Annotated in this window: 29 protein-coding genes (1 of these 29 only partly in view); 16 read left to right on the forward strand and 13 right to left on the reverse strand. The window is 72.5% G+C overall.

Annotation, left to right across the window (positions count from 1 at the left end; translation table 11 throughout):
* From AB0N03_RS32485 to AB0N03_RS32500, 4 genes are all read left to right on the forward strand, one after another.
* A protein-coding gene (locus AB0N03_RS32485; protein WP_364379553.1) for an amino acid adenylation domain-containing protein crosses the window boundary here: on the forward strand, positions 1 to 16,493 show its 3' portion. It extends 1,585 nt beyond the left edge of the window; only the last 16,493 of its 18,078 coding nucleotides appear in the window; the start codon falls outside the window, past its left edge; it ends in the stop codon at positions 16,491 to 16,493.
* Positions 16,494 to 16,495: 2 nt separating this feature from the next.
* The gene (gene panD / locus AB0N03_RS32490) at positions 16,496 to 16,906 is read left to right on the forward strand and encodes an aspartate 1-decarboxylase (RefSeq protein ID WP_364379556.1); all 411 of its coding nucleotides are present in this window, start codon (positions 16,496 to 16,498) and stop codon (positions 16,904 to 16,906) included.
* 97 nt (positions 16,907 to 17,003) lie between these two features.
* On the forward strand, positions 17,004 to 18,026 hold the full coding sequence (locus AB0N03_RS32495) for an ABC transporter substrate-binding protein (protein ID WP_364379558.1): 1,023 nt from the start codon (positions 17,004 to 17,006) through the stop codon (positions 18,024 to 18,026).
* An 11-nt stretch (positions 18,027 to 18,037) separates the two neighbouring features.
* Positions 18,038 to 18,247 carry an MbtH family protein gene (locus tag AB0N03_RS32500; RefSeq protein WP_364379561.1) on the forward strand — a complete coding sequence of 70 codons (210 nt, stop codon included), beginning with the start codon at positions 18,038 to 18,040 and terminating at the stop codon, positions 18,245 to 18,247.
* 453 nt (positions 18,248 to 18,700) lie between these two features.
* Here the strand turns inward: AB0N03_RS32500 and AB0N03_RS32505 are convergent, their stop codons facing one another.
* Genes AB0N03_RS32505 through AB0N03_RS32515 form a run of 3 tightly spaced genes read right to left on the reverse strand, consistent with a single transcriptional unit; the run spans position 18,701 to position 23,033 of the window.
* Entirely contained in the window at positions 18,701 to 20,452 is a 1,752-nt protein-coding gene (locus AB0N03_RS32505) for an ABC transporter ATP-binding protein (protein WP_364379564.1), read from the reverse strand.
* A complete protein-coding gene (locus AB0N03_RS32510) occupies positions 20,449 to 22,119 on the reverse strand; it encodes an ABC transporter ATP-binding protein (protein ID WP_364379567.1) in 1,671 nt (556 codons plus the stop codon). Before AB0N03_RS32510 ends, AB0N03_RS32505 begins: the two co-directional genes overlap by 4 nt.
* A gap of 53 nt (positions 22,120 to 22,172) precedes the next feature.
* Positions 22,173 to 23,033, reverse strand: coding sequence for a hypothetical protein (locus AB0N03_RS32515; RefSeq protein ID WP_364379570.1), 861 nt, complete (start codon positions 23,031 to 23,033; stop codon positions 22,173 to 22,175).
* A 44-nt stretch (positions 23,034 to 23,077) separates the two neighbouring features.
* Here AB0N03_RS32515 and AB0N03_RS32520 point away from each other — a divergent pair, with 44 nt between their 5' ends.
* Positions 23,078 to 23,590 carry a DinB family protein gene (locus AB0N03_RS32520; RefSeq protein WP_364379573.1) on the forward strand — a complete coding sequence of 171 codons (513 nt, stop codon included), beginning with the start codon at positions 23,078 to 23,080 and terminating at the stop codon, positions 23,588 to 23,590.
* Between the two features lie 240 nt (positions 23,591 to 23,830).
* The gene (locus tag AB0N03_RS32525) at positions 23,831 to 24,952 is read left to right on the forward strand and encodes a hypothetical protein (RefSeq protein WP_364379576.1); all 1,122 of its coding nucleotides are present in this window, start codon (positions 23,831 to 23,833) and stop codon (positions 24,950 to 24,952) included.
* Here the strand turns inward: AB0N03_RS32525 and AB0N03_RS32530 are convergent.
* Positions 24,908 to 25,477 (reverse strand): helix-turn-helix domain-containing protein, encoded by a 570-nt coding sequence (locus tag AB0N03_RS32530; RefSeq protein ID WP_364379578.1) that lies wholly within the window; start codon positions 25,475 to 25,477, stop codon positions 24,908 to 24,910. The genes AB0N03_RS32525 and AB0N03_RS32530 overlap by 45 nt on opposite strands.
* A gap of 48 nt (positions 25,478 to 25,525) precedes the next feature.
* On the opposite strand from AB0N03_RS32530, the gene AB0N03_RS32535 reads away from it, so the two are divergent.
* From AB0N03_RS32535 to AB0N03_RS32560, 6 genes are all read left to right on the forward strand, one after another.
* Positions 25,526 to 26,488 carry a zinc-binding dehydrogenase gene (locus AB0N03_RS32535; protein WP_364379581.1) on the forward strand — a complete coding sequence of 321 codons (963 nt, stop codon included), beginning with the start codon at positions 25,526 to 25,528 and terminating at the stop codon, positions 26,486 to 26,488.
* Between the two features lie 24 nt (positions 26,489 to 26,512).
* On the forward strand, positions 26,513 to 27,223 hold the full coding sequence (locus AB0N03_RS32540; protein WP_364379584.1) for an MBL fold metallo-hydrolase: 711 nt from the start codon (positions 26,513 to 26,515) through the stop codon (positions 27,221 to 27,223).
* 125 nt (positions 27,224 to 27,348) lie between these two features.
* The gene (locus tag AB0N03_RS32545; protein ID WP_364379587.1) at positions 27,349 to 28,167 is read left to right on the forward strand and encodes an ABC transporter permease; all 819 of its coding nucleotides are present in this window, start codon (positions 27,349 to 27,351) and stop codon (positions 28,165 to 28,167) included.
* The gene (locus AB0N03_RS32550; protein ID WP_364379590.1) at positions 28,152 to 28,853 is read left to right on the forward strand and encodes an ABC transporter ATP-binding protein; all 702 of its coding nucleotides are present in this window, start codon (positions 28,152 to 28,154) and stop codon (positions 28,851 to 28,853) included. Before AB0N03_RS32545 ends, AB0N03_RS32550 begins: the two co-directional genes overlap by 16 nt.
* Complete coding sequence (locus tag AB0N03_RS32555; RefSeq protein WP_364379592.1) at positions 28,840 to 29,850, forward strand: ABC transporter substrate-binding protein; 1,011 nt, start codon at positions 28,840 to 28,842, stop codon at positions 29,848 to 29,850. The genes AB0N03_RS32550 and AB0N03_RS32555 overlap by 14 nt, the downstream gene beginning before the upstream one ends.
* The gene (locus AB0N03_RS32560) at positions 29,847 to 30,950 is read left to right on the forward strand and encodes an LLM class flavin-dependent oxidoreductase (RefSeq protein WP_364379595.1); all 1,104 of its coding nucleotides are present in this window, start codon (positions 29,847 to 29,849) and stop codon (positions 30,948 to 30,950) included. The genes AB0N03_RS32555 and AB0N03_RS32560 overlap by 4 nt, the downstream gene beginning before the upstream one ends.
* Here AB0N03_RS32560 and AB0N03_RS32565 read toward each other — a convergent pair.
* From AB0N03_RS32565 to AB0N03_RS32585, 5 genes are all read right to left on the reverse strand, one after another.
* Positions 30,947 to 31,549: a class F sortase gene (locus tag AB0N03_RS32565; RefSeq protein WP_364379598.1), complete on the reverse strand. Its 603-nt coding sequence runs from the start codon at positions 31,547 to 31,549 to the stop codon at positions 30,947 to 30,949. The genes AB0N03_RS32560 and AB0N03_RS32565 overlap by 4 nt on opposite strands.
* Positions 31,539 to 32,387: a DUF4397 domain-containing protein gene (locus tag AB0N03_RS32570; protein ID WP_364379601.1), complete on the reverse strand. Its 849-nt coding sequence runs from the start codon at positions 32,385 to 32,387 to the stop codon at positions 31,539 to 31,541. The genes AB0N03_RS32565 and AB0N03_RS32570 overlap by 11 nt, the downstream gene beginning before the upstream one ends.
* A 17-nt stretch (positions 32,388 to 32,404) precedes the next feature.
* On the reverse strand, positions 32,405 to 34,216 hold the full coding sequence (locus AB0N03_RS32575; RefSeq protein ID WP_364379603.1) for a glycosyl transferase: 1,812 nt from the start codon (positions 34,214 to 34,216) through the stop codon (positions 32,405 to 32,407).
* 95 nt (positions 34,217 to 34,311) lie between these two features.
* A complete protein-coding gene (locus AB0N03_RS32580) occupies positions 34,312 to 35,097 on the reverse strand; it encodes an IclR family transcriptional regulator (RefSeq protein WP_364379606.1) in 786 nt (261 codons plus the stop codon).
* A 55-nt stretch (positions 35,098 to 35,152) separates the two neighbouring features.
* Positions 35,153 to 35,743, reverse strand: a complete 591-nt coding sequence (locus tag AB0N03_RS32585) for a TetR/AcrR family transcriptional regulator (protein ID WP_364379609.1) — start codon at positions 35,741 to 35,743, stop codon at positions 35,153 to 35,155.
* An 87-nt stretch (positions 35,744 to 35,830) separates the two neighbouring features.
* Here AB0N03_RS32585 and AB0N03_RS32590 point away from each other — a divergent pair, with 87 nt between their 5' ends.
* From AB0N03_RS32590 to AB0N03_RS32605, 4 genes are all read left to right on the forward strand, one after another.
* The gene (locus AB0N03_RS32590; protein WP_364379611.1) at positions 35,831 to 36,775 is read left to right on the forward strand and encodes an oxygenase MpaB family protein; all 945 of its coding nucleotides are present in this window, start codon (positions 35,831 to 35,833) and stop codon (positions 36,773 to 36,775) included.
* Positions 36,772 to 37,797 (forward strand): LLM class F420-dependent oxidoreductase, encoded by a 1,026-nt coding sequence (locus AB0N03_RS32595; RefSeq protein WP_364379614.1) that lies wholly within the window; start codon positions 36,772 to 36,774, stop codon positions 37,795 to 37,797. The genes AB0N03_RS32590 and AB0N03_RS32595 overlap by 4 nt, the downstream gene beginning before the upstream one ends.
* Positions 37,798 to 37,922: 125 nt before the next feature.
* Positions 37,923 to 39,245, forward strand: coding sequence for an MFS transporter (locus tag AB0N03_RS32600; RefSeq protein ID WP_364379617.1), 1,323 nt, complete (start codon positions 37,923 to 37,925; stop codon positions 39,243 to 39,245).
* Entirely contained in the window at positions 39,232 to 40,647 is a 1,416-nt protein-coding gene (locus tag AB0N03_RS32605; protein WP_364379620.1) for an aminotransferase class V-fold PLP-dependent enzyme, read from the forward strand. The genes AB0N03_RS32600 and AB0N03_RS32605 overlap by 14 nt, the downstream gene beginning before the upstream one ends.
* 1 nt (position 40,648) lies before the next feature.
* Here the strand turns inward: AB0N03_RS32605 and AB0N03_RS32610 are convergent, their stop codons facing one another.
* From AB0N03_RS32610 to AB0N03_RS32625, 4 genes are read right to left on the reverse strand one after another with little or no spacing between them, the layout of a single operon-like run.
* Positions 40,649 to 40,921, reverse strand: a complete 273-nt coding sequence (locus tag AB0N03_RS32610) for a DUF6295 family protein (RefSeq protein WP_364379623.1) — start codon at positions 40,919 to 40,921, stop codon at positions 40,649 to 40,651.
* 14 nt (positions 40,922 to 40,935) lie between these two features.
* Positions 40,936 to 41,676 carry a dienelactone hydrolase family protein gene (locus AB0N03_RS32615; RefSeq protein WP_364379626.1) on the reverse strand — a complete coding sequence of 247 codons (741 nt, stop codon included), beginning with the start codon at positions 41,674 to 41,676 and terminating at the stop codon, positions 40,936 to 40,938.
* Positions 41,673 to 43,367: an MFS transporter gene (locus tag AB0N03_RS32620; RefSeq protein WP_364379629.1), complete on the reverse strand. Its 1,695-nt coding sequence runs from the start codon at positions 43,365 to 43,367 to the stop codon at positions 41,673 to 41,675. Before AB0N03_RS32620 ends, AB0N03_RS32615 begins: the two co-directional genes overlap by 4 nt.
* On the reverse strand, positions 43,364 to 43,798 hold the full coding sequence (locus AB0N03_RS32625; protein ID WP_364379632.1) for a MarR family transcriptional regulator: 435 nt from the start codon (positions 43,796 to 43,798) through the stop codon (positions 43,364 to 43,366). Before AB0N03_RS32625 ends, AB0N03_RS32620 begins: the two co-directional genes overlap by 4 nt.
* Positions 43,799 to 43,929: the final 131 nt, after the last annotated feature.

Below are 43,929 nucleotides of genomic sequence, written 5' to 3' on the forward strand. Positions count from 1 at the left end.
CGGACCCCGGCACGCGTGCGTACGTCCTCGACGCGTCCCTCGCGCCGGTGCCGGTCGGCCTCGTGGGCGAGCTGTACCTCGCCGGATCCGGTTTGGCGCGCGGGTACCTCGGGCGGCCGGGGCTGACGGCGGAGCGGTTCGTGGCCGACCCCTTCGGTTCGGGCGGCCGCCTCTATCGCACCGGTGACCTGGTGAAGTGGCTGCCGGACGGCCGGCTAGTGTTCCTGGGCCGGGCCGACGACCAGGTCAAGATCCGCGGCTACCGCATCGAACTCGGCGAGATCGAATCGGTGCTCGCCGAGCACCCGCGCGTCGGCCAGTCGGTCGTCGTCGCGCAGGACGGGCAGCTCGTCGCCTACGCCGTGCCGGTGCCCGACCGCGACCAGGCGGCCGAGCAGGGGCACGTCGAGGAGTGGCACGCCGTCCACGAGGAGATGCTCGCCGGGTCCACCGGTATCGAGGAGAACTTCGCCGGCTGGAACTCCAGCTACGACGGCTCCGACATCCCCCTCGCCCAGATGCGCGAGTGGCACGCGGCGACGATCGAGCGGATCCGTTCGCTGCGGCCGAAGCGGGTGCTGGAGATCGGTGTCGGGTCGGGGCTGATCCTCTCGCGGATCGCGCCGGACGCCGAGACGTACTGGGGCGTCGACCTTTCCGAGAGCGCGATCGAGAACGTCCGGCGCGAGGTCGGCGCGACGCCCTTCGCCGGGCGGCTGCACCTCGCCGCCCGCCCGGCACACGACCTGGGCGACCTGCCGGACGAGCCGTTCGACACCGTGATCATCAACTCCGTCGCGCAGTACTTCCCGAGCGCGGACTACCTCGCCGAGGTCGTCCGCACGGCCGCCGGTCTGGTGAAACCCGGCGGCACGATCTTCCTCGGCGACATCCGCAACCTCCGGTCGTTGCGGGCCTTTCGCACCGCTGTCGAGCTGCGGCACGACCGCGGTGACGTCGCGGCCGTCGACCAGGCCATCGCCCGCGAAGGCGAGCTCGTCCTCGACCCGGACTTCTTCCCGGCCCTGGCCCGCGGCCTGGACGGCTTCGACGACGTCGACCTCTGGGTCAAGCGCGGCGAAGCGCACAACGAGCTGACCCGGCACCGCTACGACGTCGTCCTGCGGAAGGCGCCGAAGCCGGCCGCGGCCGGCGAGCAGGTGGTCGCCTTCGGTGATCTCGGCTCGGTGGAACGGTTCCTGGCCGCCGAGAAGCCGGAACGGCTGCGGGTGACCGGGATCCCGGACGCCCGGCTGTCCGGTGAGCTGGCGGCGGTGCGCGCCCTGGACGCGGGTGACCCGCAGGCGTCGACCCTGCTCGACCGCCGCGACGGTGTCGACCCGGAGGCCCTGCACGGGCTCGGTGACCGGGCCGGTTACCGCGTGGCGGTGACCTGGGCCGCCGAGAGCGGCGGGCTCGAGGCCGTCTTCTCGAGGGGGGAGGACGGCCCCGCGGCCTACCGCCCGGTCCGGCAGGCGGGCGTGCCCGCGTCCTACGCCAACAATCCGGCGGCCCGGCGGGAGACCGGCGCGCTGGTGGCGTCGCTGCGCGCGCACGTCCGGGACCGGCTGCCGCGGTACATGGTGCCGTCGGCGTTCGTCGTGCTGGACAAGCTGCCGGTGCTCGCCTCCGGCAAGCTCGACCGCAAGGCCCTGCCGAGCCCGGAACGGTTCACCGCCGGGCCGGGCCGCGCGCCGCGCAACCCCGTCGAACAGCTGCTCTGCGAGATGTTCGCCGACGTCCTCGGCCTCCCGCAGGCCGGACCCGACGACGACTTCTTCGCCCTGGGCGGCCATTCCCTGCTGGCGACGCGGCTGATCCAGCGGATCCGCGCGGCAGTCGGCGCCGAAGTGCCGGTGCGCGCGGTGTTCGACGCGCCGACCCCCGCCGCGTTGGCGGAACTCCTGGCCGGGGCGGTGAGCGGCACCGAGCGGCGGCGGCTCACCGGTGTCACCGAACGTCCCGAGCGGCTGCCGCTGTCGTTCGCACAGCAGCGGCTCTGGTTCCTGCACGGCCTGGAAGGCGGGTCGGCGACCTACAACGTCCCGCTCGTCATGCGGCTCACCGGCGAGCTGGACGTCGAGGCGTTGCGGACCGCGTTGCACGACATCCTCGACCGGCATGAGGCACTGCGCACGGTGTTCCCGACCGCCGACGGCGTGCCGTACCAGCAAGTCTTGGACACGGCCACCGTCGACCTGGCCGTCCGGGAGATCCTGGAGTCCGATGTGGACTCCGAAGTGGACGGTCTTGTCCGCGGGGTGTTCGACCTCCGCGCCGGTGTTCCGGTGCGGGCCGAGCTGCTGACCGTCGACGCGCGGCGGCACGTGCTGGTCCTCGTCGTGCACCACATCGCCGCCGACGGCTGGTCGCTGGCCCCGCTCTGGCGGGACATCGCCGCGGCCTACCGCGCCCGGCTGCGCGGGGAAGCTCCCGAGTGGCCGCCGCTTCCGGTGCAGTACGCGGACTACACGCTCTGGCAGCGTGCTCTCCTGGAGACGGAGGAGACCGTCCAGCTCGACTACTGGCGCACGGCGCTCGACGGCCTGCCCGAGCGGCTCCCGCTCCCGCTCGACCGGCCGCACCCGGCGGTGTCGGCCTACCGCGGCGAGTTCTTCACCTTCGCCTGGGACGCCGGCCTGCAGGCCGGGCTGACCGACCTGGCCCGGGCGTGCGGCGCGAGCCCGTTCATGGTCGTGCACGCGGGCCTGACCGCCCTGCTGTCGCGGCTCGGCGGCGGCACCGACATCCCGATCGGCACCCCGATCGCCGGCCGGACCGACCCGGCCCTCGACGACCTCGTCGGGTTTTTCGTCAACACCCTGGTCCTGCGGGTCGACACCGACGGCGACCCGTCGTTCCGCGACCTCGTGGCGCGCGTACGCGAGCGGAGCCTGGACGCTTACGCCCATCAGGACGTCCCGTTCGAGCGCCTCGTCGAAGCGCTGAACCCGGCGCGGTCCCTGGCCCACCACCCGTTGTTCCAGACCATGCTCGCCTGGCAGAACACCCCCGGCGCCGGCGTCGAGCTGCCCGGGCTGACCGTCACCGAACGGCCCGTCGGCACCGGCACGGCCAAGTTCGACCTCTGGTTCTCCCTCACCGAACGCGCCGACGGCATCCACGGCCAGGCCGAGTTCAACGCCGAGGTCTTCGACCACGCCACGGTGACCGGCCTGCTCGACCGGCTCGAAGTCCTGCTGCGCCAGGTCGTCTCCGCGCCGGACCGCCGGCTCGGCACTCTCGACGTCCTCACCCCGGCGGAACGCGACGCCCTGCCCGCGGTCTGGTCGGGGCCCGTCCAAGACGTCCCTGCGGTCACGGTGCCCGAGCTGTTCGCCGCACAGGTCGCGCGGACGCCGGACGCGACGGCGCTCGTCTTCGAAGACGAGGAGCTGACCTACGCCGAGCTGGACGCCGTCTCGAACCGCCTCGCCCGCGTGCTGGCCGAGCGGGGCGCCGGGCCCGAGCGCGTCGTCGCCCTGGCGCTGCCACGTTCGACGCACCTGGTCATGGCCATCCTCGCCGTGCTCAAGACCGGCGCGGTCTACCTGCCGCTCGACCCGGGCTACCCGGCCGAGCGCATCGCCTTCATGCTCGAGGACGCCGCTCCGGCGCTGGTCCTGGCGACCGGCGATGACCTGCCGCACGCAGTCCGCCTGGACGACCCGGAACTCCTCGACGGCGTTTCGGAGGCGCCGCTCGATGTCGTGTCGCGGCCGGAAAACCCCGCGTACGTCATCTACACCTCCGGCTCGACCGGCCGGCCCAAGGGCGTCGTCGTGCCGCACGCGGGCATCGTCAACCGGCTGCTCTGGATGCAGGACGAGTACGGCCTGACCGGCGCCGACCGCGTCCTGCAGAAGACGCCGTCCAGCTTCGACGTCTCCGTGTGGGAGTTCCTCTGGCCGCTGATCACCGGCGCCACCGAGGTCGTCGCCCGGCCGGACGGCCACCAGGACCCCACCTACCTCGCCCGGCTGATCCGCGAGCGCGGGGTCACGACCGTCCACTTCGTCCCGTCGATGCTTCAGGTGTTCCTGCAGGAGCCGGCCGCGGGGGAGTGCACGAGCCTGCGCCGGGTCCTGTGCAGCGGCGAAGCCCTGCCGGCCGACGCGGTCGTCCAGTTCGGCCAGGTCCTCGACGCCGAGCTGCACAACCTCTACGGCCCCACCGAAGCCTCGATCGACGTCACGTCCTGGCGGGCGTCCGCAGAGGACACTACTGTCCCGATCGGACGTCCGGTGTGGAACACCCGGACCTACGTCCTCGACGCCGCCTTGCGCCCGGTGCCGCCCGGCACCGCCGGCGAGCTGTACCTCGCCGGCGTCCAGCTGGCCCGCGGCTACCTCGGCCGCGCGGGGCTCAGCGCGGAGCGGTTCGTCGCCGACCCGTTCGGCGCGCCCGGCGCCCGGATGTACCGCACCGGCGACCTCGCCCGCTTCCGCCCGGACGGCGTCCTCGAATTCCTCGGCCGCGGCGACGAGCAGATCAAGATCCGCGGCTTCCGCGTCGAGCCCGGCGAGATCGCCGCGACCCTCGCCACGCACGACGACGTCGCCCACGCCGTGGTCGTGGCCCGGGAGGATCGGCCGGGTGACGTCCGCCTGGTCGGGTACGTCGTGCCCGCCGACACCGCCGGCTCGTCCGCCGACGAGACCGACCAGGTCGGCGAGTGGCGCGAGCTGTACGACTCGATGTACTCGGGTGCCGAGGACGAGTTCGCCGGCTGGAACTCCAGCTACACCGGCGACCCGATTCCCCGGGCCGAGATGCGGGAGTGGCGAGACGCCATCGTCACGCGGATCCGGTCGCTGAAGCCGAAGCGGGTGCTGGAGATCGGCGTCGGCACCGGCCTGCTGCTGACCGAGTTGGCCCCGCAGTGCGAGACGTACTGGGGCACCGACTTCTCCGCCGAGGTCATCGCGTCGCTGAGCCGCCGGGTCGAGGCCGACCCCGCGCTCGCCGATCACGTCGAACTGCGTACCGGCGACGCCGCGGACCTGTCCGGGCTGCCGTCCGGGTTCTTCGACACCATCGTGCTCAACTCCGTCGTCCAGTACTTCCCGAGCGGGACGTACTTGCTGGAGGTGCTGCGCAACGCCCTCGAGCTACTCGCGCCGGGTGGGTCACTGTTCGTCGGCGACGTCCGCGACCTGCGCCAGGTCCGCGCCTTCCACACGGCGGTGACCGAAACGCGCGGGGGCGACGCCGAGCAGAACCTTTTGCGGGAGAAGGAACTCCTCGTCGCGCCCGAATTCTTCGCCGGGCTCCCCGGGGTCGCCGCGGACATCCGGGTCAAGCGCGGCCGGGCGGTCAACGAGCTGACCCGATACCGCTACGACGTGGTCCTGCGCCCCGGCTCAGCCGTGGCACCCGAGGTCCCCGCACTCGTGTGGGGCACCGATCTTTCCACTGTGGACGATGTCGCCGGTCCAAGCCGGATTTCCGGCGTTCCGAACGGCCGCACCGCGCCGGGCGGGGTGAACCCTGAAGACTGGTACGAATTCGGTGACGCGCACGGCTACCACACGGTCGTCACCTGGTCCGCCGAGGGCGACGGCTCGGTCGACGTCCTCTTCACGACCGGGGACCCCGCCGGCGCCTTCCGGCCGGGGACCGGCCCGCTGCTGTCCTACACCGGCAACCCGGGCCGCTTCCGCCGGATCAGCACCCTCCCCGCCGACCTGCGGACCCTCGCCGCCGACCGGCTGCCGGAGCACATGGTCCCGTCGGCGATCGTCGTCCTCGACGCGCTCCCGGTGACGGCCAACGGCAAGCTCGACCGCCGCGCGCTGCCGTCGCCGGACCCGGTCGCGCCGACGTCCGGCCGCGAGCCGCGCACGCCCGTCGAGCGGCAGCTGTGCGAGCTGTTCGCCGACGTCCTCGGTCTCCCGCGGGTCGGCCCGGACGACAGCTTCTTCGCCCTCGGCGGCCATTCGCTGCTGGCCACCCGGCTGATCGCCCGCATCCGCACGACGCTCAACGCGGAGCTGGAAGTCCGGTCGGTGTTCGAGACTCCCACGGCGGCCGGACTCGCCGCGCTGGTCGGCGCCGGAACCGGGGCCGCCCGGCCCGAGCTGGCCCCGATGGACCGGCCCGCGCTGGTGCCGCTGTCCGGCGCGCAGCAGCGGCTGTGGTTCCTGCACCACCTCGAAGGCCCGTCGGCCACCTACAACGTCCCGCTGATCATGCGCCTGGACGGCGAGGTCGACGTCGAGGCGCTGCGCACCGCACTGTCCGACGTGGTCGCCCGCCACGAGGCGTTGCGGACCCGGTTCCCACAGCACGACGGCGTCCCGTACCAGGACATCCTCCCCGCCGGTGAGGTCGACCTGCCGGTCCGGGACGTCATTGATCTCGACACCGCCCTGACCGGTCTCGTCCGCGGCTCGTTCGACCTGGAACGCCACGCGCCGATGCGCGTGGAGCTGCTTCGGCTGGCCGAGCGTGAGCACGTCTTGGCGCTGGTGTTCCACCACATCGCCTCCGACGGCTGGTCGATGGCCCCGCTGTGGCGCGACATCGCCACGGCCTACGCGGCCCGGCGCGCCGGAGAGACTCCACAGTGGACGCCGCTGCCGGTGCAGTACGCGGACTACACGCTGTGGCACCAGGATCTCCTCGGCGCCGAGGACGACCCGGACAGCGTGCTCGGCACCCAGCTGGCCTACTGGCGCGACACCCTGGACGGCCTGCCCGACCGCATCGAGCTGCCCCTGGACCGGCCGCACCCGGCGTCCGCGACCTTCCGCGGCGAGCTGCACACCTTCACCTGGGACGCGCAGCTCCACGCCCGGCTCACGGAGCTGGCGCGGGAGTCCGGCGCGAGCGTGTTCATGGTCGTCCACTCGGCGCTGGCCGCCCTGCTCACCCGGCTGGGCGCGGGCCCCGACGTCCCGATCGGCTCGCCCATCGCGGGCCGGACCGACCAGGCCCTCGACGACCTCGTCGGGTTCTTCGTCAACACCCTCGTGCTGCGCGTCGACACCGGTGGCGAGCCGTCGTTCCGCGACCTCGTCGCGCGGGTCCGTGAGCGCAACCTCGACGCGTACGCCAACCAGGACGTCCCGTTCGAGCGCCTGGTCGAAGTGCTCAACCCGGCGCGGTCGCTGTCCTACCACCCGCTCTTCCAAGTGATGATCGCCGGGCAGAACAACACCCGCGCCGACGTCACCCTGCCCGGCCTGACCGTCACCGAAATCCCAGTGACCACCGGGACGTCCAAGTTCGACCTGGCGATCTCCCTGACCGAGCGCGACGCCGGGATCGCGGGCGTCCTGGAGTTCAACGCCGACGTCTTCGACCACCCGGGCGCCGACGCGATCCTGCGTCGCCTCGAAGTGCTGCTGCGCGCGGCACTGGCCGAGCCGGACCGCCCGGTCGGCGCACTGGACCTCCTCGACGGCGACGAGCGCGACCGGGTTCTGACGGAGTGGGCCGGGTCGCTGGAACCGGCGGGCACCGAGACGTTCCCCGGCCTGTTCGCCCGCCGCGTGGCCGAAGCGCCGGACGCCGTCGCGCTCGTCTTCGAAGACGTCGAGCTGACGTATGCCGAGGTCAACGCCCGGGCCAACCGGCTGGCGCACCTGCTCCTCGAGCGCGGTGCCGGGCCGGAACGCGTGGTTGCGCTGGCCGTTCCGCGGTCGGTCGACATGATCGTCGCGGAGCTGGCCGTGCTCAAGGCCGGCGCCGCCTACCTGCCGATCGACGTCGACTACCCCGGCGACCGGATCACCTTCATGGTCGAGGACGCCCGCCCGGTCTGCGTCGTGACGACCCGCGAGATCAACGCGAAACTCCCCGCGGACGTTCTTCGCGTGCTCCTTGACGACCCGGCCCTCGGTGGAATGTCCACAGAGGACCCCGCCGTTGTGGTGAAGCCGGAGAACGCGGCTTACGTGATCTACACGTCCGGTTCTTCCGGACGGCCGAAGGGTGTCGTCCTCCAGCATTCGGGCGTCGCGAAGCTGGTCGCCACTCAGGTCGAACGGTTCGGGATCGGGCCGCACAGCCGGGTGCTGCAGTTCGCGTCGCCGAGCTTCGACGTCGCGTTCTGGGACCTCTGCCTCGGCCTGCTCTCCGGCGGCCGCCTCGTCGTGGTCCCGGCCGAGCGCCGGGTCGCCGGTCCCGCGCTGACCGAGTACGCGCACCAGCACGCCGTGGACTTCATGATCCTCCCGCCCGCGCTGCTCGACGCCATGCCGGCGGACTGCGACCTCCCGCGCGACAGCGTCCTGCTGGCCGGTACCGAGCGCGTGTCGCCGGACCTGATCCGGCGGTGGGCGCCCGGCCGCCGGATGTTCAACGCCTACGGCCCGACCGAGGCGACGACCAACTCGACGCTCGGCGAGAGCGACCCCGTCGAGCTGGCGGACGCGACGGTCGTCCCGATCGGCATTCCCGACCCCGGCACCCGGGCGTACGTGCTCGACGCCGGGCTGCGGCCGGTCCCGCCCGGCGTGGTGGGGGAGCTGTACCTCGCCGGCTCGGGCCTGGCCCGCGGGTACCTCGGGCGCGCCGCGCTGACGTCGGAACGCTTCGTCGCGGACCCGTTCGGCTCGGGCGGCCGGCTCTACCGCACCGGCGACCTGGTGAAGTGGCTGCCGGACGGACGGCTGGTGTTCCTCGGCCGCGCGGACGACCAGGTCAAGATCCGCGGCTACCGCATCGAACCGGGCGAGATCGAGGCCGTGCTCACCGAGCACCCGGCCGTCGGGCAGGCCGTCGTCCTCGCGCAGGACGGCCGGCTCATCGCCTACGCCGTCCCGGCCGCCGGCCGCGACGAAGAGGCGGAGCTGGACCACGTCGGCGAGTGGCGCGAGCTGCACGAGAACGTCTTCACCGAAGCGGCGTCCGGTGGGCTGGAGGAGAACTTCACCGGCTGGAACTCCAGCTACGACGGCACCGAGATCCCCCTCGACGAGATGCGCGAGTGGCACGCGGCGACGATCGAGCGGATCCGTTCCCTCCAGCCGAAGCGGGTCCTCGAAATCGGCGTCGGCAGCGGCCTGATCCTGTCCCGGATCGCGCCGGACGCCGAGACGTACTGGGGCGTCGACCTGTCCGAGAAGGCCATCGCGAACCTGCGGCGCGAACTCGCGGGGACACCGTTCGCGGACAAGGTCCACGTGGCGGCCCGCCCCGCGCACGACCTCGGCGACCTGCCCGACGAGCCGTTCGACACCGTCATCATCAACTCGGTCGCGCAGTACTTCCCGAGCGTCGACTACCTCGCCGAGATCGTCCGCACCGCCGCCGCGCGGGTCCGGCCGGGCGGGGTGATCTTCCTGGGCGACATCCGGAACCTGCGCTCGCTTCGCGCGTTCCGGACGGCGACCGAACTGCGTCACGGCCGTCGGGACGCGGCGGCGGTCGACCATGCCATCGCGCGCGAGGGCGAACTCGTGCTGGACCCGGACTTCTTCGGCGCGCTGGCCCGCGAGCTGGACGGCTTCGACGACGTCGACCTCTGGGTGAAGCGCGGTCAGGCGCACAACGAGCTGACCCGGCACCGCTACGACGTCGTCCTGCGGAAGGTGCCCAAGCCGGCGCCGGTCGAGGAAACCGTCGTTTCGTTCACCAGTCTCGACGAGCTGAAGTGGCTGCTGGCCGAGCGTCCGGGGCGGCTTCGGGTTACCGGTGTGCCGGACGCGCGGCTGTCCGGTGAGCTGGCCGCGGTCGCGGCGCTCGCCGAGGGCGACGCTGATGCGGCACTGTCCGCTCTGGACGCGGAGCCGTCCGGAGTGGACATCGAGAAGCTGCGAGACCTCGGTTATCGCGTGTACGCGGCACCGGCGCAGCAAGGCATGCTCGAAGTCGTGTTCACCACCGGCGAGCCGACGCGGATCCATCGCGGGAAGCCGGTCCGGGCCGCGCTCGGCACCCTGGGCAACCACCCGGCCGGGCAGCGCGACACCGGCGCCCTGGTCTCGGCCCTGCGCACGCACGTCCGCGATCGGCTGCCGCAGTACATGGTGCCCTCGGCGTTCGTCGTCCTCGACCGGCTGCCGCTGCTCGCCTCGGGCAAGCTCGACCGGCGGGCGCTGCCGAGCCCGGACAAGCAGGCCGTCACCGCCGGCCGGGCGCCGCGGACGCCGGTCGAGGAAGTCCTCTGCGGACTGTTCGCCGAGGTCCTCGACACCGCGTCCACCGGGGTCGACGACGACTTCTTCGCCCTGGGCGGGCACTCGCTCATGGCGACACGGCTCGTCGCACGGCTGCGCTCGGTGTTCGGCGTCGAGCTGCAGGTGCGGTCGGTGTTCGAGACGCCGACCGTCGCCGGCCTCGCCGCGTTGCTGTCCACTTCGGACGCCTCGGCCGCCCGGCCCGCGCTGGAACGGGTCGAGCCGCGGCCGGACGTGCTGCCGCTGTCGTTCGCCCAGCAGCGGCTGTGGTTCCTCCACCGCCTGGAGGGCGCGTCGGCGACGTACAACATGCCGACGGCGGTCCGGCTGACCGGCGACCTCGACGTCTCCGCGCTGCGCACCGCACTGGACGATGTGGTCGAACGCCACGAAGCCCTGCGCACGGTCTTCCCCGAGATCGACGGCGAAGCCCGCCAGCGGATCCTCGACGACGTCACGATCGCGCTGCCGACCCGCACGGTCACCGAGACCACGCTCGCCGACGCGGTGTCCGAGGCGGCCCGGACGGTGTTCGAGCTGGAGTCGGAGATCCCACTGCGGGCCGAGTTGCTCCGGCTGGGTGCGCGTGAGCACGTCCTCGTGCTGGTGTTCCACCACATCGCCTCCGACGGCTGGTCGACCGCGCCGCTGTGGCGTGACCTCGCGACGGCTTACACCGCCCGGCAGGCCGGAGACGCTCCTCAGTGGACTCCGCTGCCGGTGCAGTACGCGGACTACACGCTGTGGCACTGGGACGTCCTCGGCGAGCCGGTCATCGAACCGCAGCTGGCCTACTGGCGGGACGCACTGGCGGACCTGCCCGAACGCATCGAGCTGCCGACCGACCGGCCGCACCCAGTGGAATCGTCCTACCGGGGCGAGCAGTTCGCGTTCGGCTGGGACGCCGAGCTCCATAGTGGACTCGTCGAATTGGCCCGTGCCTGCGGCGCCAGCGTGTTCATGGTCGTGCACGCTGGGCTCACCGCCGTGCTCACCCGGCTGGGCGCGGGCACCGACATCCCGCTCGGCACGTCCATCGCCGGCCGGACCGACCAGGCTCTCGACGACCTCGTCGGCTTTTTCGTGAACACGTTGGTGCTGCGCGTCGACACTGGCGGCGACCCGTCGTTCCGCGACCTCGTCGCCCGCGTGCGGGACCGCAGCCTGGATGCCTACGCCCACCAAGACGTGCCGTTCGAGCGGCTGGTCGAGGCGCTGAACCCGGTGCGGTCACTGGCGTACCACCCGCTGTTCCAGACGATGCTGGCCTGGCAGAACAACGCCGTCGCCGAGCTCGCGCTGCCCGGCCTGACCGTCGCGGAGGAACCGGTCCGCACCGGCACCGCCCGCGCCGACCTGACGTTCTTCGTCGGCGAGCGACCCGGCCACCGAGCCGGGATCCGCGGCACGGCCGAGTACAACAGCGACGTCTTCGATCGCGCGAGTGTCGAAGCGATCCTCGACCGGCTCCGGGTGTTGCTGCGAGCCGCCGTGAGCGACCCGGACACGCGGATCGGCGCGATCGACCTGCTCACCGACGCCGAGCACGACCAGCTCGCGGCCGACCCCGCCACGCGCCTTCCCGCGGAGACGACGTCCGAGCTGTTCGCGGCCCAAGTGGCCCGGACCCCGGACGCCACGGCGCTGGTGTTCGGCTCCGAGCGCCTCACGTACGCCGAGCTGGACGGCCGCGCGACGACGCTCGCCCGGGCATTGCTCGCGCGGGGTGCGGGGCCGGAGCGGGTGGTGGCCGTCGCGCTGCCGCGGTCGGCCGACCTGGTCGTCGCGCTCCTCGCGGTGCTCAAGACCGGCGCCGCCTACCTGCCCCTCGACCTGAACCACCCGGCCGAGCGCGTCGAGCTGATGCTCACCGACGGCGACCCGCACCTGGTCGTCGCCGACGAAGGCTTCGGCGATCGGTTGGTCCGGCCCGGCGACACCGGGCCCGAACCGGCGTGGCCGTCGATCAGCCCGGAGAACCCGGCGTACGTGATCTTCACGTCCGGTTCCACGGGGCGTCCGAAGGCGGTCGCCGGGACCCAGCGCGCGCTGGCCAACCGGCTGCACTGGGGCCGGGACGTCGCCGAAGGCGTGCGCGTGGCGAAGAGCGCGCTGACGTTCATCGACGGCTCGACCGAGCTGCTCGGCGGGCTCGTCGCGGGCGACCCGGTGGTCCTCGCCGACGACGCGACGGCCACCGACCCGCATGCGCTCGCCGAACTCGTGCGGACGTCCGGCGCCCAGGTGCTGACCGTCGTTCCGAGCCTTCTCGACAGCTTCGCCGAGGACGTCCTGTCCGACGCGTTCGCCTCGGTGACCACCTGGATCACCAGCGGTGAGCCGCTTTCTGCTGCTCTGGCCGACAAGGTGGCACGGCGGTGGCCGTCGGCGAAGCTGGTCAACCTGTACGGCTGTTCCGAAGTCGCGGGCGACAGCCTGGCCCAGGTCTGCGGGCCGGTGGCCATCGGACGCCCGGTCGCGAACACCCGCGCGCACGTCCTCGACGCGGCCCTTCGGCCGGTGCCGCCGGGCGTCCGCGGTGAGCTGTACCTGGCGGGCGCCGGGCTCGCGCGGGGCTACCTCGGCCGGCCGGCGCTGACCGCGGAACGGTTCGTCGCGTCGCCGTTCGAGGCGGGGGAGCGGATGTACCGCACCGGCGACCTCGTCCGGCGACGTCCGGACGGCGCTCTCGTGTTCCTCGGCCGGGCGGACCAGCAGATCAAGATCCGCGGGTTCCGCGTCGAGCCGGGCGAAGTCGAAGCCGTGCTGACGGCCGACGCCTCGGTGGCGCGCGCGGCCGTGATCGCCCGTTCGACCAGCTTGATCGCCTATGTCGTGCCGTCCGGCGACAGCGCCGACCCCGCCGCGCTGCGCGCGTCACTCACCGAGCGGCTGCCCGGGTACCTGGTGCCCTCGGCCGTCGTGGTGCTGCCGGAGCTGCCGGTGAACGCCAACGGCAAGCTCGACCGCGCCGCCCTGCCCGACCCGGAGATCCGGACCTCCGGGCGGGTGGCGCGGACCCCGGCCGAGCAGGCGCTGTGCGACCTCTTCGCCGACGTCCTCGGCGTTCCGCGCGTCGGCCCGGACGACGGGTTCTTCACCCTCGGCGGGCATTCGCTGCTGGCGACGCGGCTGGTCAGCCGGATTCGCGCGCTGCTCGGCGTCGAGGTCCCGATCCGGGCGGTGTTCGACGCGCCGACCCCGGCCCGCCTGGCGGAACTGCTCGACCCGGGTCGGCAAAGCCGTCCCGCGCTGGTGCCGGTCGAGCGACCCGAGGTGCTGCCGCTGTCGTTCGCCCAGCAGCGGCTGTGGTTCCTCGACCGCCTCGACGGGTTGAGCGCGACCTACAACATCCCGTGGGCGTGGGAACTGACCGGACCGGTCGACGCCGACGCACTGCGGGCCGCGCTCGGCGACGTCGTCGCCCGGCACGAGGTCCTGCGGACGATCCTGGTCGAGGAGCAGGGCACGCCGTCGCAGGTGGTCCTGGCGGCGGGTGACGACCGCGCGCGACCGGTACTGGTCACCGAGGCGGCGGCGGACCTCGACGAGAGCGTCACCGCGGCGGCGTCGTACTGCTTCACCCTCGACGCCGAGATCCCGGTCCGCGCGACGCTCGTCTCGGCCGGACCCGACCGGCACGTGTTCGTGCTGCTCGTGCACCACATCGCCGGCGACGGCTGGTCACTGCCGCCCCTGAAGCGGGACCTCGACACCGCATATGCCGCGCGGCTTCGCGGTGAGCGTCCGCAGTGGACGGCGCTGCCGGTGCAGTACGCGGACTACACGCTGTGGCAGCGCGAGATGTTCGGTCGCGCCGACGACCCGGACAGCCTCCTCGGCCGCCAGGCGGCGTTCTGGCGGGACACCCTCGCCGGCGTCCCCGACGAGCTGGCGCTCCCGGCCGACCGGCCACGCCCGGCGCGCTCGACGAACCGCGGCGCCGCCGTGCCGTTCACCGTGCCCGCCGACGTCCACCGTGGACTACGGGACCTGGCCCACCGCAGCGACACCAGCACGTTCATGGTGCTCCAGGCGGTCCTCGCGGCGCTGCTCACCCGGCTCGGCGCGGGCACCGACATCCCGCTCGGCACGCCGGTCGCCGGCCGCACCGACCACGCGCTGGAGGACCTCGCCGGGTTCTTCGTCAACACCTTGGTCCTGCGCACCGACACCGCCGGCGACCCGACGTTCCGGGAGCTCCTGGACCGCGTCCGCGAGGCCGACCTCGCCGCGTACGCCCACCAGGACCTGCCGTTCGAGCACCTCGTCGAGCTGCTCAACCCGGCCCGGTCCCTGGCCCGGCACCCGTTGTTCCAGGTCATGCTCGCGGTCTACCACTCGGATTCGGAGCCGGAACGGCTGCTCGGCCTCGACGCGTCCTACCGCGACACCGGGCTGCGGCAGGCGAAGTTCGACCTGTCGTTCGACCTGGTGGAAACCCCCGGCGGACTCGAAGGCGACCTCGAGTTCAGTCTCGACCTCTTCGACGAGCCGGCCGCCCGGACGCTCACCGAGCGCCTGGTGCGGCTGATGACGGCGGTCGTCGCGGACCCGGACCGGCCGCTGAGCCGGATCGACGTCCTGGACGCGGCCGAGCGGCACCGGATCGTCGCCGAGTGGGGTCGTGGTGCACCGCTGACGACGTCCGCGCCGACGGTCGTCGATCGGCTGGCCGCGCAGGTGGCGGCGACGCCGGCTGCGGCGGCGCTGAGCGACGCTTCCGGCAGCGTGACTTTCGCCGAATTCGCGGCGAGGACCGACCGGCTGGCCCGATGGCTGGCAGCGCACGGCGCCGGTCCCGAGCGGATCGTCGCTTTGGTGCTGCCGCGGTCGGCGGCGGTCGTCGAGGCGATCTTCGGCGTGTTGAAGACGGGCGCCGCCTATCTGCCGGTGGACCCGGACCAGCCGGCGGACCGGATCTCGGCGATCCTCGCCGACGCCGCTGCGACTTTGGTGCTGACCAGCCGTGCCTTGGCCTCGCCGGCTCCCGGCGCGCTGTTCGTCGAGGACATTGTGGACAGTGCCACTGCGCTGACTCCGCCCTCGCCCGCGAACCCGGCGTACGTGCTCTACACGTCCGGTTCCACGGGCAAGCCGAAGGGCGTCGTCATCCCGCATTCCGGGCTGGTGAACCTGTTCCACAGCCACCGCGAGACGCTCTACCGCCCGGCGGTGGCCGCCGCGGGCGGGCGACGGCTGCGGGTCGGGCACGCGTGGGCGTTCTTCTTCGACGCCTCCTGGCAGCCGCAGCTGTGGATGCTCGACGGGCACGAGGTGCACGTCGTCGACGACGACACGCGCCGTGACCCCGACCGCCTCGCCGCGGTGGTGCGCGAGCGCGGGCTCGACTTCCTGGAGCTCACGCCGTCGCACTTCGCGCAGCTGGCCGCGGCCGGGGTCGTGGAAGACGGCGAGTGCGCCCTTGGCGTCGTCGGCGTCGGTGGCGAAGCGGTGTCCCAGACGCTGTGGGAGTCGCTGCGGTCGATGCCGGGAACCGAGGCGTACAACCTCTACGGTCCCACCGAAGCCACAGTGGACGCTCTGGTCGGGCGGTTCGCGGACGCCGACCGGCCGGTGGTCGGGCGTCCGGTGCACAACGCACGGGCGTACGTCCTCGACGGCGGCCTGAGCCCCGTCCCGGCCGGCGTGCCCGGCGAGCTGTACCTGGCCGGCGCCGGGCTGGCCCGCGGCTACCACGAGCGTGCCGCGCTGACCGCGGACCGGTTCGTCGCCGACCCGTTCGGGCCGCCGGGGGAGCGGATGTACCGCACCGGCGACCTGGTGCGGTGGCGGCCCGACGGGCAGCTCGAGTACCTCGGCCGCACCGACGACCAGGTCAAGATCCGCGGCTTTCGGATCGAACCTGGCGAGATCGAGACGGCACTGGCGCGCCACGACGACGTGGAGCAGGCGCTCGTCGTCGTCCGCGAAGATCGGGACAAGCGGCTGGTCGCCTACACGACCCCGGCGACGGCGGATCCCGCGCGGCTGCGGGAGTTCGTGGCCCGGTCGCTGCCGGAGTACATGGTGCCCGCGGCGATCGTCCCGCTCGACGCGTTCCCCGTGACGCCCAACGGGAAGCTCGACAAGGCGGCCCTGCCGGTGCCCGAGTTCGAGACCCGCGGCCGGGCACCCGAAACACCCCTGGAGAAGACCCTCTGCGAAGTCTTCGCGGAGGTGCTGGACGTCGCCGCCATCGGCGCCGACGACGACCTGTTCGCCCTCGGCGGGCATTCCATGCTGCTGGTGGTCCTGCGCAACCGGATCACCGAGCGGCTCGGGACCGAGCTCCCGATCGCCGAGTTCTTCCGTACCCCCACGGCGGCCGGCCTCGCCGCGCTGTTGACCCGAGACACGAGGTAGACGTGCACCGCACCTTGATGAACGCCAAGATCCACCGGGCCACCGTCACCCAGGCCGACCTGCACTACGTCGGCTCGCTGACCATCGACGCGGACCTGATGGCCGCCGCGGACATCGTCGAAGGCGAACGGGTCCAGGTCGTCGACATCACCAACGGCGCCCGGCTGGAGACCTACGCCATCACCGGCGAGCCGGGCACCGGCGTCATCGGCGTCAACGGCGCGGCCGCGCACCTCGTGCACCACGGCGACCTCGTCATCATCATCACCTACGCCCAGGTCGACGAGGTCGAGCGCGCCGGGCACCGGCCGCGCGTGGTGCACGTGGACGCGGACAACCGCCAGGTCCACCTGGGACACGACCCCGCCGAGCCGGTTCCAGGCGCGGAAGCCCAGCTCTCGGGCCGGAGCTGACGTGCGTGGGGGTGGACACAGGACGGTTGCGGTGGTTGCTTTTGGCAGGCTGCCCTAAATAAGGTGTGCCTATCCTAAAGTCTGGCGAGAGGTTCTCATGTCCGTGTTTCAAGGTGCCGGGCTCAGCCGGCGTGGTTTCCTGATCGGGACGGGTGGCCTCGCGGCGACCGTGGTCCTCACCGCGTGTGGCAGCAGCGACGACCAGGCCGCCCCGGCGTCCTCGGGCCCCTGGGAGTTCACCGACGACCGCGGGCAGAAGGCGTCGCGCGACCAGCGTCCGGCCCGGGTCGTGGCCTACGTCAGCTCCGCCGCCGCGCTGTGGGACTACGGCGTCCGCCCGGCCGGCGTGTTCGGCCCGCAGAAGACGGCCGACGGCGGCAAGGAGATCCAGGCCGGCAACATCGACCTGAACGCCGTGACGTCGATCGGCAACGCGTGGGACGACTTCAGCATGGAGAAGTTCGCCGCGACCAAGCCGGACCTGGTGATCACCGGCCTCACCGGCGCCAAGCCGACCGACCTGTGGGTGCTCAAGGACGACCTCGGCCCCAAGGTGCAGGCGATCGCGCCGATCATCGCGCTCTCGGAGTACAAGGTCACGCTGCCGAAGGTGATCGAGCGCTACGAGCAGCTCGCGGTGGCGCTGGGCGGCGACGCGAACTCCGACGCCATCAAGAAGGGCAAGGACGACTTCCGGAAGGCGTCCGACGACCTGAAAGCCGCGATCAAGGCCAAGCCCGGCCTCAAGGTGCTCGTGGTGTCGAGCGACAAGGACAACCTGTACGTCTGCAAGCCGGAGTTCTTCGCCGACCTGGCGTACTACCGCGACCTGGGCCTGGACATCATCAACGGCGCCGGCACGGACGACTACTTCGAGACCCTCAGCTGGGAGCAGGCCGGCAAGTACCCGGCCGACCTGATCCTGACCGACAGCCGCACGTACGCGCTGTCACGCCCGCAGCTGGCGGCGATCCCGACGTGGGCGCAGCTGCCGGCGGTCAAGGCGAACCAGCTCGCCGACTGGTCGACCGAACCCCGGTTCAACCCGGTGCTCGCGGCCCCGGTCATCCAGAAGCTGACCGAGGTCGTCAAGGGCGCCCGCACGGACATCACCGCCTGAGGAGGCCTGGCATGACCAACCCGTTCGAAGACCCGTCCGGTACGTACCTGGTGCTGGTGAACGCCGAGAACCAGCACAGCCTGTGGCCGGAGTTCGTGGACGTCCCGGCCGGCTGGACGGTCGCGTTCGGCCCGTCGGGGCGTCAGGAGTGCCTGGACCACGTGGAAGCGAACTGGACGGACATGCGGCCCAAGTCCCTGGCCGACGCCATGGACAACTGACCTTCTCCGAGAAAAGCGCCGGGAGCTCACTCGCTCCCGGCGCTTTTCGCATGTCCGGCTCGGGGAGCGGGTCATGAGGGGCACCCTCATGGACTTAAAAGCCAGGGCTCCGGCAAAGTCGCCGCCGCGCGCGGAGTCGGGTGTCGCGAATGAGTCATTGGGGGCGCCGGAGGTCCCGAATGAGTCATTGGGGACGTTTGGCGGGGGTTGGCGACGTCATGAACGACTCTTTCCTGTCGTCCAGCGACATGAACGACCCTTTCCTGACGTCTTGTGGCAGGGCTCCGGCAAAGTCGTCACGGTTCGGGGCGCCTGTAGTGCGCCAAAGGTCTTGAATGACTCATTCAGGACGCCACCGCGTCCGCCGATGCCGCCGGAAGACCGCCGAGCAGGACCCGGCCACCGACTTGCTGGAGCCCTGGACTTAAAAGCGATGAGGGTGCCCCTCATGGATCAGGCGCGCTGGCCGGACCAGGCCGCCCACAGCTTCGCGTACTGACCGCCGGCCGCCACCAGCTCGTCGTGCGTGCCGGACTCGACCACCGCGCCCGCGTCGAGGACCACGATCCGGTCGGACGCCGCCGCCTGGGTCAGGCGGTGGGCCACCACCAACGCCGTCCGTCCTTCCAACGCTGCCGCGGCCGCTGCCTCGAGGACCCGCGAACCCGCGCTGCCCGCCTCCGCCGTCGCCTCGTCGAGGATCGCGATCGGCGGGTCGGCCAGCACCAGCCGGACCAGCGCCAGCTGCTGCGCCTGGGTCACCGTCAGCTGGTGGCCACCTTCGCCGACCACCGTGGCGAGCCCGGACGGCAGACTGTCCACCCAGGACAGTGCGCCCACCTTCGCCAGCGCCGCCCGCAGGTCCGCGTCCGACGCCGACGGGCACGCGAGGCGGAGGTCTTCGGCCAGCGGTCCGGCGAAGACGTGGACCTCCTGGCTGATCAGCGCGACGGTCCGGCGCGTCGCCTCCGGGCCGAGTTCTTCCAGCGCCACTCCGCCGAGCGTCACCGAACCCGAAGAGGGCCGGTGGATTCCGGCGATCAGCTTGGCCAGCGTCGTCTTCCCGGCCCCGCTCGCGCCGACCAGTGCCACCCGTTCCCCGGCCGCGACGCCGAGGTCGACGTCGCGCAGCACCGGGTGACCGTCCACATAGGAGTAACCGGCCGCCGCCGTCTTCACCGACGCGTCCACCGGCCGCGCCGGCTGCGAAGGCGACTCCTCGGCGGGCAGGTCCGCGACGCCGATCAGCCGCGCCAGACCGGCCGCGGCCGCTTGCGCGTCGTCGACCAGGGCCAGTGCCGTCGTGATCGGCCCGAACAGGCTGTGGAAGTACAGCGCCGCGGCGGTCGCCACGCCGACCGTCACCGCGTCCGCCCCGACCAGCAGGAACCCCACCGCCAGCACGGCCGACAGCCCGACGAACTCCGCCAGGTTGAGCCGCGCGTAGAACCGCGTCACCAGCCGGATCCCGCGCAGCGCCAGGTCGACGGCCGTGTCGGACCGCGTCCGCACCCGGTCCAAGTGCGTGTCCGCGAGCCGGAACGCCCGAACGGTCTTCGCGCCGCCGATGGTGTCCAGCAGCTGCTGTTGCTGCGCGCCGACGGCCTCGCGCTGGCTCGCGTACAGCGGCTTCGCGCGCGGCACGTACCACCGCACGGTCCACAGCTGGATCGGCACGGCGACCAGTGCGGCCAGCAAGAACCGCCAGTCCAGCACGGCCAGCGCGCCGAGGGTCAGCACGACCGTCAGCACCGAGCGGCCCAGCTCGGGCAGCGCCTGCCGGACGCCTTCCGCGACGACCGAGACGTCGTTCGTCACGCGGGTGGTGAGGTCGCCGGACCCGGCGCGCTCGAGCTGGTCGAGCGGCAGCCCGAGTGCCCGCTCGACGAAGCGTTCGCGCAGCTCGGCCAGGATCGTCTCGCCCAGCCGCGCGACCAGCGACACGCCGATCGCGGTCGCGATCGCCTGGCCCACCGCGACGAGGACCAGCGCGACGACCGGCGTGAGCAGCTCGGCCGCCGGCCGCCGCGTCGCGACGAGGTCGACGACCCGGCCGAGCAGCGGCGCGGTGAACAGCCCGATCGCGGTGGCCGCGACCAGCATCGTGAACGCGGCCGCGGCGCGGCCCTTCGACCGGCCGACGAGCTCGCCGACGGCGGCGCGGATCCGGCGGCCGTCGGCCACGGGGAGGAGTTCACGGGTCATGACAGCACCGCCGCCCGGTAGTCGGCGCGACCGGCCAGCTCGGCGTGGCTGCCTTCGCCCGCGATCCGCCCGTCGTCGAGGAGGACGACGCGGTCGGTCGCGGCGAGCAGCGCCGGGCTGGTGGTCACGAGGATGGTCGTGCGGCCGCGCCGCAGTTCGGCCAGGCCCGCGGCGATGCGGGCCTCGGTGACGGTGTCGACGGCGGTCGTCGGGTCGTGCAGGACGAGCACCGGCGCGTCGACGGCGAGCGCGCGGGCGAGCGCGACCCGCTGGCGCTGCCCACCCGAGAGCGACCGCCCGCGTTCGGTGACTTCGGTCGCGACGCCGTCGGGCAGCGCGCCGGCCACCTCGTCGACGGCGGCCGCGGTCATCGCTTCTTCGGTGAGCGGCCCGGTGGCGAAGTTCTCGGCGACGGTCCCGGCGAACAGGTCCGCGTCGTGCGCGGCCACCAGGACCACCTCGCGGACCCGGCTCGGGTCCACAGTGGACAGGTCGACCGCGTCGACCGACACCGAGCCGGTCGCGGGGTCGGCGGCGCGGCCGAGGCAGTCCAGGAGGTCGGTCGCGGCGGCCGGGTCGGTGGCGACGACGCCGAGCAGTTCGCCCGGGCGGACTTCGAAGTCGACGTCGCGCAGCGCGCCCCGGCTGAGCGCGGACAGCCGGACGTGACCCGCGGCCGGCATCGGGAGCGTCGCTTCGCCGGTGTCGACGGCGGGCGGCGCGTTCAGCACGTCGGCGATGCGTGCGGCCGACGCGCGGCCCTGGGCGAGTTCGCCGTTGACCCACGAGAAGATCGAGAACGGCGTGATCAGGTACTGCGCCAGGCCGACCGCGGCGACGAGGTCGCCGACGCTGATGTCGCCCGCCGCCGCGAGGTTCCCGCCGACGAGCGCGACGACGGCGATGAAGATGCCGGTCAGCGCGAGCAGCGCGCCGTTGTGCCAGGCCTGGGCGCGCGCGGCGCGCAGGGTGGCCTTGAGCGAGTCCTGGCTGGTGCGGCGGTAGCGGTCGACGGCGGCGCGTTCGGCGCCGACGCCCTTGAGCACGCGCAGCCCGGCGACGAGGTCGGTGGCGATGCCGGAGGCGAACGCGGATCGCTCCTGTTCGGCCTCGCTGCGGCGCTCGAGCGGCTTGCCGATCAGGTGCGCCAGGTACAGCATCGGCGGCGTGCCGAGCAGCACCAGCAGGCCGAGCGGGATGCTCATGGTCAGCAGCACGACGGCGCTGACCAGCAGGCCGGCCAGCCCGGCGACACCGAACGGCAGCACGCCGTTGACCTGGCCGACCCGCTTCGCGTCCGACGTCCCGATGCTGACGAGTTCGCCCGCGAGGTTGCCGGCTTCGGCGCCGCCGCCGGGGTGCAGCACCCGGCGTCCGACGTCGAGGCGCAGGTCGTGGGCGGCGCGTTCGGCGGCGCGCTCACCGAAGCGGGCGCCGAGGCGGTAGCTGGTCGACAGCGCGGCGAACAGCACGCCCAGCACCACCAGCCAGAAGATCAGCGTGCCCGCCGAGCCACCCGCGACGGCCTGGTCGATCACCACCCCGATCACCACCGGCACCAGCGCTTCGCCGCCCTGGTGGCACGCCGTCAGCAGCGCCGCGAGGCTCACTGATCGTCGTTGCCCGGTGATCGAACGGCGGAGGACTTCCCGTCCGGTCGTGCTCACCCGCGCCTCCCTGTCCCCGTCGTGGATAGGTAAGGCTAGTCTAAGTAAAGAAGTTACGGGAATACGGTCGGCTTCGTCTCATTTCCGTCGGTCGCCGGTTCTCCGAAGCGGGCCAGCGCGAGCGCGGCGGCCACCGCGAGGGCGAACCCGGCGATCGCGACGACGGCGAACCCGGGCCGGGTCCGGTCGCCGAGGACGACCACCCCGACCAGCGACGGGAAGACGGTCTCGCCGAGCACCATCATCGCGGTGCTCGTGGTGACGCTGCCGCGTTGCAACGCCGTCGCGTAGAACAGCATCGCCATCCCGCCCGCCACGGCGACGGTGTAGGTGGCCGGGTCGGTGAGCAGGTCCAGCGGGGCGAGGCTGGGGATGATGCGGCCGGCGATGGCGACGACGCCGAAGCTGAGGCCGGCGACGAGCCCGAGCGCCGGCGTCCTGATGTGCCGGCTCGCCTTGCCGGCTGCGATTCCGGCGCCGGCCAGCACGACGACCGCGCCGATCAACCCGAGCCGGAAGCCGAGCCCGACCGGATCCGAGCCCTCGCTCTCGGCGGCCGCGCCGAGCAGCCCGAGCCCGGCGCACACGACGGCCACGGCCGTCCACTCCCGGGTGCCGAGCCGGACCCCGAGGAACCGGGCGGCGACGGCGGTCACGGCGAGGCTGGCGGCGAGCGCGGCCTGCACGACGAACAGCGGCAGGACGTGCAGGGCGGCGATCTGCGCGACGAACCCGAGGACGTCCAGCGAGAGGCCGACCACGAACTTCCACTGGCCGAGCACGCGGACGAGCAGCTTCGGGTCGACCCCGCCGGCGCCGGTGTCTTCGGTCGCCTGGGCGGCGACCGACTGCATCACCGAAGCCACGCCGTACGCGATCGCCGCGCCGAGGGCGCACAGAAGTCCCCACCACATGCCGATCACTCTATTTTGTCGGACCCGTGGGGTACGTTCCGGTCATGTCGAACACGAGTTCGAAGACGCGGCGCACCTGGCCGGCCCGGCTGGCGTGGGACGAGCTGCGCCTGCAGCTGGACTTCCTGCAGTTCCTCCGCGCGACGGCGGTGAACAAGCTGGCGGGCCTGCCGGTGGAGTCGGCCGCGGCCACGCCGTTCTCGACGTCGCCGCGGTTGAGCGCGCTGGGGGTGGTGAAGCACCTGACGGCGGTCGAGCGGTGGTGGCTGTCGATCGAGGCCGGGGGAGCGGACCTGCCGTCGCTGTGGGCGGGGTCGCCGGATCCGAGTTGGGACTTGTCGCCCGGCGACACCCCGGCCTCGGTGGTGGCGGTGTACAAGGCCGAGTGGGCGCGGTCGGAGAAGTCGTTGCGCCGGCTGGGCCCCGACGACCGGACGCGGCGGCGGTCGGAGTTCACGGTCCGGTGGGTGGTGGCGCACGTCGTGCAGGAGACGGCGCGGCACGTGGGGCACCTGGACCTGCTGCGGGAGCTGGCCGACGGGGAGGTGGGCGAGTGAGAAATTCGCGTGACACGCCCGGCTAACCTGGGTTCGTGGCCGTCGTTGCGGAGTACCGCCGATTTACCGGCCCCCTGGCCCTTCGCGGGTGCCAGCGGGGTTCCGGTGCCACGTCCGCGGCCGGCGCTGCCTGAACGGCATCGTCGTGCGGTGACCTGACTGCGCGCCGCCAAGAATCTCGCCCGGTGTCCGGGCCAGGGGGAGCAAGCACCCCACCCCGTTCACCCAGGAGGCCTTGTCATGCCCGAAACACTCACCCCCACCCAGCTCGCCCAGGACCTCGCGGTACGCGATCTCACCGATCCCGCGGCCGGTCCGCACGCCCTCCAGCTCGTCGTCGAGCGGGCCGTTGCCGCCACCACCGGACCGCGCACCGAAGTCCGGCGGTGGCCGGGCGATCGGATCGTCACCGTCGCCGACAACTACGACAACCTCGGCTACGCCGCCGCCGACGTCACCCGCGACGCGCGCTACACCCGCTACGTCGACGCCGGCCACGTGCTGCGCAGCCATTCCAGCGCCCTGGTCCCCGCCGCGCTGCGGGCGCTCGAAGCGTGCCCGGCCGACGACGTCCTGCTCGTCTGCCCCGGCATCGTCTACCGCCGCGACAGCATCGACCGGCTGCACACCGGCACCCCGCACCAGCTCGACCTCTGGCGGATCACGCGCACGACGAAGCCGGACCTCGACCGGCTCGTGGAAGGCCTCGTCACCACGCTCCTGCCGGGACGCCGGTGGCGGCTCGAACCCCGCCGTCACCCGTACACAGTGGACGGTGCGCAGCTCGACGTCCGCCACCACGGCGAGTGGATCGAGATCGCCGAGTGCGGCCTCGCCCACCCCGCCGTCCTTGCCCGCGCCGGCCTGACGAAAGACTGGTCCGGGCTCGCCCTCGGCATGGGGCTCGACCGGATGCTGATGCTGCTGAAGGACATCCCGGACATCCGCCTCCTGCGCTCACCGCACCCGGCCGTCGCCGCGCAGCTCACCGACCTCGCGCCGTACCGCCCGGTCTCGCCCCTGCCGCCGGTGCGCCGCGACCTCTCCATCGCCGTGGCGCACGATGACGGCGCCGAGGACCTCGGCGACCGTGTCCGCACCGCCCTCGGCGACGACGCCGACGTCGTCGAGTCGGTGGAGATCGTCCAGGAGACGCCGTGTGCGCAGCTGCCACCCCAGGCGCTGGCCCGGCTCGGCGCCACCGCGGACCAGAAGAACCTCCTGGTCCGGCTGGTGCTGCGCCCGCTGGCCACGACGCTGTCGGACCGCGAGGCGAACGTCCTGCGTGATCGCGCGTACGCCGCCTTGCACCAGGGGTCAGGCTCGCAACCCCCGAAGCGCGAGTGCGGCGAAGCGTCGTGAAGCAACAAGGCGGGCCGCCGGCGTCGGTGCCTGGATGCCGCTGTTGGCCATGATCACGAGGAACACGTCGTCCAGGACGACGTCGGGGCGCAGTGCACCCGCCTCCTGCGCGCGGCGGATCAGCGCCGCGATCGCCCGCGTCGCCCGGGCGCGGTCCGCGGTGAAGTCGATCGCGTGCGGGAACGTCGAGGTGAAGGCCGCGGTGAAGCCCCGGTCGCGAGCGTGCAGCTCGCAGAGCTTCTCGACCACCGAGGCGAATCCGCGCCACGGATCGGGGTCGGCGAGCCCCTCGTCGACGATGGCGTAGCACGCCCGCATCTGGTCCGTGAACGCCGCGGTGACCAGCAGTTCCTTGGTCGGGAACCGGCGGTACAGGGTGGCCGGCCCGACGCCGGCGCGCCGGGCGATCTCGCGCATCGGCACGTCCAGGCCGTCGGCGGCGAACACCGCGCGAGCCGCGTCGAGGATGCGGTCGCGGTTGTCGCGGGCGTCGGAGCGCAACGGGTGAGGCAAATGATCGGCCACGCTCTCACTTTAGCCAAGTGGACGCCGGTGTCCACTACCGTCGGGCCCATGAAAGCAGTTGCGGTGCAAGCGTTCGGCGGTCCCGACGGACTGGCGGTCATCGACGTCCCGGTCCCGGAGCCCGCCGAGGGGCAGGTGCTGATCGCCACCGAGGCGATCGGCGTGGGCGGTGTCGACGCCGTGATCCGCAGCGGCGCCCTCGCCGCTTACGGGTTCCGGGACGGGCACGTCCTCGGCGGCGAGATCGCGGGGACGGTGATCGCGACCGGGCCGGGCGTCGATCCGAAGTGGGCCGGACAGCGCGTGTGGGCCTTCACCGGCGTGGGTGGCGGTTACGCCGAGCAGGCGGTCGCCCCGGCCGAGACGCTCGTCCCGCTCCCGGCGGCGACGTCCGCGGTGGACGCGGTGACGCTCGGCAGCTCCGGCGCCGTGGCCCACTTCGGCCTCCGCCACGCCCACTTCGCGGCGGGAGAGTCGGTGCTGGTCCGCGGCGCTGCGGGCGGCCTCGGGATCATGACGGTCCAGCTGGCGGCCCGCGCCGGAGCCGCCGCGATCGCGGTCACGACGTCGTCGCCCGAGCGCGGCGACCGCCTGCGCGAGCTCGGCGCGACCCGCGTCCTCGACCGCGCCGGCGAGGGCACGGCGGACACCTACGACGTCGTCATCGACGTGATCGCCGGCCCGGAGCTGCCGTCGTTCTTCACCAAGCTGAACCCGAACGGGCGCCTGGTGGCGATCGGCGCCGTCGCCGGCGACCCACCGGCGGACTTCGGCAAGCAGCTGTTCACGGCCTTCCAGAAGTCGATGTCCTTCGCGACGTTCAGCGCGAACACCGTCCCGCAGGCCGACCGGAGCGCGGTGACCGCGGACCTGTTCGCCGCGGCGAACAGGGGAGAGCTGTCGCCGGTCGTGCACGACGTGCTGCCGCTGGAGCAAGCGGTACTGGCCCACCGGAAGATGCAGGCCGGTGAAGTGTTCGGCCGGCTGGTCCTCACACCGTCGAGGTCGTAGGACGAGGGCCCGTAGGGTGTGGCCATGGCAGATCGGCTCTACTTCCGGCAGCTGCTCGCCGGGCGGGACTTCGCCGTCGGCGACCCGGTCGCGACGCAGATGGTGAACTTCGCCTACCTCATCGGCGACCGGGACACCCGGGACGCGGTGATCGTCGACCCGGCCTACGCCGTGCAGGACCTGCTCGGGGTCCTCGAGGCCGACGGCATGCGGCTCACCGGGGTGCTCGCCACGCACCACCACCCCGACCACGTCGGCGGCGAAATGATGGGCTTCGACCTTCCGGGCATCGCCGAGCTGCTCGCCATCCAGCCGGTGCCGATCCACGTCAACGGCGCCGAAAGCGAGTGGGTCCGCCGCGTCACCGGGGTCTCCGACACCGACCTGCGCGCGCACGACCACGACGACGTCCTCGAGGTCGGGTCCGTCCCCATCCGGATGCTGCACACCCCCGGCCACACGCCCGGCAGCCAGTGCTTCCTCGTCGAGGACAAGCTCGTCTCCGGCGACACGCTCTTCCTCGAAGGCTGCGGCCGCACCGACTTCCCCGGCGGCGACGCCGAGGAGATCTACCGCAGCCTGCAGGCCCTCGCCGGCCTGCCCGGTGACCACGTCGTGTACCCCGGCCACCAGTACTCGGCCGAGCCGTCGGCCGCGCTGTCCGACGTCAAGCGCACCAACTTCGTCTACCGGCCGCGGTCGCTCGACGAATGGAAGGTCATGTTCGGCGGCTGATCAAGGCCGTTCCACGGGGTGATACACCGCGATTTCACGGACTGGGCACCGATTGACTTTGCCCGCCCGGGGCTCGACTGTCGGGATCACGCAAACCCGAACATCCCCGTCCCCGGGAGAAATCCGTGTCGATTTCCACCACGGGCGTGCTTCCGCGTGCCCGGAACCGTGCCGAAGGGCCGCCGCGCCGCGCCGTGCGACGCCCCGACCTCCGGCGCTGGATCAGCCCGGTGGTGCTCGTCGCCGCCTGGCAGATCGCCAGCTCGACCGGCGTCCTGCCGCCCGACAAGCTCAGTTCACCGTGGACGGTCGTGCAGGCCGGCGTCGAAGTCGCGCGCAGCGGCGAACTCGGGACCGCGTTCGCGGTGTCGCTCGGGCGCGTCGGCGCCGGGTTCGCGATCGGCCTGATCGTCGGCGTGGTGCTGGGCATCGTCTCCGGGCTGTCCCGGTGGGGCGAGGCGCTGGTCGACCCGCCCGTGCAGATGCTGCGCACCCTGCCGTTCCTCGGCCTGATCCCGCTGTTCATCCTGTGGTTCGGCATCGGCGAGGAAACGAAGATCGTGCTGGTCGCGCTCGGCGTGGCCTTCCCGCTTTACCTGAACGTCCACTCGGGAATCCGCAGCGCCGACCCGAACCTCGTCGAAGCGTCGCGGGCCCTCGGGTTCAGCCGCGCGGAACGGCTCTGGCACGTCATCCTTCCCGGTGCGCTGCCGCAGGCGCTCGTCGGGCTGCGGCAGTCGCTCGGTCTCGCGTGGCTCGCGCTGATCGTCGGCGAGACGGTCAACGCCGACGCCGGCGTCGGCTACCTCATCAACAACGCGCGGGAGTTCTTGCGCACCGACGTCGTGGTCGTCGGCCTCGTCCTGTACGCCCTGCTCGGCCTGGTCACCGACGCGCTGGTCCGGCTGCTCGAACGGAAGGCCCTGCGGTGGCGAACCCGGTAGCCGAGGTCCGGGACCTCACGAAGAAGTTCGGAGACCGGACCGTCCTCAGTGGACTCGATCTGACCGTCGAGCGCGGCGAATTCGTCGCCTTGCTGGGGCGCAGCGGCTCCGGCAAGTCGACCCTCCTGCGCGTGCTGGCCGGCCTCGACGACGACGTGGCAGGACGCGCGGAGGTGACCGGCACGGTCTCGGTCGCCTTCCAGCAACCGCGGCTGCTGCCGTGGCGGAAGGTCTGGCGCAACGTCGTCCTCGGCCTGCGCCAGGACGGCGTCGCGAAGTCCCGCAACCGCGCGCTGGCCGAGAAGGCGCTCGGCGAGGTCCACCTGGCCGACCACGCCGACGACTGGCCACTGACGCTCTCCGGCGGTGAGGCACAGCGCGTGTCACTGGCCCGCGCCCTGGTCCGCGAACCCGATCTGCTGCTGCTCGACGAGCCGTTCGGCGCGCTCGACGCCCTCACGCGGATCGCGATGCACGGACTCGTGCAAGACCTCTGGCGACGCCACCAGCCGGGCGTGCTGCTGGTGACCCACGACGTCGACGAGGCCCTCCGGCTCGCCGGCCGGGTCCTGGTGCTCGACGGCGGCCGCATCGTGGCCGAGCACCGGCCGCGCGAAGCCGACCACGACGAACTTCGCCGGCGCGTGCTGGCGGACCTGGGAGTGACCGAAGATGCAGTGGCGTAAGGGAATCGCCGTCGTCGCGACGGCGCTGGTACTGGCCGGGTGCGGCTCGGCCGCCGGCGACGGCCAAGCGGCCGTGCCGGGCCCGGTGAGCGCGGCGGACCTGGCGAAGGTGACGCTCAAGGTCGGCGACCAGAAGGGCGGCGTCAAGTCGCTGCTCACCGCCGCGGGCCTGCTGGACGGCACGCCGTACAAGATCGAATGGGCGACGTTCACCTCGGGGCCGCCGCTGCTCGAAGCCGCGTCGGCCGGGGCGATCGACACCGGCCGCGTCGGCAACACGCCGCCGATCTTCGCGGCCGCCGCGAAGGCGAAGATCAAGGTGATCAGCGTTTCGCGCAGCAACGTCGAGCGGGAGGCCGTCCTCGTCCCGCCCGGCTCGCCGCTGCAGAACGTCGCCGCGCTGAAGGGCAAGACGATCGGCGTCGCCAAGGGCACGTCGGCCCACGGCCAGCTGTTGAACACGCTGCACAACAACGGATTGTCCACAAAGGACGTGAAGCTGAACTTCCTGCAGCCGTCCGAGGCCTACGCCGCGTTCACCCAGCACACGATCGACGCCTGGGCGATCTGGGACCCGTACACCGCGCAGGCCCAGCTCGAAGCGCACGCCCGCGTGCTGGCCGACGGCCGCGGCGCCTCGAACGGCCTCGGCTTCCTGACCGCGAGCACCGCGGCGCTGGCCGACCCCGGCCGGAACTCGGCGCTGCGCGACTTCGCCGTCCGGGTCGTCAAGGCGCAGAAGTGGGCCGACACCCACCGGACGCAGTGGGGGCAGGCGTGGGCGAAGGAGACCGGGCTGAAGCCGGAGGTGGCGCAGAAGGCCGTCGACGCCGGGCGTGACCTGCCGATCCCGCTGGACGACTCCGTGGTGGCCTCGGAACAGCAGCTCGCGGACGCCTTCACCGAGGAGAAGACTCTGCCGGGCAAGGTGGACTTCGCCGCGTTCGCCGACCGGCGGTTCGCCCCCGACCTGGATCAGGCGAGGAGCAACGGATGAGCATCAGCCTGCACTGGTTCCTGCCCACCAGCGGCGACGGCCGCACGATCGTCGAACGCTTCCACGCCAACCGGTCCCAGGGTCCGTCGGCGCAGCGGGAACCCGACCTGGACTACCTGGCCCAGGTGGCCCGCGCCGCCGAGCGCCAGGGCTTCGAAGGCGTCCTGACCCCGACCGGCACGTGGTGCGAGGACGCGTGGCTGACCACGGCCGCGCTGATCCGCGAGACGACCCGGCTGAAGTTCCTGGTCGCGTTCCGCCCGGGCGTCATCTCGCCGACGCTCGCCGCGCAGATGGCCGGCACCTTCCAGCGGCTGTCGGAGGGCCGCGTGCTGCTCAACATCGTCACCGGCGGCGACGCGGTGGAGCAGCGGCGCTTCGGCGACTGGCACGACCACGACGCCCGGTACGCGCGCACCGACGAGTTCCTCACCATCGTCCGCGGCGTCTGGTCCGGGCAGCCGTTCACCTTCGAAGGCGAGCACTTGCGCGTCGAAGGCGCGACGACGCTGGCCGCCCCGGATCCGGTGCCGCCGATCTACTTCGGCGGGTCGTCGCCGGCCGCGCTGCCGGTCGCGGCCCGGCACGCCGACGTCTACCTGACCTGGGGCGAGCCGCCCGCGCAGGTGGCCGAGAAGATCGGCAAGGTCCGCGAGCTGGCCGGCGACCGGCCGGTCCGGTTCGGGGTCCGGCTGCACACGATCTCTCGCGATACGTCGGCCGAAGCGTGGGCGGAGGCGCAGAAACTCCTGGACGCGCTGAGCCCGGAGCAGGTCGCCAAGGCACAGGCCCAGCTCGCCGCGAGCGAGTCGATCGGGCAGCAGCGGATGGTCGCCCTGCACGGCGGCCGCACCGACGGCGGCGTCCGCGGGCTGGAGATCCACCCGAACCTGTGGGCCGGGGTCGGCCTGGTCCGCGGCGGCGCGGGGACCGCGCTGGTGGGCAGTCATCACGAGGTCGCCGACCTGATCGAGGAGTACCACAGCGTCGGGGTGAGCGAGTTCGTGTTGTCGGGCTATCCGCACCTCGAAGAGGCGTACTGGTTCGGCGACGGCGTCCGGCCCGAACTGGCGCGGCGCGGGCTGCTCAAGGAGTACTAACCCCAGCGGGTCGAGGCGTAGACGACGATGTTGTCCCGATAGGACCGTTTCGCCGCGTCGAAGCTGCCGCCGCAAGTGATCAGCCGCAACGCGCTGCCCGGTGCGGGACCGTACACCGCGTCGGTCGGGAAGGCGTTCTTCGGGTAGCGCTGGACGGTGTCCACGACGAACCGGGTCTCCTGGCCGTCGGAGCGCGCGACGAACACTTGGTCGCCGTCGCGCAGGTCGCGCAGCCGGAAGAACGGCGCCGGCCCGGACCGGGAGTCGACGTGCGCGGCGATCACCGCCGGCCCGGCGTCTCCCGGTACCGGGCCGGCGGCGTACCAGCCGACGTCTCCGAACTTCGCGGGGGCTTCGAGCTCGTGGTCGGCGCCCAGCCCGAGCGGGACCAGTGCGGGCGCGTCCACGCCGATGGCGGGGATCCGCAGCCGCACCGGGCGGACGTCGGCCGCCGCGGGCAGCGGCTGCGGCCCCCTCGCCATCGGTGTCGCCGGAACCGAGGACGGCGGGGAAGCCGCGGGCCGGGCCGGAGCCGGCGCCGCCGAGCAGCCCGCGGTCACGAGGACCGCGACGAGCAGGGCGCCGAAGTCAGCGCGCACGAGCCAGCCGGCGCCCGACCACGAACGCCGCCAGCAGCCCGGCCGCCGCGAACGCCGGCCAGAGCGGGATGCCCGGCGACGGCGCCGTGCCGCCGCCCCCGGTCTCGACCCCGAGCTTCGGCGGCTCGGGCAGCGACCCGCCGTCGGAGATCGGGTTCGCCTTGAGCGCCCCGGAGTTCTCGGTGATCAGCAGCGTCGTCGACGTCCCGGCCTTGACGTCGACGTCGGCGGTCGACTGCACCGTGCCGCCGGTGAGCTGCAGCGGCCAGCGTCCTTCCGGGACGTCCACATAGGACGACGTCTGGCCGTAGGCCGCGTCTTTGGCGATCGAGACGCCGGTCGGGCCCGCGACGCTCACCGGCGCGATGGCCGCCGAGCCTTCGACCACCCGGACCCGGCCCTTGCCGGCGGCCGGCGCGGCGAGGTCGTCGGTGACGAGGTCGCCCTTGAGCGTGCCGTCCGGGCCGTTCGCGAAGACCAGCAGCGAGTAGGCGCTGCGCTCGGCGACGTCGATGGTCGCCGACAGCGCGGGCGGGGTCTCGGCCGCGGCGTCGGCGGGCCGCATCGACAGCGTGTACTTGCCGGGGTCGAGCGACGAGTACGGCGTCACCGCGCCGTAGCCGGCCTTGCGGATGACGACCTTCTCGGCCTGGCCGAACGGCGCGAAGTAGATGTCCACCGGCGGCACCTTGGGGGAGAGGTGACCGACCCGGATCCAGCCGACGCCCGGGCCAGGGGCGGTCGCCGCCTCGGCCGTCACCGGCGTCAGCGCGACGAGCAGGAGGGCCGCGGCGGTCAGCCCGCCGGGTCTGAGCAGGAGCTGGGGGAGAGTGCGCATCGGAGGGCCTTTCGCGGTCAGGGGGAGGAGAACGGGATGAGCAGTCCCGGGGGCGCGAACAGCGGGTAGGTGACCAGCACGCCGCCGCCGGTCCGGACGACCGACGAGGGGCGGAACAGGTCGCGCTGGCCGGTGTAGAACGCGGCCGCGCCGTCTTCGCCGCCGGTCAGCAGGACCCGGCGGCGGGGTTGCCCGGCGGGATCTTCGCCGGGGACTTCGGGGAACGCCGCGACCCGGACCGGCTGCAGGGCCGCGAGCGCGGCGATCGTCGCGATCAGCCGGGGGTCGACGCGGCCCGCGCGGAGCACGGTGGCGGCGTCCGGGGTGAAGGTGATGCGGGTCGACGCCTGGAGGGCCTCGCCGGCGTGGGCGCGGGCCGACGACTCCGACGGCGCGGCCGGGTCGGCGGGCGGCAGGCCGAGGCGCGAGACGGTGACTTCGCCGGCGGGACCGGTGCCGAACCTCGCGGTCGCGCCCGCGTCGTCGAGGGCCGCTTCGAGGGCCGGATAACGGCGGCGGAGGTCGGTCGCGTCGTCGCCGAAGACGGCCCACTCGGCGGGCGGGCAGGTGGCCGCGCACGCGGCGGGCGCGACGAGCATGCCGGTCGGCCAGCCGGCCTTGGCGAGTTCGGCCCAGGCGGCGTCGTCGACGAGCACGCGAGAGCCGGAAGCGTTGGCCCGCAACCATTCCTGCGCGTCGGACAGCGGCCCGCCGCGGTCGGTGGAGGGCCGCAGGGCCGGGTAGCCGTACACCCAGCCGGCGGCGACCACCGCGACGAGGACGACCGCGGCGAGCGCGACACCGGTGCCCCGCTTCGCCTCCCACCGATGGGCGGGGGTCCGCTGCCGGATCACGGCCTGCACGACCCCGGCCAGCAGCACCGGGGTCACCGGCAGCAGCAGGGCGAGCACGGCGGTGTCCGGTACGCCCGGCACGGCCAGCGTGGCCGCGAGCAGCAGGCCGGACACCGCGAACGGCCGCAGGGACGTGACGGCCAGCGCGGCCACCAGTGCGACGGTCGAGAGCACCGCCCACGCCGGGTCGAGCGCGACCCAGTCGGCGACCGACGGGCGGCCCGCGGCGGCGAGGTGCGGCCGGAGGATCCCGGCCGCCGGGCCGAACGCGATCCCGAGCCCGAGGTTGAGCAGCACCGCCACCAGCGCGGCGCGCACGGGCGCGCGCCGCACCAGCAGCCAACCGGCCGCGGGGAGGAAGAACAGCGCCAGTGGTGAGGTGAGCACCGCGGCCAGCAGGCAGACCGCGGCGAAGACGTCGTGCCGGATCCGGGCATCGGGCCTGGTCACGAGCACCAGCGCGCCCAAGGCCCACACGACCGCCAGGTGCTCGACGACGACCAGCCGCTGCAGGCCCAGCGCCAGCGGGGACGCCGCGACCAGCAGCACCGCGGCCGCCGACGCCCACCGCGTCAAGCCGAGCCGGCGCGCCAGCACCCAGAGCAGCACGGCGCCGACGACCGCGGCGACGAGCATCGTCTCGCGGACCGCCGCCAGCGCCGTGGCCGAGCGGCCGAACGCGTCCGAAATCATCGTGTAGGCCGAGAGCTGCCACCAGCCGAACGGGCTGACGCCGGCGCCGCCCGCGTCGGTGAACGGGGTGAGGTGGCCGAGCGCGTAGGCGTGGGCGACGTTCGCGGCTTCGGCGGGCAGCACCGGGGCCGGGGCGGCGAGGTAGAGCACCCGCAGGCCGCCGGTGAGGGCCAGCAGCGCGAGCACGATGTCGAGCGACAGCAACCGGTGTCCGGCGGCCGGCTCGGGGTGCGTCGCGGGGGAGCGGCCCGAGAACGTCGTCCCCCGGCTGTGCTGGGCCATTCGACGGATCGTAGCCGCTCCCGATCACCGGTCCAGCTCGGGACGGTTACGTCAGCCGGACGGCCTAGAGATCGTGAAAGCCTTGTCCCGCAAGATTATTTCCGACTGTCCCGAGTGGATCCGGAGAGTGTCCGGGTCAACGCGAGTGCGACCGTGCGGACGGCGGGCGCGACCCGTTCGGTCCGCATCCGGTTGGCCCAGCCGGAGATCGAGACCGCGGCGACCGCGACGCCGTGGGAGTCCAGCAGCGGGCTCGCCGCGCACACGACGCCGACGCCGGACTCTTCGCGTTCCAGCGCGATCCCGTCTTCCCGGACCCGGGTGAGCTGCCGGCGCAGGAGCCCGGGCGCGGTGATCGTTTTCGGGCTCATGCGGGGTAATCCGGCGTCGATCACCTGATTCACGACGGATTCCGGAGAGAACGCCAGGATCGCCTTCCCGACCCCGGTGGCGTGCGCGGGGAACCGGCCGCCGATGCGCGACGGCAGCGTCGGCGCGTCCGGGCCGCGCAGCACGTCGAGGTAGACGACTTCGGTGCCTTCGAGGATGGCGAGGTGGACGGTGTTGCGCGTCGCTTCGCGCAGGTCGGCGAGGTACGGCCGGGCCGCTTCGACCAGTCCACGGCGGGGTGAGGCCAGTTGGCCGATTTCGAACAGCCGCAGCCCGAGCCGTACCGCGCCGTCCTCGCGGGTGAGCAGGCCGGTGCCGGCCAGGTGACCCACCAGCCGGTGGACCGTCGTCTTGGCCAGCCCGGTCCGGCGGGCCAGCTCGGAGACGCCGAGGGCCTCGTCGCCCGGCCGGAAGGCTTCCAGGAGCGCGGCGAGCCGGGCCGCGACGAGACCGTCGCCGCTCGCGCCGTCGTTCCGCCCAGCGGTACGCATGGGTTGAGTGTGCCCGATCTTCCCCGCCACTGTCACCAGGTCAGCGGAGGTGAGGTCAGTGGTCGTCGGCGCCGAGCACGAGCTTCACGCAGTGGGCGACGAGCCGTTCGCGCGAAACCTGCAGCGAGCCGTCGAGGTAGGCGATGAAGACGTTGCTCAGCGCGCCCACCAGCCCGATGGCGACCAGCCGGCGTTCGGTCTCGTCGCCGTGGGACAGCTGCTCGCCGACGAGCGCGGCGAACACCGGCAGCAGGTGCAGGCCCCGGCGGGTGAGCGCGGGGTCGGTGAGCGGCGCGAGCAGCAGGACGCGGCCCCGGCGGGGGTCGTCGACGATCAGCTCGACGAACGCGCGCACGGCGTGCCCGGCCCGCAGCGTGGGGTTCGGCGCGTCCCGGACCGCGTCCACCAGGGCTTGCCGGGCTTGCTCGGCGACGTGCTCGTAGACGGCCGCGACGAGCTCCTCGCGGTCGGCGAAGCTCTCGTAGAAGTACCGCTCGGTGAGCTTCGCGTGCCGGCAGACCGCGCGCACGCTCGTCCCGGCCGAGCCCTCGGTGCCCAGCAGCTCGAGGCCCGCGGACACGAGCTGCTCGCGCCGCAGCGCCTTCCGGTCGTCCAGGGTCGTGCCCGCCCACGTGCGGCCCGGCATGGTGGCTCCTCGGTTGACTACAGGTGTTGTCAGATCTTAGCCTGACAACAGCCGTAGTCAGTTCCGACTCGACGAGGAGAGCCGCCGATGACCCCCCAACCGCTCGGTCCCGACTCGCTGACGTGGAAGTACTTCGGCGACTGGCGGGGCCTGCTCATCGCGTTGTGGGCGGGCTCGATGCAGAACATGCACCCGGGCCTCGGCGCCGGCGTCGAGCAGCACTCGCGGTTCTTCGAGGAGCGCTGGCAGCGGCTGTTCCGCTCGCTCTACCCGATCGGCGGGGTCGTCTACGACGGCCCGCGCGCGCATCGGACCGCTCTGGAGGTGCGCGGCTACCACGACCGGATCAAGGGGGTCGACGCGCAGGGGCGGCGGTACCACGCGCTCGATCCGGACACGTACTACTGGGCGCACTCGACGTTCTTCGTCAGCACCATCCTCATCGCCGACCACTTCATGGGCGGCATCGGCGAGGCCGGGAAGCGGCGGCTCTTCGACGAGCACGTCACGTGGTGGCGGATGTACGACATGACGATGCGGCCGGTGCCGGAGAGCTGGGAGGACTTCCGGCGGTACTGGAAGCACATGTGCGCCGAGGTCCTCGAGGACAACAAGGCCACGCGCGACGTCCTCGACCTCGGCGGGATCGCGAAACCGCCGTTCCTGCCCTGGCTGCCGGACCCGCTCTGGCGGCCGGTGAGCGCGCTGATCGCCCGCACTTTCGGCTGGCTGACGACCGGGTTGTACGACCGCGAGATCCGGGACCTCCTCGGCCTGCGGTGGTCCGAGCGCGACGCCCGCCGGCACCGGCGGGTGGGAAAGCTGATCAACGCCGTGTTCCGGCTCGTCCCGCACGACCGCCGCTACCACCCGCGGGCGCGCGCCGGCTGGCGCCGCGTGCGCGGCGAGGTGGCTCCGGACGCCGCCGTGGTCGAGACTCCACCCAGGAACCTGCCGCCGCTGTCCGAGCGCGGCAAGCCCGAGCACTACGCGCCGAACGTCGCTGTGAAAACGTCTAGGAGGCATTCGTGAAGCTGGGATTCCACGTCGGGTACTGGGGCAGCGGCCCGACCCCGGGCGCACTGGAGGCGGTGCTCAAGGCCGAGGAGCTCGGCTTCGACTCGGTGTGGACGGCGGAGGCGTACGGCTCGGACGCGTTCACGCCGCTGGCCTGGTACGGCGCGGCGACCAGCCGGATCCGGCTCGGCACGAACATCGTGCAGATGGCGGCGCGCACCCCGACCGCGACCGCGATGAGCGCGATGACCCTCGACCACCTCTCCGGCGGCCGGGTGGTGCTCGGCCTCGGCGCGTCCGGGCCGCAGGTCGTCGAGGGCTGGTACGGCCAGCCGTACCCGAAGCCCCTCGCGCGGACGCGGGAGTACGTGGACATCGTCCGCCAGGTGATCGCCCGCGAAGCCCCGGTGACCCTCGACGGCCAGCACTTCCAGCTGCCGCTGAAGGGCGGGACCGGGCTCGGCAAGGCGCTGAAGCCGACGGTCCACCCGCTGCGCAAGGAGATCCCGATCCACCTCGCCGCGGAGGGCCCGAAGAACGTCGCCCTCTCGGCCGAGATCGGCGACGGCTGGCTGCCGCTGTTCTTCTCGCCCAAGAGCAACGCCTTCTACAAGGCGGCGCTCGAGGAAGGGTTCGCCCGTGAAGGCGCCCGGCACACCCTCGAGACGTTCGAGGTGCCGTGCTCGATCCCGGTGATCGTGCACGACGACGTCGAGGAGGCGGCTTCGTGGATCAAGCCGTCGCTCGCGCTGTACATCGGCGGGATGGGCGCGAAGAGCGTCAACTTCCACCACGACGTCTTCGCCCGGCTCGGCTACGAGGACGTCGCGGACAAGGTGCAGGAGCTGTACCTGGCGGGCCGCAAGGACGAGGCGACCGCGGCGATCCCGACGTCGCTCGTGGAGGACACGTCGCTGATCGGGCCGGCGGCGAAGATCCGCGACGAGCTGCAGGCGTGGGAGGAGACGGTGGTGACCCAGCTGCTGCTGCGCGGCGACGCGGCGACGCTGACGAAGATCGCCGACGCGCTTTCGTGACCGCGTAGCGCGGGTCGCTCCGTGCTCCAGGTCACGACGATGGCACGATTCCCCCCGACCACTACCGGGTGCCCGCCGAGATCGAATACTCATGCGGGCACCCCGGTACGCCTTCGAGGAGGACCATGGCGACGCTGTCCGGCCGGACGAGGTTCCGCTATTCGCTCGGCTCGTTCGTCACCGGGTCCTTCGGCACGGTCCCCGGCCTGGTGCTGGTGAAGTACCTGACCGACACGATGGCCGTGCCCGCGGGCTGGGCCGCCGCGATCGTGTTCGTGCCCAAGGCCTGGGACGTGCTGTTCAACCCGATCGCGGGCCGGCTGTCCGACGCCGACCTGATCAAGACCGGCAGCCGGCGGCGCTTCCTGCTCGTCGGCGGCATCGGCGTCGCGATCCTGTTCGCGGCGATGTTCGCCCACCCCGGGTTCGGCGCCCCGCTGCCGGACGCGCTGTACGTGGCGATCACGTTCGCCCTCTGCGCCACGGCGTACGCGCTGTTCCAGGTGCCGTTCAACGCGCTGCCCGCCGAGCTGACCGAGTCGGCGACCGAGCGCACGAAGCTCACCAGCGTCCGCATCGGCGTGCTGGCCGTGACGATCCTGATCTGCGGCGGCGGCGCCCCCGCGATCACCTCCGCCATCGACGGCGTCGCCGGTTACCGCGTGATGGCCGTGGTGATCGGGCTGATCGTGCTGGCCGCGACGCTGCTGGTGTACTTCGGGCTCAAGGGCGCGCCGGTCGGGTCGCTGCGGCCGAACACCGTGAACCTGAAGGAGCTCGTCCGCACGCTCGCCGGCTGGCGGCCGTTCCGCTGGCTGCTGGGCACGTACTTCATCCAGGCGCTGGGCATCGGCACGGTGCTCGCCGCGATCCCGTTCTTCGCCGAGCGCATCCTCGGCGACGACGGCTACGGCACGATCCTGTTCGTCATCTTCGTCGGCCCGGCGCTGGTCACCATGCCGCTGTGGCCGCGGCTGGGCGACCGGGTCGGCAAGCTCAACGGCTTCCGCCTGGCGACGGCGACGTTCGCGATCGGCCTGCTCGGCCTGGTCTTCGCCCAGGAGATCCCGCTGGTCGTGACGTTCGTCTTCGTGGCGCTGTGCGGCGTCGGGTACGCGGGGATCTCGGTGTTCCCGCTGGCCATCCTGCCGGACCTGATCACGGCCGAGGAGGAGCGCACCGGCGAGACCAGGGCGGGGATCGCCGCGGGGGTGTGGACCGCGGGGGAGACGCTCGGCCTGGCCTTCGGCGGCGGCCTGTGGGCGCTCATCCTCGCCTTCGGCGGATACGTGTCCAGCACGGACGCGACGACCGCCCAGCCGCACAGCGCGATCGTGGCGATCCTCATCGGGGCGTCGATCGTCCCCGGCGTGCTCATCGCGCTGGCCCTGCCGCTGCTGCGGCGCAAGGTGCTGGAGCCCCGGGAGCCACGCCATGAACCCGCCTGAGGACGTCCTCGCGGCGCTGCGGGAGCTGCGCGCGGGTGACCTGCCGACGCACGGCGGCCGCACGCTCGCCTACGTCTACGACAGCGGTCTGTCCGAAGTGGACTCCCTCGGCGCCGCCGCGCACGCGCTGGCCTCGTCGGCCAACGGCCTCGACCCGACGGCGTTCCCGAGCCTGCTGCGGATGGAGAACGACCTCGTCTCCGCGGCTTCGGCTTTGCTCGGCGATGTCCCGGGCGTGGTCGGTTCGGTGACTTCGGGCGGCACGGAGTCGTGCCTGCTGGCGGTGCTCGCCGCGCGGGACGCGCACCCGGAGATCGCGGCGCCGTCTTTGGTGCTGCCGACCACCGCGCACGCCGCGTTCCACAAGGCGGCGCACCTGTTCGGGCTGCGCCGGATCGACGTCCCGGTCGACCCCGTGACGTTCCGCGCCGACCCGGCGGCCATGGCGGCGGCGATCGACGGCTCGACGGTGCTGGTGGTGGCGAGCGCGCCGTCGTACGCGCACGGCGTCCTCGATCCGATTTCCGAGATCGCCGGTCTTGCTCTCGAACGCGGCGTCCGGATGCACGTCGACGCCTGCATCGGCGGCTGGGTGCTGCCGTACTTCGCGAAGCTCGGCGCCGACGTCCCGCCGTTCGACTTCCGCGTCCCCGGGGTCACGAGCATTTCGGTGGACCTGCACAAGTACGCGTATTGCCCGAAGGGCACGTCGGTGCTGTTGCATGCCTCGGCGGAGCTGCGGCGCTCGCACTACTTCGCGAGCGCGGCCTGGCCGGGCTACACGATGCTGAACACGACGATCCAGAGCACGCGCTCCGGCGGGCCGCTGGCCGCGGCGTGGGCGGTGGTGCGTCACCTCGGCCCGGAGGGTTACCTCTCGCTGGCCGGCTCGACGCGGGAAGCGGTTTCCCGCATCCGGTCCGGCATCTCCGAGATCGACGGCCTGCGGATCCTCGGCGACCCGGTGTCGACGCTGATCGCGTTCACGGGTTCCGATGACTTCGACCTGTTCACCGTGGCCGACGAGATGAAGGTGCGCGGCTGGTACGTCCAGCCGCAGTTCGCGCACCTGGCGTCCCCGGCGAACCTGCACCTGACGGTGACGGCGGCGAACCACGGCAGCGAGAAGGAGTTCCTGACGGACCTGGCGGCGTCGGTCGACGCGGCCCGGGCGGCGGGCCCGGTGGTGATCGATCCGGCGGTGGCGGAGTTCGTCGCGGCGCTGGACCCGGCGACCTTGACGTCGGAGCAGTTCGCGGGTCTCTTGGCCGCGGCGGGTCTCGGCGGCGCTTCGGGTCTGCCGGACCGGATGGCGCCCATCAACGCGCTCCTCGCAACGGCGCCAGGGCCGTTGCGGGAGCGGCTGTTGCTGGAGTTCCTGGGCGCGCTCTACACGCCCTGAATCACTGGTTCCGCGAAGCGAGGCCTTCCGGCGCCGACTTGACGGCCGCGTGGATCGCGTCCGCCAGCGCCAGCGCGTCCTCTTCCGTCAGTTCCAACGCGACGCGGGCCGAGGCGCCCAGTCCCGGATTGCGGAAGTCGATGTTCACCGTGTGCCCGTACGGTGCGTGGACCGGGTGGTCCACGTACACGGTTCCCTCGTTCAGGCGGAACCAGCCGCGGGCGCCCTTGCCGCTGCCTTCCAGCGCGAACTTCTCGGTCAGATAAGTGCACATGAGCGGGTCCTCTCTCAGGCCGTGAGCGTGCGGGAGTAGAAGTCGAGGATGCGTTCCCAGCCGTCCTTCGCGGCTTCCGGCCGGTAGCTCGGGCGGTCGACGGCGAAGAACGAGTGGCCCGCGCCCGCGTAGGTGTGGAACTCGTGCTCCTTGCCCAGCTTCTCCAGCTCGGCCGCCAGGACCGCGACCTCGTCCGGGCTGGGGAACTGGTCGTCCGCGCCGAAGATGCCCAGCAGCGGGCACGACAGCTGCGGCGCCAGACCGAGCAGCGGCTTCATCTGCTTCATGGCCTCCGGCGGGTCGGCGACGACGAACGCGCCGTAACAGTCGACCGCCGCGTCGAGGTCGAGCGAACAGCCGGAGAGGAACGCCTGTCGGCCACCCGAGCAGTGCCCGATGACACCGATCTTGCCGTTCGCGTTCTCGAGGCCGCGAAGGTAGTCGGCCGCGCCGGAGACGTCGCCGACCAGGCGGTCGTCCGGGACGCCGCCGGCCGCGCGGACCGTCGCGGCCGCGTCGTCCGGGTCCGCGCCCGGCGCTTCACGCGTGTACAGGTTGGGGCAGAGCGCGTTGTAGCCCTCGACGGCGAAGCGGCGCACCATCTCCTTCGTCGACGCGTCGTAGCCGGGCATGTGGTGGATCACCACGACGCCGCCGCGCGGGGTCTCGTCGGTCGGCTTGGCCAGGTAGGCCTCGAGCTCGTCCCCGCCGTGGCCGGTGATGGTGACGGTCCCGGCGACGATCTCGTCGGTCATTGAGACTCCTTCGATCCTTCGGGGGTGTGAAAGTAACGCGCGCCGCGCGAGGCGGATGCCACCGCGGCGACGACGGCCATCACCGCGGCCGCCGTGAACACGACCACCAGGCCGTGGTGGAACGGACCGGACACCAGCTGCGGGAAGAACTCCCCGCCGGTCAGGGCCGAGCGGTCGGCCGGGGAGAGCCCGGCCAGGACGTCCGGGCCGAGCAGGTGCCCGACCGGGTTGCTGCCGAGGAACGCCGCGAACAGCGTGCTGACGGGCGGCAGCTGGGCGACGCCGTCGGCGACCGGCGCCGGGACGCCGTGGGCCTGCAGCCCGCTGGTCAACGTCTGCGGCAGCGACGAAGCCAGCCCGGCGATCATCAGCGAGAAGAACACGCCGATCGACAACGACGTCCCCGAGTTCTGGAACGTCGCCCGCATGCCGGAGGCGACCCCGCGCTGTTCGGTCGGCACGCTGCTCATGATCGCCGACGTGTTGGGCGCGGAGAACATGCCCTGGCCGATCCCGCTGACCACGAGCAACGCGGCGAACAGCGGGTACGGGAAGTCCACCGGCAGCGCGAGCAGGCCGAGGAACGCCGCCGCGACCAGCAGCAGCCCGCCGGTGGAGAACGCCCGCGCGCCGAACCGGTCGGACAGGTAGCCCGACACCGGCCCCGCGACGAGGAACCCGACGGTCAGCGGCAGCAGGTAGATGCCCGCCCACAGGGGCGTCCGCTCGTAGTCGTAGCCGTGCAGGGGCAGCCAGATCCCCTGCAGCCAGATGATGAGCATGAACTGCATCCCACCCCGGGCGACCGCGGTCAGCAACGCGGCGATGTTGCCCGCGGCGAACGCGCGGATCTTGAACAGCCCGAGGTGGAACATGGGCGCCGCGACCCGGGTCTCGATGACGCCGAACAGCAGGAGCAGCAGCACGCCGGCGCCGATCCCGCCGAGCACCCACGGGCTGCCCCAGCCGGTGGCCGCGTCGCCGTAGGGCTGGATGCCGTAGGTGATCGCGGCCAGCAGCAACGCGGTCCCGGCGGCGAAGGTGACGTTGCCGCCCCAGTCGACTTTCGCGCGCTTCGGCGTACCGACCTCGCGGAGGCTGCGGATCGACCAGATCGTGCCGAGCAGCCCGAACGGGACGCTGACCCAGAACACCGCGCGCCAGTCGATCTCGGCCAGCAGCCCGCCGACGACCAGGCCGAGGAACTGCCCGGCCAGCGCGGTGATCTGGTTGACCCCCAGCGCCATGCCGCGTTGTTCCGTGGGGAAGGCGTCGGTGAGGATCGCGGCCGAGTTGGCCGTCAGCATCGACCCGCCGACGGCCTGCACGATCCGCCAGCCGATCAGCCAGAGCGCGCCGCCGCCGGCGTGGAACGGGTCGAACGAGAGCGCCACCGACGCGACACTGAAGACGACGAAGCCGAGGTTGTACATCTTGACCCGGCCGAACATGTCGCCGAGCCGCCCGAGCGTCACCACCAGCACGGCCTGCACGAGCAGGTAGCCGAGGATCATCCAGAGCAGGTAGCCGATGTTGCCCGGGGCCAGGGGATCGAGGCCGATGCCGCGGAAGATCGCCGGCAGCGAGATGATGACGATCGAGCCGTCGAGCGCGGACATCAGCACGCCCAGCGTCGTGTTGGAGAGCGCGACCCACTTGTAGCGGCTGTTCGTGGCCTGCGTCGTCGTCACAGCTCGTCCGCCAGCCGCTCGATCAGCGGGACGGCCGCCATCAGCTCGCGCTGCTCGGCCACGGTGAACTTCTCGGCCAGGGCGGTCGCCATCTTCTCGGTGGTCCGCGAACGGCGATCGGTGAGCAGCTTGACGCCCGTTTCGGTGACCGACATCAGCACCTTGCGGCCGTCGGAGTCGTCCTTGCGCCGCTCGACGAGCCCGCGGTCGACGAGGCCGGCGAGCGTGACCCCCATGGCCTGCGGTTTGACGCGTTCGAGATCGGCCAGGCAGCCCGGCGTCGCCGGACCTTCGCGGTCGAGCCGGGACAGGACCGAGCGCTCGGGCAGGGTCAGCTCGCCGACGACGTACCCCTGGCGCAGCCGCCGGATCAGCCGGCCGAGTGCGACGCGCAGGTCGGTGCTCACCTGGAGCAGTTCCTCATCCGTCACGATCGTCAACCTAGACTGATAAAGCTGGGTTGATCAACCCGGACGTTTCGCCCGGCCCGGTCGTGGGGGTTTTTGTGGGGGGGGTAGCGCGCGGAAACAAAAAACAACCTACCCCCCCTCCCCACCGCGGG

The sequence above is a fragment of the Amycolatopsis sp. NPDC051061 genome (genome assembly GCF_040682935.1).
Lineage (GTDB): Bacteria > Actinomycetota > Actinomycetes > Mycobacteriales > Pseudonocardiaceae > Amycolatopsis.

Excerpts from the sequence above, each read along its gene's own strand:
- AB0N03_RS32600 (WP_364379617.1), top strand. The coding sequence starts at position 37,923 with ATGGCGACGCTGTCCGGCCGGACGAGGTTCCGCTATTCGCTCGGCTCG.
- AB0N03_RS32570 (WP_364379601.1), bottom strand. The coding sequence starts at position 32,387 with ATGCGCACTCTCCCCCAGCTCCTGCTCAGACCCGGCGGGCTGACCGCC.
- AB0N03_RS32515 (WP_364379570.1), bottom strand. The coding sequence starts at position 23,033 with ATGTGGTGGGGACTTCTGTGCGCCCTCGGCGCGGCGATCGCGTACGGC.
- AB0N03_RS32560 (WP_364379595.1), top strand. The coding sequence starts at position 29,847 with ATGAGCATCAGCCTGCACTGGTTCCTGCCCACCAGCGGCGACGGCCGC.
- AB0N03_RS32520 (WP_364379573.1), top strand. The coding sequence starts at position 23,078 with ATGTCGAACACGAGTTCGAAGACGCGGCGCACCTGGCCGGCCCGGCTG.
- AB0N03_RS32605 (WP_364379620.1), top strand. The coding sequence starts at position 39,232 with ATGAACCCGCCTGAGGACGTCCTCGCGGCGCTGCGGGAGCTGCGCGCG.
- AB0N03_RS32615 (WP_364379626.1), bottom strand. The coding sequence starts at position 41,676 with ATGACCGACGAGATCGTCGCCGGGACCGTCACCATCACCGGCCACGGC.
- AB0N03_RS32580 (WP_364379606.1), bottom strand. The coding sequence starts at position 35,097 with ATGCGTACCGCTGGGCGGAACGACGGCGCGAGCGGCGACGGTCTCGTC.
- AB0N03_RS32535 (WP_364379581.1), top strand. The coding sequence starts at position 25,526 with ATGAAAGCAGTTGCGGTGCAAGCGTTCGGCGGTCCCGACGGACTGGCG.
- AB0N03_RS32495 (WP_364379558.1), top strand. The coding sequence starts at position 17,004 with ATGTCCGTGTTTCAAGGTGCCGGGCTCAGCCGGCGTGGTTTCCTGATC.
- AB0N03_RS32575 (WP_364379603.1), bottom strand. The coding sequence starts at position 34,216 with ATGGCCCAGCACAGCCGGGGGACGACGTTCTCGGGCCGCTCCCCCGCG.
- AB0N03_RS32525 (WP_364379576.1), top strand. The coding sequence starts at position 23,831 with ATGCCCGAAACACTCACCCCCACCCAGCTCGCCCAGGACCTCGCGGTA.
- AB0N03_RS32590 (WP_364379611.1), top strand. The coding sequence starts at position 35,831 with ATGACCCCCCAACCGCTCGGTCCCGACTCGCTGACGTGGAAGTACTTC.
- AB0N03_RS32505 (WP_364379564.1), bottom strand. The coding sequence starts at position 20,452 with ATGACCCGTGAACTCCTCCCCGTGGCCGACGGCCGCCGGATCCGCGCC.
- AB0N03_RS32500 (WP_364379561.1), top strand. The coding sequence starts at position 18,038 with ATGACCAACCCGTTCGAAGACCCGTCCGGTACGTACCTGGTGCTGGTG.
- AB0N03_RS32610 (WP_364379623.1), bottom strand. The coding sequence starts at position 40,921 with ATGTGCACTTATCTGACCGAGAAGTTCGCGCTGGAAGGCAGCGGCAAG.
- AB0N03_RS32585 (WP_364379609.1), bottom strand. The coding sequence starts at position 35,743 with ATGCCGGGCCGCACGTGGGCGGGCACGACCCTGGACGACCGGAAGGCG.
- AB0N03_RS32540 (WP_364379584.1), top strand. The coding sequence starts at position 26,513 with ATGGCAGATCGGCTCTACTTCCGGCAGCTGCTCGCCGGGCGGGACTTC.
- AB0N03_RS32555 (WP_364379592.1), top strand. The coding sequence starts at position 28,840 with ATGCAGTGGCGTAAGGGAATCGCCGTCGTCGCGACGGCGCTGGTACTG.